The following is a 54,864-nucleotide window of genomic DNA, read 5'->3' as shown; positions in this document are numbered from 1 at the left end:
GCCGGAGGCGCTGTTCGAGCCGGTGGGCCCGGAGGCGGAGCCGTCGGGGGCCGATCCCGGCTCGGGGTGGCGGGCCGACCCGCGGGCGCAGCGTGGGCTGATGGAGACCGGTGGGGCCCCGCGCTGGGTGTCCTGGGGCGTCGAGCCGGAGCCGGAGCAGGGGGCGGAGGCGGAGTCCGAGGCGTCCGCGCCCGCGTCCGCGGTGGTCGAGGCGCCGGTCGCGGCTCCGGCCCGGAGCGGGCCCGAGGCCGAGCGTCCCGGACGGGAGCCGCGGACGGCGCACGTCACCAGCGAGCGGGTCCGCCCGCCGCGCGGGCCCGAGGCGTCGACCCCCGCCGCCACCGCTCCCGCCGCCCCCGCCGCCCCTGCCCCCGCCGCTGCCGCGCGGAAGCGGCGCGCGGCGGCCCCGGCGCCCGTGCCGGCCGGGGTGGGCGCGCGGGCGTTCGCGTGGCTGGTGGACGGGACGGTCGCGGTGGTGGTCGGCGCGGCCGCCGCGGTGCCGCTGGTCGGGGCGGTGCGGGCGCACGTCCAGCAGAAGATCGACCAGGCCGCGCAGGCCGCCAGCATGACCGGCCGTCAGCACCAGGTGTGGCTGCTGGACGGGATGGTGCTGGGCCGGGTGGGCGTGCTGCTCGGGGTGCTGCTGGTGTTCGGCCTGCTCTACCAGGTGCTGCCGGTCAGCCGGACCGGCCAGACCTTCGGCAAGCGGCTGGCCCGGGTCCGGGTGGTCGGCGCGGGCGGCGGGGCGGTGGCGGGCGCGCCCGGCTTCGGCCGTTCGCTGCTGCGCTGGCTGGCGCGCGGCCTGGGCACCGCCGTCCTGCTGGGCCCGGTCGCCGCGCTGCTGGACCGTCCGGCCCGGCGCGGCTGGCACGACCGGCTGGCGCGGACCAGGGTGGTGCGGGTCGAGCGCGGCTGACGCCCGGTCAGCCTTCGGTCGACACCGGTCGCCACCGATCGCAAAACGGACAGAAACGAAGCAAATATCCCCAAGTCGTAGTACTGGCGGTGGTCTACTCGTGCCATGAGCACCAGTGACCCCTCTGGACCCGAGCCGGAGGAGGGCGGACGTCCTTCCTTCGGCAAGCAGCCACCGCCCGCGGGCTCCCCGTACGACACCCCGCCCGGCTACGGCGGCCAGTACGGTTCGCCGGCCGGCTCGGGCTCCCCGCAGCAACCCCCGCACTCCCCGTACGACAGCCAGCCCCCCGGCTACGGCCCCCCGTCCGGCGGCCCCGGCGACCCGTACGGCTCGCCCTACGGCGCCCCCGGGCCGGGTCCCGTCCCCGGGATGCCCCCGCTCGGCGGCTGGGGCGCGCGGATCGTCGCCCGGGTGGTCGACTACCTGATGGTGCAGGTGATCGCCCTCGTGGTGCTGCTCCCGTTCCTGCACTTCGACCAGCAGAGCGGCTGGATCGGCTCGTTCTGGTTCAGCTGCGCGCTCTACCTGGTCTACGAGGGCCTGATGCTGAGCCGGGACGGGCAGACCCTCGGCAAGAAGCTGATGAAGATCCGGGTCGCGATGCTCGCCGACGGCGCCGCCCCCACCGCCGCCGCGGCCTGGACCCGCGCCGCCACCTTCATCGCCCCCGCCCTGGTCTGCTGCGGCGGCCTGTGGTGGGCCGTCGACGGCCTGTTCGGCGTCTTCGACAAGCCCTACCGCCAGTGCGTGCACGACAAGGCGGCCAAGACCGTCGTGGTCTCGACCGCCTGACCGGCACCCACCCGTCCGCCTGGGCCCGGGCGCGCGGCAGCCGTTGACCTGCCGCGCACCCGGGAGTCTTCGCGTCCGGGGGCCTTCGTGCTCGGAGGTCTTCGCGTCCGGGCCCCGGGACCGACGCCCGGGCCTCGGGACCCGGGCCCCGGGCTCAGCGCGACTGGTGCGCGTACGCCCGCTCCCGGACGGCCGGCGCGGGCCGGGCCGGGGCCGGCGGTCCGGCGGGCCCCACCGGCTCCGCCGACCGCGACGGACGGCGCCGGGCGGACAGCAGCACGGCGGACAGCGTCCCGAGCAGGACGGCGAAACCGACCAGCACCGCGATCCGCCACACCCCCGGCTCCCCGGACACGGCCAGCAGCGCCACCGCGGCGACCACCGCGACCAGCGTGCCGACACCCACCTGCGCGGCACTGAAACGACCGCCGGACACCAGCGCGGCAGCCCGCGAGGCGGTGACGGCACGGGACGGAACGGCGGGGCGCGGCATGGCGGTCGACCCTTCGGGAGGGGCGGGGGAGCGACGGGGAACAGCGGGGAGCCGCGGGCGGGGGCCCCGGCTCGACAGGTGCGACGGCGAACGGCGAATCCGGTAAGTAGAGCCTAACCGGCGGGAGTCGACCTACTCCGGGGCACGGGGGGCGCACGGGCTCACGTCCCGGCGGCGCGCGACCCCGTCCGCCACCCCGGTAGCGTGCGGAGCCGTCCCGTCCCCTCCCCGACCGCCGGGAGCCGCCATGACCGTCCCCGCCGACTGGCCCACCACCGCCGAGGCCGCCCGCGCCGAACAGGAGCGCCTGCGCCCCCTGGTCGTCCCCGAGGGCCCCGAACCCCCGTACCGCCCGGGCACGTTGATCGCCGGCGTCGACGTCGCCTACGACGACGAGCGCGACGTCGTCGCGGCCGCGGCCGTCCTCCTCGACTACACCACCCTCGACGTCGTCGAACAGGCCACCGCCGTGGGCCGGGTCGCCTTCCCCTACCTCCCCGGCCTGCTCGCCTTCCGCGAACTCCCCGCCGTCCTCGACGCCCTCTCCCGCCTCACCCGCACCCCCGACCTCGTCGTCTGCGACGGCTACGGCCTCGCCCACCCACGCCGCCTCGGCCTCGCCAGCCACCTCGGCGTCCACACCGGCCTGCCCACCCTCGGCATCGCCAAGAACCCCTTCACCTTCACCCACCAGCCCCCCGGCCCCCGCCGCGGCGACTGGACCCCCCTCCTCGACGGCCCCGAAACCGTCGGCCGCGCCCTCCGCACCCGCCAGGACGTCAAGCCCGTCTTCCTCTCCACCGGCCACCGCATCGGCCTCCCCGAAGCCACCGCCGTCACCCTCGCCCTCACCCCCGCCTACCGCCTCCCCGAAACCACCCGCCGAGCCGACGCCCTCTGCCGCCGGGCCCTCGCCGCCACCGCCCCCGCCCCCTGATCCCACACCCACCCACCAGGGGGCATGTTGACTGCCCGTTGCATGTGTTAGACATAGAGGTTGGAGCCAACTTTTTCCAGGCCCCAGGCGGTCGAGCGGGCAGTCGAGCGGGGCAGCAGGTACGGGGGAGGTACGAGACACATGAGTACGGGCAACGGCTTCCAGGTCGAGGTCGACAACCTGCGGGCTTTCGCGGCCCAAGTGCGGGGACTGCTCAGCGAGTACGAGAGCGGCGCGGGCAAGTCGGCGGTGTACGGCCCGAGCGGCATCAGCTCGACGGCTTTCGGGAGCTTCCCGGAGGCACAGGGCCTGTTCCAGCAGTACAACTTCGTGCGTAGCGAGTTGAGCCACCTCCTGGCGCAGATCCAGGAGGCCATCGACGTGGCGCAGCAGAACGCCGACCACACCGCGGTGAACTACGAGGAGCACGAGCAGGACACGCGCAAGCACATGACGCTTGCCCATGACGGCTGGGCCGCGACCTGGAGCCAGACGGACCTGGACGCGAGCCAGAGGCCTGCGGCCGCGCCCGCGAGTCAGCCGACGACTCCGGTGAGGCAGCAGTGGTGATGTCGCAGAAGGTTCAGGGCGAGGATAAGGGGCGAGGTGCTGCACGATGAGGATGCTTGACCAGGGGGGCGGTGGCGGCACCGATTTTTCCGCCCACAGCCACGGAGAGCTGATCTCGATGGTCCAGTCGCTGGACTCCGGGGCGGTCATGGCAGCAGCCGACCCGTGGCGTCGAGCCCACGCGACGCTGACCCAAATCCAGTCGGCGCTGGCAACCGCCACCGGCGATGCCACGAGCAGTTGGCAGGGCAGCACCAGTCAGGCTTTCCACACGCACATGACTGGGCTTGCCGAAAACGTCGGGTCCCTGGCCGCTCACGCGGAGTACACCGCCACCGCTCTCCAGACGATGTCCGCGGCGATCGACCGGGCCAAGTCCGCGATGCCCGAGGAGCCCGGTTTCTGGGACAAGGCGACTGACAGCGTCACCGATGTCGTCAAGGGCGCGGTCGGGGTCGACGACGAGGACACCCAGCACGCCATCGCCGATTCGCGGAAGCAGGAAGCCGTCGGTGTCATGCAGGTGCTGGCGGCCCAGTACAGCGTGGCCACCAGCAAGCTGAAGCCGCCCCGGCTGATCGTCGACGAGCAGAAGAAGGAAGTGGAGCCGCCGGACAGCGGTGGTTCGGCGGCTTTCATCGCGGCGATCGCCGGTGTCGGAAGCAGCCTCACGCGGAGCGGCGGGACAACCGGCGGAACTTCCAAGGCGCAGACCTCGATCAAGGGTTCTTCCAGTAGCCGATCGCCGCAGACGCCGAAGATCCAGCCCACGGTGGTCCGTCCGACGGACGCGGGCATCTCTGGCGGTACGGCCAATGCCCTGCCGCAGCCGAAGGGGCCCGGGACGGGAATCGACGGCATCCAGGGCGGCGCCCGCGGTGGCACCACGACGGTTGGCGGACCCGGCGTGTCCGGTGGCGTGCACGGTCCGGTCGGCGGTGGCGCGGGCGGGGCCGGGGGAGGAAGCGCTTCCGGCGGGTTGGCGGGCCACGGTGGAGGGACGCTGATGAGCGGTAACGGCCTCGGTGGGTCCCGGGCCGGGTTCAGCGGCAACAGTGTTTCGAAGGCCGGTACGTTCGGCGCCGGCGGTTTGAACGGCGGCGGAACCGGTGGGGCTGGGACCGCGAGTGGCGGCGCCGGCGCGGGTAGTCGCGCCGGTGGGCCCGGCGCGGGCGGTCTCGGCGGTGGTGCCGGAGCCGGTGGTGCCGGAGGCGGCGGCCTCAAGGGCCGTTCCGGCGGCGGCTTGGCCGGACGGGCCGGCGGCATCGTCGGCGAAGCCGCGCACGGCGGTGTCGGTGGGCGGGCCTTCTCCGAGGGCGGGTCGGGCATCGGACGCAGCCGCCTCGGCCAAGGTGCCGGCGCCGGTCAGGCCGGTACTGCCGGCCAGGGTGGCGCGGCCGCGCACGGTGCCGGCATGGCCGGCCAGGGTCAGGCGGGCAAGCGTGCCAAGAAGGGCACATCGGACCGCCCGGACTACCTGGTGGAGGACGAAGAGACCTGGGCCTCCGGAGGGAACGCCAACCCGAACGTCGTGGAATGACGTTCATTCAGTAGGACAGTCGGACATTACCTGGCCGCCCTGCAGATCCGAGGGTCTGTGGGGCGGCCGCTCAGCGAGGGGTGACGAGGCTTGACGACCAGCCGATCCGTGCGCGGTCTGGCCGCGCTTGCTGCGGGAGCCCTGCTGTGGGGCGTGAGTGCCGGTCCTGCCGCAGCGGACCAGGACCGGGCACAGCAGTGGGTGCTGGAGAACTACGGCGCTGCTGAGCGGGTGTGGCCCATCAGCCAGGGTGAGGGGGTGATCGTTGCGGTCATCGACACCGGCGTCAATGCGAGCCACCCCGACCTGGCAGGACAGGTTCTCCCCGGCCTTGACCTTGTCGACCCCAAGGGAGACGGTCGGACCGACACCAACGGTCACGGAACCGGGATGGCCTCCAACATCGCCGGGCACGGACACGGTGACGGCGCGGGCGTCATGGGGCTCGCACCCAAGGCGAAGATCCTTCCGATCAGGAACCAGGCCGACAAGATTTCGAGCCTGGGCGACGAGGACGGGACCGGCAAGGCCATCCGGTTCGCGGTCGACCACGGTGCCAAGGTCATCAACATGTCCTTCACCGGGGCGAATCCGGCTGACCGGGAATACAAGGACGCCATCGCCTACGCCGTTCAGAAGGACGTGGTCCTGGTGGCGGGCTCCGGCAACTCCACTGGTTTTCCGGTGAGCTACCCCGCCGCGTCTCCGGGGGTGATAGCGGTCTCCGGCGTCATGCAGAACGGTGACATCTGGCCGGACTCGACGACGGGGCCGCAGATCACTCTGGCGGCCCCGGCTGACAACATCCACAGCGCGGGCCTCGGCCAGGAGTACCGGACGGCCTCCGGCACCTCGGACGCCACGGCGTTCGTTTCGGCGATCGCCGCGCTCGTCCGCTCGAAGTACCCGAACCTTTCGGCGGGTCAGGTCATCAACAGGATGACGAAGAGCGCCTACCAGCCGGAAGGAAAGGGGCCCTTCCCGAACGAGAAGTACGGCTACGGGATCGTCTCCGCGGCCGGCGCGCTGGCCGCCAACCCGGCAGTGGACAACGGTCCGAAGGAGAACCCGCTGCTCAAGCGGGCGGAGCCGGACTACGGCGGTACGGGCGCCAATTCGGCCGCGCCCTCCTCCTCGGCCTCGAAGTCGGCTTCGGGTGCCGTCAAGACGCCTGCGGCCGGGGGCGGTTCGGCCGCGTCGCAGGCGAGTGGGGAGTCGGAGGGGAAGAGCAGCAGCGGGGTGCTGATCGCGGTCGGTGGCGGTGTCATCGCTCTGATCGTGGTGGTGCTGGTCGTCGTGCTGGTGCGTCGTTCGAAGAAGGGCAACGGCGGGGGCGGCCCCGGGGGTCCCGGTGGGCCGGGGGCGCCGGGTGGTCCCGGTGGGCCGGGCGGGGCCGGGTACGGGTATCAGCAGCAGCAGCAGCCGGTCGGGTACGGGTACCCGCAGCAGGGGCAGCAGCAGCCGGGGTACCCGGGGCAGCCGCCGGCCGGGGGGAACCCGTACCAGGGGTGAGGTGCGGGTGTGCGTGGGCGGCCCCTCGCGGGGTGCCGGGCGGTTGTCCGGCGGGTGCGCGAGGGGCCGTTCGCGTGCGGGACACGCCCTCGGACGGGGGAGGGTGTTCGGGCGGGGCGGGGCCGGTGGGGTAGGAGAGGGCAGGAGTGTGGTTGTCGGACGACCGGAAGGTGGTTGCTGTGGTGCGGTGGAAGTGCGCGGTGGCGGGGCTGGCCGTGGTGGTGGCGGGAGTGCTGGGGGCTCCGGGGGTCGCGGGGGCCGAGGGGGTGCGGGACGAGCAGCAGCGGGAGGTGTGTTCGCGGTTGTTGGACGGGCTGCTGCCGGGGTTGGTGCCGACGTCCTCGGTGTGTGCGGTGAACGTGGTGGGGCAGGGCTGATCCCGCGTAGGGTCGGTGGCATGGAGGAGTGCTACGCGTGCGCCCGGGAGGGCGAGTTCGAGCGGTTGCCGGCGTACGAGCGGATCGCGGTGGACGAGCACTGGCGGGTGGTGCACGCGGTGGACTGCGCGTTGCCGGGGTGGCTGGTACTGCTGCCCCGGCGGCACCTGGAGTCGATGGCGGAGCTGACGGACGCGGAGGCGGCTTCGCTGGGGGTGTGGCAGGTCAGGCTGGCGCGGGCGCTGGAGGCGGTGACGGGGTGCCGGAAGGCGTACGTGGCGCAGTTCGGGGAGGCGGCGGGGTTCGCGCACGTGCACTTCCACGTGGTGCCGCGCGGGGCGGAGCTGCCGGTGGAGTCGCGCGGGCCGCGGGTGTTCGGGATGTTGCGGGCGGGGGAGCGGGCGGTGCCGGCGGAGCGGATGGACGCGCTGGCGGGGGAGTTGGCGGCGGCGCTGCGGGGGTGAGCGGTGGCGGGATCTCGACGGCCGCTGGCGGTCGTGCCGCTGGTCGGGGAGGTGCGGGGCGGTCATCCTGGAGGCATGATCACTCCTGACACCAAGGACTGGACCTGGGTCCTCGAACGTCCCTGCGCGGACTGCGGGTTGGACACCCCCGCGGTCGACTTCGAGGCGGTGCCGGGCATGATCCGGGCCAACGCGGAGTTCTGGGTCGGGCTGCTGGGCGGGGCGCGGGAGGCGCTGGGCACGCGGCCGGCGGCCGAGGTGTGGTCGCCGCTCGAGTACGCCTGCCACGTCCGGGACGTGTTCCGGCTGTTCGACGTGCGGCTGCGGCTGATGCTGACCGAGGACGGCCCGCTGTTCGCCAACTGGGACCAGGACGCCACCGCCGTCGAGGAGCGCTACCAGGAGCAGGACCCGGCCACCGTCGCGGTCGAACTCGCTTCGGCGGCCGAGCGGTTGGCCCGTTCCTTCGAGTCGGTCGGCGAGGACGAGCGGCAGCGCACCGGTGACCGCAGCGACGGTGCCCGGTTCACCGTGGAGTCCTTCGCCCGGTACCTGGTCCACGACCCGGTGCACCACCGCCACGACGTGGAGGGCTGAGCGGCGACGCTCAGTGGGCGGGGTCCCCGGGGGCCAGGGTCCACGCGGGCAGGCCGTGCGGCACGGCCTCGGCGAGGGTCGTCCCGGGACCGGTGCCGAGCCGGGCGGTGAGCAGGAAGCGGTGCCCGGCGCCGACCCGGCGCGGTTCGAAGGCGACGTGCAGGAACGGCGCGGACGGGTCGGAGGCGGCCGCGAGCCGCGCCAACTCGCCCTCCACGGAACGCCATTCGTCGGCGGGGACGTACTGCCGCATGATCGAGTGCCAGACCACCGTCAGGGTGCCCGGGGCGGTCCCGACCCCGCGCAGGAACGCGGCGGCGCCGGTCGGCTCGACCGGGGCGGGCGTCTCGGCGGCGAGCGCGAGGGCGCCGTCCAGCCGCCGTACGCGCGGGAGTTGGTCCGCCCACAGGTAGGCGCGCAGGGCCAGCGCGCCGTCGGCCGAGCGCGGATCGATCGGGGTCGGGTCGCAGCCGCGCCGGTCGACCACCCGCTGGGGCGGGGCGCCGCGCAGCCAGGCCGGCGGCTCGCCCCGCCAGGCGTCGGCGAGCACGACGGGGGAGTCCGCCGGGCCGTACGAGAAGTCGTCCGAGGTGCAGCGGAACCGGTCGGCGAGCAGGTTGAGGCCCGCGCTGGAGCCGAGTTCGCGCAGGCGCACTGGCAGCGGGGCGTCGGCGGCGAGCTCCCGCTGGGCCCAGGCGAGGGCGGTGAGCAGCAGGTTGGCGCGGCCGACCTCGTTGGTCTGCGGCGGGCGGGTCAACCACGCGCGGACGAACGGCAGGTGGGCGGCGACGGCGGCGCGGAAGGCCGGCCAGGGGGCGTCCGGGTCGGCCGGGTCGAAGTGCCCGCCGGCGCTGGGGTAGTGCGCGGCCAGGTCGGGGGCCCGGCCGGATAGCACCAGGGCGTGGACGGCGCCGAGCAGGCGCAGCGCGACGGCGTCCGGGCCCGGCGCGTCCTCGCGGCCGGCGATCGCCTCCGCGCACGGGCCGCCCGCGAGCAGGTCCTCGGCGGCCCGGCGCAGCAGCGCGGCGGACAGCGGTGAGCCCAACGCGGCGCAGCCGTCCGCCTGCTGGTGGAACATGGCCGCTGCGTGGTCGAACGGCATCGCGGGGGTCTCCGTCCTCGGTCTCGAAGGCCGTGCTCGGCCGTCCCCATCCTTCGCCGCCGGGCCGCGCCCGGGTAGCGCTCCGGACGTGATGTCGCTCACCGGTCCGGCGGCCGGGAGGGACGGTGAGCGGTCGAGGCGCGCACGGGGCGTGCGGGCGGCTCCGCGCGCCCGTCCGGGCGGGGTCACCAGTCGGTGGTGCGCCTGCGGTGGGTCTGGCGGAGCTGGCTGGTGATGCTGGCGGTGTCGCCGCCCATCACGTCCGCGATCTCGGGCGTGGCCAGGCCCACCACGTAGTGCAGGATCGCCAGGTCCTCGTCGCCGTCCACGTCCGGGCGCAGGCCGGACTCCCCGTCGGCGGCGTGCTGCTCGGTGACGGTGTCGCGGAGGATCTGCCAGGCCTCGGCGGCCGGATTCGAACTCTCCAGGACGGTGGGCCACACCTCGGCGATCGCGCGCAGGGCGAGCCGGACCACCCGGTGGGCGGCGCCGTGCTCCGGGAACCAGACCCGGGCGTAGCTCTGGTACCGGGGTTCGTGCAGCTCGCAGAAGGCGGCGAACTCGACGGACACGTGCGGAAGTTCGGTGGACCGATCAGCGGATGCCGAGTCTGCGGCCGGGACATGACGGTCTGTCACATCAGCTGCCTCTCGATCTGGGTCCGGACGGGGAGCGTCAGCGCTCACTCTAGGCCCTCGGGTGGGTGCTGTGGGTGACAAGTCTGCTGAGATGCCCGGGGCGGCAGCCGATTCGGGCCGTTGTGTGACGGCCCGTCAGCAGTGGTCGCCCGGGCGACGCAGTTGCGAGAGCATCGCAGCTGGTCAGAGGTGGTACAACGGCAGTGGCTGCAAGGGAGTTGGTGTGCCACTGTGAGCCCTATGGGTGAACGCGAAATCGGCGACGGGCCTCACCTTCACGGGCGAATCCCGGGCCACGGGCATGACCACCATCACACACCGGACCGGCCGGACCACCCCGGCCACGAGCCCCACGACCACCACCACCCGCACGGCGGCACCGCCTCCGGGCCGGGGAATCCCACCACCCAAGCGCCCGTTCGCCGGAGCGCGGACCACCCGCGCGCGCCCCGCCCGGCGCACGAACACGGCCACGACCACGATCACGGGCACGCGGACGGCCACGGGCACGGCCACCACCACGCGGACGGGCACGGCCACGGTCGCGGGAACCTGCGTCACCGCCTGGCGCACCTGCTGCGCCCGCACTCGCACGACGCCGCCGACCGGGTCGACGCGGCGATGGAGTCCTCCGCCGAGGGCCTGCGCACGCTCTGGGTCTCGCTGCTGGTGCTGGGCGCGACGGCCGCCGCGCAGGCGGTGATCGCGGCGCTGTCGGGCTCGGTGGCGCTGCTCGGCGACACCGTGCACAACGTCGCGGACGCGCTGACCGCCGTCCCGCTGGGGGTGGCGTTCCTGCTCGGGCGACGGGCGGCGACCCGCAGCTACACGTACGGGTACGGGCGGGCCGAGGACCTGGCGGGCGTCGCGGTGGTGCTGGCGGTGGCGGCGTCCTCGCTGGTGGCGGGGTGGACGGCGGTGGAGCGGCTGCTGCACCCGGAGCCGGTGGGGCACCTGTGGGCGGTGGCCGGGGCGGCGCTCGCGGGGTGCGTCGGCAACGAGTGGGTGGCCCGCTACCGGATCGCCACCGGCCGCCGGATCGGCTCGGCGGCGCTGGTCGCGGACGGCCTGCACGCCCGCACCGACGGGCTGACCTCGCTCGCGGTGCTGCTCGGCGCCGGGGGCAGCGCGCTGGGCTGGCGGTACGCGGACCCGGTGGTGGGGCTGTTGATCACGGTGGCGATCCTGGGCGTGCTGCGCGGCACGGTCCGCGAGGTGGGCCGGCGGCTGATGGACGCCGTCGACCCGGCGCTGCTGGACGCCGCCGAGCGCGAACTCGCCGCCGTGGACGGGGTGCGCGGGGTCGGCGCGGTGCGGATGCGCTGGATCGGGCACGCGCTGCGCGCCGAGGCGGACGTGACGGTCGACCGCACGCTGACGGTGGTGGCCGGCCACCAGGTGGCGGAGGCCGCCGAACGGGCCCTGATCCGGGCCGTCCCCCGGCTGCTCGCCGCGACCGTGCACATCGACCACGCCCCGGCCGAGGCGGCCTGACCGCGCCCCGGGCCGGGACGTGCCGGCCGGAGTGCCGGCTGACGCACCGTCAGAAGGCCCGCCAAGGTGGCCAGTAGGCCTTCTGGCGGGCTCTGACGCCTCCCGTGGCCCTGTGGGGCCGCCGGGGTGCCCGGGAGGCCGCCCAGGGCCCCCGCGGGCCGGGCGGCTCCTCAGCGCTCGCGCGCGGTCCGGGCGGTCGGCCCGTCGAAGCGGACGGACCCGTCGGCCCCGCCCCCCGCGCCCGCGACCCGCGCTGCGGCCCCGGCGGCCCGCGCCGCCGCCTCCGCCGCGGCCCGCGCCGCCGCACCCTCCGCCGCGCGGGCCGCAGCCGCGACGCTGTCGGGCTCGCGGCGGGTCTGCTCGGGGATGCCGGCGGCGCGGTGGTCGGTCCGGACGGTGCGCTCGGTGGCCTCGACGGTCTCCCGGGCGGCCAGGTAGGCCTGCACGGCGGCGATCCCGTAGACCGGCTGGATCAGCTGGTGGCCCTTGAAGAAGGGCCGGGCGGGGGCGAACCCGGCGGCGGTCACGAGTTCCCGGATCTCGGTTATCTCCTCTTCGCTGCGCGCCGTGAAACGGACTTCCCAGCCCTTCTTGTACGTACGTCCGTCCTCCCCGCCGCGCCGGGCGGGATCCGGTTGGCGGACGTAGCCGGGCAGGCGGCCGAGGCGTAGTCGGGCGGCGCGCTGGGCTGATGTCTCGTCGCGGGGCATGAGCCAGATGGTAGGCAATTCGGGACGGTCGCCGACGCCGGGGGGTGTCACGGTGGGTGTGGGGTCGGTCACGTGCGGTCAGATCGCGCAGGTGGGCGGCCCGGACTCGGTCGGGTCGCAATGCTGTGTCGATCCGATGAAAATCGGATAGTAGAAAACAAGTCCGATCTATTACGGCAAGAGAGTGAACACCCGATACGCCGAATGGGTGAGGGTATGGGGACTTTAGTGCTGAGCGGTCCCGGTTTGACGACGGTTGCGTAACAGGTCGTCAGGTCGGGCGTCGAGTGTCGGAGGCGCGGGGGAACGTGGAGGCATGAGCCACCGGATTCCGCAGCAGCCCGTGTCCCTCGAAGAACTCGCCCGCCGCCAGCAGAACGTGGTGACGGCCAGCCAGCTCCGCGCCCGCGGCGTCCCCGCCCGCATGGTGAGCGAGCACTGCCGCAGCGGCGGACCGTGGCGGCGCCTGCTGCCACGGGTCTACCTGCTGCAGGACGGCGCGCCGACGCCCGAGCAGCGGATGTGGGCGGCGCTGCTGTACGCGGCGCAGGACGGCCGGGCCGAGGGCGGGGGCCGCGAGGGCGCGGTGATCACCGGCGCGGCGGCGCTCGCACTGTACGGGTTCGTGTCGGTGCCGCGGCTGCCGGCCGTGCTCGGGGTGGAGGTGCTGGTGCCCCGGCAGCGCCGGCTGCGGGACGCCGGGCAGGTCCGGATCCGGCGGACCGGGCGGGAGTTGGAGGCCAGGTCGGTGCACGGCCTCGCGGTCGCCCCGGTGGCCCGGGCGGTGGCGGACGCGGTCCGCGAGTGGGCCGAGCAGGGCGCGTTCGAGTCCGGCCGGATCGGCCCGGGCCTGCTGCGGGCGCTGCTGCGCGAGGCGCTGGCGGAGCGCGGGGGCGGCTGCACCGCCGAGCAGCTGCTGGCCGAGCTGGCCGAGGCCGAACTGCTGGAGACGCCCCGGGTGCGGGCCGCGGTGGACGAGCTGCTGGCCCTGCGCCGGGAGGCCGCGTTCGCCGAACTGACCGCGCTGGCGATCGAGTTGGGCCTTCCCATGCCGCTGCCCGGCCCCGAGCTGCGGATGCGCGGCGGCACCTACGTCGCGGTGCCCGACCTGTACTGGCCGGAGGCCGCGGTCGCGGTGGAGGTCGACTCCGAACTGCGCTGCGTCAGCGAGGGCGAGGCCGCCTGGGTGCGCGGCGGCCAGCACCGGATGGAGTACCTGGGCGTGCGGGTGGTGTACGTCTCCTCGTCCCGGCTCGCCGCCGAACGGAGCGCGTTCGGCGGCGAGTTGGCCGAGGCGTACGAGCTCGGCGGGGAGGACGTGGTGGAGCTGCTGGTCACCGAGCGTTGACCGGCCGCCGCCGGGGTGGAGTCGACGGGACGTCAGCTCCGGACGACGGGGGTTCCGGTCAACTCCACGCCCGCGGCCCGCAGTTCCTCCAGCGCGGTGGCGGTGGTGGCGGGGGCGACGCCGGCCGTGAGGTCGAGCAGGACGCGGGTGGCGAAGCCCTCGCGGGCGGCGTCCAGGGCGGTGGCGCGGACGCAGTGGTCGGTGGCGATGCCGACCACGTCGACGTCGGTGACGCCGCGCTCGTTCAGCCAGTCGGCCAGGGTGCCGCCGTGCTCGTCGAAGCCCTCGAAGCCGCTGTACGCGGCGGCGTGCGCGCCCTTGGAGAACACCGCCTCGACCGCGCCGGAGGTCACCGAGGGGGCGAAGTTGGGGTGGAAGCCCACGCCCTCGGTGCCGGCCACGCAGTGCGCGGGCCAGGAGCGCACGTAGTCCGGCTCGGCGGCGAAGTGCGGACCGGGGTCGATGTGGTGGTCGCGGGTGGCGACGATGTGGGCGTAGCCGGGGGCGGACTCGGCGATCAGGTCGGTGATCGCGGCCGCGACCTCGGCCCCGCCGGCGACGGCGAGGCTGCCGCCCTCGCAGAAGTCGTTCTGCACGTCGACGACGATCAGGGCCCGGTGCATGGCTGGCTTCTCTCGTTGGAGTCGGGTGCGGTCCAAAGCCCGGGGGTCTCGGCCGCGCTGGTGTCGGGTGGCGTCGGAAGGCGTCCGGGCCGGGCCCGGACGGTACCGCGGTTGGCACTCTAGGCAGTGCCGGGGCGGCGCGGAAGTGCCGCGGGACGAAGCCGGGCGAACCCTGCCGCGATGGCGCCGCCCCGCCCCCGCGCGGGCTCAGCCGGCCCGCCGCTCGGTGCCGATCACCGGCTCGCCGCGGGAGAGCTGGGTGGCCGACAGCGGCAGCGCGGCGCGGGCCCGGCGGTGGCGCTCGCGGGCGACCGCCAGCGGTTCGCGGCCGACCACCTCGCCGTCGGTGATCAGCGGGACCTGCAGCAGGTGCGGCGCCAGCTCGGCGGGCACCGGGCCGGTGCCGACCACCTCGGCCTCGGCGACGCCGTCCCGGTCGGGGCGGCGGGCGGCCCACTTGCGGCCGCCGACGCTGGTCTTGCCGCCGGCCGAGCGCTTGGCGACCGGGACGAGCTCGCCGCCGGGCGTCGACTCGCGGGCCACCAGCTTGTAGACCATCGCGCAGGTCGGGTGGCCGCTGCCGGTGACCAGGCTGGTGCCGACGCCGTAGCCGTCGACCGGGGCGGCGGCCAGCGCGGCGATGGCGTACTCGTCCAGGTCCGAGGTGACGATGATCTTCGTGCCGGTGGCGCCGAGCTCGTCGAGCTGGCGGCGCACCCGGTGGGCCAGCAGGGTCAGGTCGCCGGAGTCGATCCGGACGGCGCCCAGGTCGGGCCCGGCCACCTCGACGGCGGTGCGGACCGCCTCGCCGAGGTCGTAGGTGTCCACCAGCAGGGTGGTGTCGCGGCCCATCGAGTCGATCTGCGCGGTGAAGGCGTCCCGCTCGCTGTCGTGCAGCAGGGTGAAGGCGTGCGCGGCGGTGCCGGTGGTGGGGATGCCGTAGGTGAAGCCGGCCTCCAGGTCGGAGGTGGCGGCGAAGCCCGCCAGGTAGGCGGCCCGGGCGGCGGCGACGGCGGCCTGCTCGTGGGCCCGCCGGGCACCCATCTCGATCACCGGCCGGTCGCCCGCCGCGGCGGTCATCCGGGACGCGGCGGCGGCGATCGCCGAGTCGTGGTTGAGGATCGACAGGATCACCGTCTCCAGGATCACCGCCTCGGCGAAGCTGCCCTCGACGGTCAGCAGCGGCGAACCGGGGAAGTACGCCTCGCCCTCGGGGTAGCCGTGCACGCTGCCGGTGAAGCGGTAGTCGGCGAGGAAGCGCAGGGTCTCCTCGTCCACCACGCCCTGGTCGGCCAGCCAGTCGAGCTGCGGCGCGGTGAACCGGAAGTTCTCGACGGCGTCCAGCACCCGGCCGGTGCCGGCCAGCACGCCGTAGCGGCGGCCGCTCGGCAGGCGGCGGGTGAACACCTCGAAGACCGAGCGGCGGTGGGCGGCACCGCTGCGCAGCGCGGCCTGCAGCATGGTCAGTTCGTAGCGGTCGGTGAGCAGCGCGGAGCTGCGGTGCGCGGTGATGGCGTCCATGGGGATGATGCTACTACCACTTAGCGTCAGTTTGACGATTTCCCTTCCGGGGGCCGTGTCGGACGCCGCGCCGGGCGCGTCGGGCCACCCTGATTCGCTCCCCGGTCCCTCGGATGGAAGCATGGGGCGGGGGGAAGCCGAGGTCGACGAGGAGAGACGGACTGTGAGTGTCGCGCCGGTGGAGATCGAGCGCCCGGAGGTCGAGGGGGTTCCGGTCGCGGAGCCGGACACGCCCTGGGTGACCATCGTCCACAACGACCCGGTCAACCTGATGAGCTACGTCCAGTACGTCTTCCAGGCCTACTTCGGCTACCCGAAGGAGAAGGCCCGCCGGCTGATGATGGACGTGCACCACAAGGGGCGGGCGGTGGTCTCCAGCGGCACCCGCGAGGAGATGGAGCGCGACGTGCAGGCGATGCACGGCTACGGCCTGTGGGCCACCCTGCAGCACGACTGACGGCCCGTCACCCACCACTCACGAGGGACTGATTCCACAGCCATGGCCGGATTGTTCGAGAGCGCGGGCGAGGGCGCGGCGATCGCGCTGGACGAGTTCGAGGCCTCCATCCTGCGCTCGCTCGAAGTGCAGATGCTGGAGCTGATCGGGCCGCCGCCCGGCGGCGGGAGCGACGACCCGCTGGCCGCGCTGTTCGCCGAGGGCCCCAGCGCGGCCCCCGAGGACCCGGCGCTGCTGCGGCTGTTCCCCGACGCGTACGGCGGCCCGGAGGCGCCCGAGGACCCGCGGACCGCCGAGCGGGCCGCCGAGTTCCGCCGCTACACCGAGCTGGACCTGCGGGCCCGCAAGCGGGAGGACGCGCTGGCGGTGGTCCGGGCCCTGGACGGGCTGGGCGGCGGGGGCGGCGTGCTCCGGGTGGCGCCGGACGACTACCGGTGCTGGCTGGGCGCGCTGAACGACCTGCGGCTGACCCTGGGCACCCGGCTGGAGGTCAGCGAGGAGGAGGACGAGGGCCTGTACCGGCTGCCCGACTCCGACCCGCGCAAGCCGCTGGTGATCGCCTACCTGTGGCTGGGCGCGATGCAGGAGAGCCTGCTGGGCGTGATGACGGGCTGACCGGCTGACCGACTGACCGGCCGCCGAGCTGACCGCCGACCTCCCGCGTTTCGCTCATATTGTCCGATTCCTCTGGTAACGCTCAGATTGCGGGCGTTCCGGGCCTTTCGCATGGTTCACTGCTGCCTCCCCGGGAAGACGGGGCCCGTCGGCCGCCCGGCCGGCGCGGACCGGGAGGCGAGGCGGGCGGATGGCGCAGCAGGTGACGGACGAGGCGACCGGGCCGGCCCCCGACGAGGAGGGCTACCAGCGCGGCCTGGGCAACCGGCAGATCCAGATGATCGCGATCGGCGGCGCGATCGGCACCGGCCTGTTCCTCGGCGCCGGCACCGCCATCTCCAAGGCCGGCCCCAGCCTGATCCTGAGCTACGCGGTGGCCGGCGTGGTGATCTTCGTGATCATGCGGGCGCTCGGCGAACTGCTCACCTACCGCCCGGTGTCCGGCAGCTTCGCCGAGTACGCCCGGGAGTTCCTCGGCCCGTTCGCCGGCTTCGTCACCGGCTGGACGTACTGGCTGTTCTGGGTGGTCACCGGCATGGCCGAGACCACCGCCGCCGCCGTCTACGTCCGCTTCTGGGCCCCCAACATCCCGCAGTGGACCACCGCGCTGGCCTTCCTGCTGCTGCTGTACGCCGCCAACCTGATCTCGGTGAAGCTGTTCGGCGAGATCGAGTTCTGGTTCTCCATGGTCAAGGTCACCGCGATCATCGGGATGATCCTGATCGGCGTCGGCGTGCTCACCCTCGGCTTCTCGGACGCCGGCGACACCGCCTCGATCACCCACCTCTGGCAGGACGGCGGCTTCTTCCCCCAGGGCGTCGGCGCCACCGTGATGACCCTGCAGATCGTCATGTTCGCCTACCTCGGCGTCGAACTGGTCGGCGTCACCGCGGGCGAGAGCGAGGACCCGGAGAAGACCCTGCCGCGGGCCATCAACACCCTGCCGCTGCGGATCGCGCTGTTCTACATCGGCGCGCTGGTGATCATCCTGTCGCTGGTGCCGTGGAGCGAGTTCCAGCCCGGCGTCAGCCCGTTCGTCGCCGCGTTCGGCAAGATCGGCATCCCGGCGGCGGCCGGGATCATCAACTTCGTGGTGCTCACCGCCGCGCTCTCCTCCTGCAACTCCGGCATGTACTCCACCGGCCGGATGCTGCGCGACCTGGCCCTGCGCCGGCAGGCCCCCGGCCGGCTCACCCGGCTCAACGCCCGCCGCACCCCCGCCGCCGCGATCACCGTCTCCTGCCTGCTGATGGGCGCCGGCGTGGTGCTCAACTACTGCGTCCCCGAGCGGGCGTTCCAGTACATCACCTCGATCGCGACCGTCTGCGGCCTGTGGACCTGGGGCGTCATCCTGGCCTGCCAGATCCGCTACCGCGCCGCCTGGCGCTCCGGCCGGCTGCACGCCCCGTCCTTCCGCGCCCCCGGCGGCAACTGGAGCCGCTGGCTCTCGCTGGCCTTCCTCGGCATGGTGGGCGTCCTGATCGCGATCGACCCCGCCGCCCGGATCTCGCTGTACGTCTTCCCCGGCTGGGCGCTCTGCCTGGCCGTCGGCTACGCCGTCCTGCGCCGCCGCGACCCGGCCGCCCTGCACGCCGGAGCGGACTCCCACCTCCACGCGGGGGGCGGCGAATGACGCCTCGCTATCCTGGCCGCATGCTCACCATCACCCGAGAACTGCGCGACCGGATCGTCGCCCACGCCCGCGCCGACCACCCGGACGAGGCGTGCGGCGTGATCGCCGGACCGGCCGGCACCGGGCGCCCCGAGCGGTTCATCCCGATGCTCAACGCGGCCCGCTCGCCCACCTTCTACGAGTTCGACTCCGGTGACCTGCTGAAGCTCTACCGCGAGATGGACGACCGCGACGAGGAGCCGGTGGTGGTCTACCACTCGCACACCGCCACCGAGGCCTACCCCTCCCGCACCGACGTGAGCTACGCCTCCGAGCCGTTCGCCCACTACGTCCTGGTCTCCACTGCCGAGGGCACCGGCGAGGAGGACCCCTACCAGTTCCGCTCGTTCCGCATCGTGGACGGCGTGATCACGGAAGAAGACGTCGAGGTGGTCGAGGCCTACCGGGCCTGACCCCCGCCGCCCGGCGACGGGCCGGACCGCAGCGCTCCCACGCGGCGGAACGGCCCGTTTTCTCATTCCCCGGAACGCCACCGACCGGATGCCGAGACACGCATGTCAAAGCGGGGTCGGGAATCTATACGATGAGTCCATGCGTTCCGTCGATGTGAGCAATCAGGCCCCAGGCACCCGCCTCGTGGCGCGCCTGCACGTCGACCTGTGCCGGCTCGCCAGCGCGATCTGTCCCGGCACCGCCGCGCACTGACCGGCGGCACCGACCGGCGAGCCCCGACAGCACCGCCAGCACCGCCCCGCGCCCCGGGGCCCTTCCCCCTGCCGCGCCCCGCCCGGCCCGGCACCCGAAACCACTCCACAGGAGCGCAGCCATGGCCATCGAGGTCCGCATCCCGACCATCCTCCGTACCTACACCGACGGTGCCAAGGCCGTCGACGGCAACGGCGCAAACCTCGGGGAGCTCTTCACCGACCTCGACTCCCGCCACCCCGGCATCGCCGCCCGGCTGCTGGACGGCGGCGAGCTGCGCCGCTTCGTCAACGTCTACCTCAACGACGAGGACGTCCGCTTCCTGGACGGCATCGCCACCACCCTCTCCGACGGCGACAGCGTCACCATCCTCCCGGCCGTGGCCGGCGGTATGAAGTAATGCGCTACGACAGCCCGATCGAGGCCATCGGCAACACGCCCCTGGTGCGGCTGCCGAGGCTCTCGGCCGCCATCCCCGGGAACGAGGACGGCCGGGTCACGCTCTGGGCGAAGCTGGAGGACCGCAACCCGACCGGCTCGATCAAGGACCGCCCGGCGCTGCGCATGATCGAGCGCGCCGAGGCGGAGGGCCGGCTCACCCCGGGCTGCACCGTCCTGGAGCCCACCAGCGGCAACACCGGCATCTCGCTCGCCATGGCGGCCAGGCTCAAGGGCTACCGGATGGTCTGCGTGATGCCGGAGAACACCAGCCAGGAGCGCCGCGAGCTGCTCCGGATGTGGGGCGCGGAGATCATCCCCTCGCCCGCCGCCGGCGGCTCCAACACCGCGGTGCGGATCGCCAAGGAGATCGCCGCCGAGCACCCCGACTGGGTGATGCTCTACCAGTACGGCAACCCGGACAACGCGGGCGCGCACTACGCCACCACCGGCCCGGAGATCCTCGCCGACCTGCCCACCGTCACCCACTTCGTGGCGGGCCTGGGCACCACCGGCACCCTGATGGGCATCGGCCGCTACCTGCGCGAGAAGGTCCCCGGCGTGCAGATCGTCGCCGCCGAGCCCCGCTACGACGACCTGGTCTACGGCCTGCGCAACCTGGACGAGGGCTTCGTCCCCGAGCTGTACGACGCCGAGGTGCTCACCACCCGCTTCTCGGTCGGCTCCGCCGACGCCGTCACCCGCACCCGCGAGCTGCTCCAGCAGGAGGGCATCTTCGCCGGCGTCTCCACCGGCGCGGTCGCGCACGCCGCGATCGGGGTGGCCCGCAAGGCCGCCAGGGCCGGCGAGCGGGCCGACGTGGTGTTCGTGGTCGCCGACGGCGGCTGGAAGTACCTGTCCACCGGCATCTACACCGCCGAGACCACCGAGGCGGCGGTCGAGGCACTGCAGGGCCAGCTCTGGGCCTGACCCGAGCGGCGGAACCGACGGCGCGGCACCCCGGCCCGGGGGCCGCGCCGTCCGCCCGTCCGGCCGCCGCCCGTCCGATCATCGGCTGGTCGGCCCGCTGTGACATCCCGGCATTTGTCCGTCCCGGGTGACCGGTCCGTCACGGAACGGCCACCGCGCCGGTCGCGCCCCGGCCGCCGCCGGCCGACCCGCCAGGCTGGCGGCGCACCACTGGTTCGCCGTCATCCCGGAGGTGGGCGCGATGCCCGGCCGAGAGCTCTGGTCCTACGTCGAGATCGCCCGGCACATCAACGTGCGGCCCGAGACCGTGCGCAACTACAAGCGGCACGGACTGCTGCCCGAACCCGACGAGGTCGACCCGGCCGGACACCCCCGCTGGTACCCGCGGACCATCCACGACTGGGCCCGGGCCCGCCCCGGACGCCGCTAGGGCCCGTTCGAACGCCCCCGCCCCGTCCTGGTGATTCCGCCCACAGCCCGGCACGGGAGAGGGGGCAAAGTGCCGCCCGGCCCTTACCCTCGACAGTCAAAGCACCGACGGAGTCGTGAGAACCCCGCCCTGCCCGCAGGCGGGGCGGACGGCCGCGGACGACGGCCCGACGGGGCGGGAAGGGCTCGGCATGAAACTGACCGTGGTGGGGTGCTCGGGGAGCTTCCCGTCCGTGGACTCCCCGTGCTCCAGCTACCTGGTGGAGCACGACGGCTACCGCCTCGTCGTCGACCTCGGCAACGGCGCGCTCGGCGCGCTGCAGAAGTACGCCGGCCTGTACGAGGTGGACGCGATCCTGCTCAGCCACCTGCACGCCGACCACTGCGTCGACCTGTGCGCCTACTGGGTGGCCCGCAACTACCGGGTCGAGGGCTGCCCCGACCCGCTGCCCGTGCACGGCCCGGCCGGCACCGCCGAGCGGCTCGCCCGGGCCTACGACATGCCGGAGAAGCCCGGCATGACCGAGGTCTTCGACTTCCGCGACCTGAGCGACGGCGCCCGGCTGGAGCTCGGCCCGTTCACCGTCACCGCCGCCCGGGTCAACCACCTGGACTGCGAGGCGTACGGCTTCCGGATCGAGGCCGGCGGCCGCAGCCTGGTCTACTCCGGCGACACCGGCGTCTGCCCCGACCTGGTCGAACTCGCCCGCGACGCCGACCTGTTCCTGTGCGAGGCGGCCTACACGGACGGCAAGGAGACCTTCGACTCCATCCACCTCAACGGCACCCAGGCCGGCCGGCACGCCGCCGAGGCGGGCGCCGCCCGCCTGGTGCTCACCCACATCCCGCCGTGGACCGACCCGGAGCGCAACCGCCTCGACGCCGCCGCCGCCTTCCCCGGCCCGGTCGAACTGGCCCGGCCCGGAGCCGTCTACGAGCTCTGAACCGGCGTCAGCCAGTGCCGGTACCGGGCGTCCTCCCCGCTGGTCGCGGCCCGGTACGCCCGCGCCAGCCGCTTGGTCAACTCGCCCTCGGTGGACGGTAGTTCGCGGTTGTCCAGGGAGGCCACCGGCACGACTCCGGCCGCCGTCCCGGAGACGAACACCTCGTCCGCCGCGTACAGGTCCGAGCGCAGCAGGTTCTCCACCCGCACCTCGACGCCCAGGTCCCGGGCCAGGGTCAGCAGGGTGTCCTGGGTGATCCCCTCCAGGGCGCCCGCGCTGCCCGGGGGCGTGCGCAGCACCCCGTCACGGACCGCGAACACGTTCTCCGAACTGCACTCGCTGACCGTGCCGTCCGGCGCCAGCAGCAGCGCCTCGTCGAAGCCCGCGTCGCTCGCCTCCCGCCGGGCCAGCGCCGAGTTCAGGTACGGGCCGGTGGCCTTCGCCGCCGGCGGGACGGAGTTGGGGTCGGTCCGCCGCCAGCTGCTGGTCATCAGCCGCAGCCCGCGCCCCGTCGGCAGGTAGGCCGGCCACTCCCAGGAGGCGATCGACACGCTGGTGGGAGAGTGCCGCATGTCCAGCCCCATCGAGCCGTAGCCCAGGAACGCCAGGTGCCTCAGGTAGCACGAGCGGTGGCCGTTCGCCGCCACCAACTCGACCGTGGCCGCCGCCAACTCATGTCGCTTGTAGGGGAGTTCGATGCGCAGCATGCGGGCGCTGCGCTCCAGCCGGGCCAGGTGCTCGTCCAGCCGGAACACCGCGGGCCCGTCGGCCGTCTCGAACACCCGAGTGCCCTCCAGCACCCCGGTGCCGTAGTGCAGCGCGTGGGTCAGCACGTGCACCCGGGCCTCCTGCCAGGGCACCAGCGCGCCGTCGAACCAGATCACGGAAGACTCGTCGATCGCCATGCCGCCCATCCTGGGCGGCGCCGCCCGCCGGGCGAAGGCCCCGGGCCGCGCCGGATCAGGCCATGGCCGCCACCGGAGCCGCCGTCTCGGATGCTGAAAAGCCGCCGTCCACCCCGCGCCGCGGGCCTAGGCTCCCGGAGGGTGGAGACCAGCACCGCCCTGTACGCCCGACTGCTCGCCGAGCCCGGCCGGTCGCTGGACTCCCTGCGGGACGAACTCGACTGCGAGGAGGGTGAGTTCGAGCAGGCGCTGGGCGAGCTGCGCGGCCTCGGGCTGCTGCGGCGGACGTCCGCGACGACCAGCGGGGTGGCCGCCGTCTCGATCGACACCGCCGTCCGCCGGCTGCTCGCCGACTCCGACCGCCGCTTCACCGCACTGCTCGGCGAGGCCCGCCGCACCCACGAGCGGGTCGAGCACCTGCACGCCCGCTACCTGCCGCTGCAGACCGGCACCGCGCACGAGCTGGTCCGCGGCGCCGACCGGGTCACCGCGCTGCTGGAGGACGCCGCCCGGGGCGCCCGCACCGAGGCGCTGTCGCTGCGGCCCGGCCAGGACCAGTCCGAGAGCGGCCTGGCCGAGAAGCTCGCCCGGGAGCGGATCGCGCTGGCCCACCGGGTCACGCTGCGCACCATCTACCCGGCCGCCGCCCTGCACCAGGGCGCGGTGCTGGCCCACGTCCAGGCGCTGACCGCGGCCGGCGCGCTGATCCGGGTCGCGCACACCCTGCCGCTGTGGCTGATCGTCGTCGACGCGGGCCTGGCCGTGCTGCCCGCGCCCGGGGAGCCGCCGGGCAGCGCGGCGGTGGTGGTCCGCGACCCGGCGGTGGTCGGCGTGGTCCGCGAGCTGTTCGAGCACTTCTGGGCGTCCAGCTGGGTCCCGCCGGAGCTGCTCGGCCGCACCACCCCCGACGACCGCCACCGCGAGGTGCTGCGGCTGCTCGCGGCCGGCCTCACCGACCAGGCGATCGGCCGCAAGCTGGAGATCTCCGACCGCACGGTGCGCCGCCTGGTCGCCGACCTGACCACGGCGCTGGGCGCGCAGTCGCGCTTCCAGGCGGGCGTGCACGCGGCCCGGCTGGGCTGGATCTGACCGGCGCCTGCCCGGCGCCTACCCGTCGTCGAGGCCGTCGTCGTCGCCGCGGCCCGGCGTCCTGAGGTCGAACCGGACGATGACCAGGCGGAACACCGCGTAGTAGACCACCGCGAAGCACAGGCCGACCGGGAGGATCAGCCACGGTTTCGTGGCCAGGTTCCAGTTCAGCGCGTAGTCGATGGCGCCCGCGGAGAAGGTGAAGCCGTGGTGCGCGCCGAGCGCCCAGGTGAGGGCCATCGAGAGGCCGGTGAGCACGGCGTGGATGCCGTACAGCACGGGCGCGATGAACAGGAAGGAGAACTCGATCGGCTCGGTGATGCCGGTGACGAAGGAGGTCAGGGCGAGCGAGAACATCATGCCGAGCACGGCGCGGCGGCGTTCGGGGCGGGCGCAGTGGGCGATGGCGAGGGCGGCGGCGGGCAGGCCGAACATCATGATCGGGAAGAAGCCGGTCATGAACTGGCCGGCGCTGGGGTCGTGCTGGAAGAAGCGGGCCTGGTCGCCGAGGACGGTCTGGCCGTCGGGGGTGGTGAAGCGGCCGGCCTGCTGCCAGAAGAAGGTGTTGGCGAACTGGTGCAGGCCGAACGGCAGCAGGCCCCGGTTGACCAGGCCGAACAGGCCGGCGCCGAGCGGGCCGAGGCCGATCGCCCAGCTGCTGAAGTCGTCGACGACGCTGCCGATCGGCCCCCAGCACAGGCCGAAGAGGACGCCCAGCGCGGTGCCGACGAAGGCCATCACGATCGGGACCAGCCGCCGCCCGTTGAAGAAGCCCAGCCAGTCGACCAGCCGGGTGCGGTGCAGCCGCTGCCAGAGGACCGCGGAGAGCAGGCCGACCACCACGCCGCCGAGCACCCCCGGGTCCTGGTAGGTGGCCTCGACGTCCCGGCCGGGCAGCACCTGGTAGCCGGTCTTGGGGAAGGCGGTGAGCACCTGGTGGTAGGTGAGGAAGCCGACCAGGGCGGCGAGCGCGGTGGAGCCGTCGGCCTTCCTGGCGTAGCCGATCGCGATGCCGACGCAGAACAGCAGCGGCATCCAGTCGAAGACGGCGTGGCCGGAGGCGGAGAAGACCTGGGCGACCCGGGTCCAGCCCAGGCCCTCGTCGCCGAAGACGTCCTCCTTGCCGAGCCGCAGCAGGATGCCGGCGGCGGGCAGCACGGCGATCGGGAGCTGCAGGCTGCGGCCGATCTTCTGGAGGGCCGCGAAGACCCGGGAGCGCAGCTCCCGTCCGCCGGGTGCCGCCGCGGGTCGAGGGTCCTGCGCGGTCGTACTCATAGCGGTGGTTCCTCACGGCAGCGCGATTCTGGTCTAGACCACTTAGGGTCTCGTCCAGCTTTCTAGCACGCGCCGAACGGGCTCCGGAACCCTTCCAGGGCGGTGGGGGGCAAGCGCCGCTGAATCGAAACCTTCCGGGGATTGACCCCAGGTCAGCCGCCCTGGTGACGGCTCCTTTTGATCCGACGGACAACAAAAAAGCGCCCCCGGACGGGAGGGTCTCCCGTCCGGGGGCGCGGGCACCGCGCCGGGGCCGCCGGCCCGGGGTCAGGCCTTGGTCACGTCGTCGATCTCGTCGTCGTCCTCGCGACCCGGGGTCTTCAGGTCGAACTTGACGATGACGAACCGGAAGACCACGTAGTACACCACCGCGAAGCACAGGCCGATCGGGATGATCAGCCACGGTTTCGTGGCCAGGTTCCAGTTGAGCAGGTAGTCGATCAGGCCGGCCGAGAAGCTGAAGCCGTCGTGGACGCCCAACCCCCAGGTGACCGCCATCGAGACGCCGGTGAGCACCGCGTGGATGCCGTAGAGCAGCGGGGCCACGTAGGCGAAGGAGTACTCGATCGGCTCGGTGACGCCGGTGACGAAGGAGGTCAGTGCGACCGAGAACATCAGGCCGTAGATCTCCTTGCGCCGGTGCGGCTTGGCGCAGGCGGCGATGGCCATCGCCGCGGCGGGCAGCGCGAACATCATGATCGGGAAGAAGCCGGAGAGGAACTGGCCGGCGTCCGGGTCGCCCGCCAGGAAGCGGCCGATGTCACCGGTGCCGGACTTGCCGGTCTCCGGGTTGGTGTAGGAGCCGAACTGGAACCAGACGAAGGTGTTCAGCAGCTGGTGCATGCCGATCAGCAGCAGGGCGCGGTTGGCGAGGCCGAAGATGCCGGAGCCGAGGGCGTCCAGGTCGGAGAGCCACTTGGAGAAGTCCTCCAGCCCGTCGCCGATCGGCTGCCAGATCCACACCATCAGCGAGCCGAGGAGCAGGCCGACCAGGGCGGTGATCATCGGGACCAGGCGGCGGCCGTTGAAGAAGCCCAGCCAGTCGACCAGCCTGACCCGGTGGTAGCGCACCCACAGCCAGGCCGAGAAGAGGCCCATCAGGATGCCGCCGAGTACGCCCGGGTTCTGGTAGGCGGCCTCCACCACGGTCTTGTCCGTGTAGTTCACGCAGATCGTGGCGTCGAGCGTCGATCCGCTCGGGCAGTCCTTCGGGAAGGCGCGCAGGACGGCGTAGTAGACCAGGAAGCCGGCCACCGCGGCGAGCGCCGTGGAGCCGTCGGCCTTCTTGGCCATGCCGATCGCCACGCCGATGCAGAACAGCAGCGGCAGGCCGAGCGCCGGGTTGAGCAGCGCGCCACCGGCGGCGCCGATCGCGGCGGAGACCTTGTTCCAGCCGAGGCCGTCCTTGCCGAAGATGTCGTCCTGGCCGAGTCGGGTCAGCAGACCCGCGGCGGGCAGGACGGCCACCGGCAGCTGGAGGCTGCGGCCCATCTTCTGCAGGCCGCCGTAGAAGGTGTGCCACCACGTGGACTGGTGCGCCGTGGCGCCTGGTGAACTCATCGTCGGCCCTCCGCTGCCGTTCCCTTGCCCGTTCGGGTCCATCCGTGCGCGGGGCCAGGAACACCGGCGGACCGTCCTGCGTTGTCCCGAGTACACCTAGAATTGGTGTAGACCACTTTCGGGACAGTGGCGGTTCCGGGTTCGAGAGCCCGATGATCGTCATCCTCCGGCGGCCCCCGCGACGGCCGCGCGCGGAGATAGCCCGAAAGTGGACTAACGTGGCATATCGACCGGAACCGGGTGATGCTGGTCGCGTCGTCGGAAGGCGCGGCAGACTGATCCCGGGTCACCTCCGGCCGGCACCACCGCACACCGCAGTACGGCACCCGGCGACCGACCGCCGAAGCGCCGAGACAGAGGGAGAAAGACCATGGCCAGCAAGGCTGAGAAGATCGTCGCCGGTCTCGGCGGAATCGAGAACATCGACGAGGTCGAGGGCTGCATCACCCGGCTGCGCACCGAGGTCCACGACGCCTCCAAGGTCGACGAGGCGGCGCTCAAGGCGGCCGGCGCGCACGGTGTGGTGAAGATGGGCACGGCCATCCAGGTCGTCATCGGCACCGACGCCGACCCGATCGCCGCCGAGATCGAGGACATGATGTGAGCTGAGCCCCCACGGGCCCGCTCCACCCCGCACGGCCCGCCCGCCGGAGACCACCGGCCCGGCGGGCCGCCGCGCGTGCGCCCCCGCCGGGCCGGTGGCGGCGACCCGATACGCTCGGACCATGTCTCGCATCGACGGCCGCACCCCCGACCAGCTCCGCCCCGTCACCATCGAACGGAACTGGAGCAAGCACGCCGAAGGCTCCGTCCTGGTCTCCTACGGCGACACCAAGGTGCTGTGCACCGCCAGCGTCACCGAAGGCGTCCCGCGCTGGCGCAAGGGCAGCGGCGAGGGCTGGGTCACCGCCGAGTACGCCATGCTGCCCCGGGCCACCAACACCCGCGGCGACCGCGAGTCCGTCCGCGGCAAGATCGGCGGCCGCACCCACGAGATCAGCCGCCTGATCGGCCGCTCGCTGCGCGCCGTGGTCGACCACCGGGCGCTCGCCGAGAACACCATCGTGCTCGACTGCGACGTCCTCCAGGCCGACGGCGGCACCCGCACCGCCGCCATCACCGGCGCGTACGTCGCCCTGGTCGACGCGGTCTCCTGGGCCCGTGGGAAGAAGCTGCTGCGCGCCAAGGGCCAGCCGATCACCGGCGGCGTCAGCGCCGTCAGCGTCGGCATCATCGACGGCGTCCCGATGCTCGACCTCCGCTACGAGGAGGACGTCCGGGCCGAGACCGACATGAACGTCGTCTGCACCTCCGACGGCCGCTTCGTCGAGGTCCAGGGCACCGCCGAGGGCGCCCCCTTCGACCGCGCCCTGCTCGACCGGCTGCTCGACCTCGGCAGCCTCGGCTGCGCCGAGCTCGACGAGATCCAGCGCAAGGCGCTGGAGGTCTAGGAACCGCGGAGGGCTGAACGGCCGTCAGGTAGGGAGGAAGCGGGTCCGCGCGTGCTGTACAGGCGCGCGGGCCGAGCCTTAACGTTCGGGGTGAGCCCGCACACCCTCCTGGAGGACTCGTCGATGCAGCAGACGTCGAGCATCAACCGCACCACCGTCCTCGCCGTCGCGGCACTCGCCCTGGTGCTGCCGCTGAGCGCGGTCAGCTGCTCCGCCGCGGAGAAGGCGCTCAGCTGCGCGAACACCGCCGTGCAGGTCACCACGCACGTCGCCCAGCTCGGCGACGCGTTCAACGACGCCGACCAGGACCCGGCCGCCGCCGGGCAGGCGCTGCAGAACCTCAAGGGCGACCTGGACAAGATCGGGCGCAACTCCAGCGACGCCGACCTGGCCAAGGCCGTCACCGACCTGCAGACCCAGATCGACAACGTGCAGAAGGCCGTCGACGGCAACCGGACGCCCGACCTCGGGCCGCTGGGCAGCGCGGCCGGGCGGGTCAGCAAGGTGTGCACCGGCTGACCGGCGGCGCGGCACTAGGCTGGGGCGCATGACCAAGCGACTCGTTCTCGCCACCCGCAACCAGCACAAGGTCGCCGAGCTGCGCGACATCCTCGGCGCGGCCGGACTGGACGTCGAACTGGTCGGCGCGGACGCCTTCCCCGAGGTGCCCGACGTGCCGGAGACCGGAGTCACCTTCGCCGAGAACGCGCTGCTCAAGGCGCACGCGCTGGCGAGGGCGACCGGGCTGCCGGCCGTCGCCGACGACTCCGGACTCTGCGTGGACGTGCTGGGCGGGGCGCCCGGGATCTTCTCCGCCCGGTGGGCCGGGCGGCACGGCGACGACAAGGCCAACCTGGACCTGCTGCTCGCCCAGCTCGGCGACATCGCCGCCGAGCACCGGGCCGCGTCGTTCGCCTGCGCCGCCGCGCTCGCCCTGCCGGACGGCACCGAGCGGGTGGTCGAGGGCCGACTGCACGGCACCCTGCGCACCGAGCCGGCCGGGACCAACGGCTTCGGCTACGACCCGGTCCTCCAGCCGCTCGGCGAGAGCCGGACCTGCGCCGAGCTGACCGCCGAGGAGAAGAACGCGATCAGCCACCGCGGCCAGGCGTTCCGCTCGCTCGCGCCGGTGGTCGCCGAACTGCTGGGCTGAGGAGGCGGGAACGCGAAGAGGCCCGCCCCGGTCGACCGGGGCGGGCCTCTTCGCGCGTGCAACGCCGGTGCGGCCTGAGGGACTCGAACCCTCACGAGATCTCTCTCACGGGCACCTAAAACCCGGGCGTCTGCCAATTCCGCCAAGACCGCCGATACCTGACTTCCGCCATGCTACTGGCCCGTCACGCGGGCGTGCACCACCCTTTCGGGCGGCGGTTCGGGGTGTCCTGACTTGTTCAAGAATTGGTACAGACCTATTGACCGGTGTGGTCCAGACCACGTACGTTCGCGCCGATCCGCGGAAAACCGGGCCCCGGACGGTGCGCAACGGCCGGGCCCAGGCACGTCATTCCTCCCCCACGGCGCCCGATCCCCCTGCCGGGCGCGAGCATTGGAGCGACCCATGCCCGAACGCGCCACAGCCGCGCGCTCCGCCGCCCGATCGGGACGGCGCCCGCTGAAGGCCGGCACCGCGCTGGCGACCGCGACCGCCCTGGTGGCCGGAGCCGCCGGACTGGTCACCGTGATCAGCGGCGCCTCCTCGGCCGCCACCGTCAACCTGCTCGCCAACGGCGACTTCGAGAGCGGCACCACGACCGGCTGGAACTGCTCGGCCGGTCTCGGCTCGACCACCTCCACCGCCCCGCACGGCGGCACCAGGGCCCTGCAGGCGGCGGCCTCCGCGTCCGACACCGCCCAGTGCTCGCAGACCGTCGCCGTCAGCCCGAACACCACCTACAGCCTGAGCGGCTGGCTGAAGGGCAACTACACCTACCTCGGCGTCACCGGCACCGGCACCACCGACACCAACGCCTGGGGCTCCAGTGCCGACTGGGCCAACCGCAGCACCACCTTCACCACCGGCGCCACCACCACCTCGGTGACGGTCTACACCCACGGCTGGTACGGCCAGGGCACCTACTACGCGGACGACCTGCAGCTCACCGGCCCCGGCGGGTCGGGCTCCGGCAGCCCGTCGGCGAGCGGGAGTTCGAGCGCCAGCCCGAGCGCGAGCGCGAGTGCCAGCGCGAGTTCGAGTGCCAGCACCTCGGCGAGCCCGTCCGCTTCCGCCTCCGCTTCCGCCTCGGCCTCGCAGACCGGGACGCCGGGCGGGGACGGGGTGGTGACCACGCCGACCGGGCTGACCGCGAGCGTGTCGGGCACCTCGGTGACGCTGAAGTGGAACGCCTCGACCGACAACGCGCAGAACGGCAACAGCGCGGTCTACCGGATCTTCACCGGCGGGACCACGAACCAGACCGCGACCTCGATGGGCACCACGGTGACCGTCTCCTCGCTGCTGCCGAACACCTCGTACGGCTTCACCGTGCAGGGCTACGACAAGGACGGCCACAGCAGCGGGTTCTCCGCGCCGGTGACCGTGACCACCGGGGCGGCCCCGAGCGGTCCGGTGAAGTCGGCGTACTTCGCGCAGTGGGGCATCTACGGCAACAAGTACTACCCGTCGACGATGGCGGCGACCGGCGCCGCGAGCGGGCTGAACACGATGACCTACGCGTTCGCCAACATCAACCCGTCGACGCTGACCTGCTTCGAGACGATCAAGGCCGCGGACACCAACGACAACAACCCGAGCGCCGGCGACGGCGCGGGCGACGCGTTCGCGGACTACCAGAAGGGCTACACCGCGGACATCTCGGTGGACGGCACCACCGACGCCTGGACCCAGCCGCTGAAGGGCAACTTCAACCAGCTGCGCGAGCTCAAGGCGAAGTACCCGAACCTGCGGATCACCATGTCGCTGGGCGGCTGGACGTACTCCAAGTACTTCTCCGACGCGGCGGCCACCGACGCCTCGCGCAAGAAGCTGGTCTCCTCCTGCATCGACATGTTCATCAAGGGCAACGTGCCCTCGGTGCAGGGCGACATCACCGGCGGCGCCGCCGCGGCGATGGGCATCTTCGACGGCATCGACATCGACTGGGAGTACCCGGCCTCGGCGGGCGGCCACACCGGCAACCACCACGCGGCCGCCGACACCGCCAACTTCACCGCGCTGCTGGCCGAGTTCCGCAACCAGCTGGACGCCTACGGGCAGACCGTCGGCAAGAAGTACCTGCTGACCGCCGCGCTGCCCTCCGGCCAGGACAAGATCGCGCTGCTGCAGACCGACCAGATCGGCAAGTACCTGGACTACGGCAACGTGATGACGTACGACATGCACGGCGCCTGGGACGCGACCGGCCCGACCAACCTGCAGGACCCGCTGTACGACAGCCCGAACGACCCGAGCGGCCCGGTCGCCCCGGGCACCCAGAAGTACACCGTGGACAACGCGGTGAACGCCTACCTGAACGGCGCCCCGGCGTACGGCATCAAGGGCGGGTTCCCGGCGAAGAAGCTGGTGCTGGGCGTGCCGTTCTACCTGCGCGGGTGGACCGGCGTGCCGGCCGGCGGCAACTACGGCCTGTACCAGGCCGCGACCGGCCCGGCCGGGGCGCAGGGCACCAGCCAGACGGCCGGCGTGGCGTTCTGGAAGGAGCTGGTGGCGGCGGGCAAGACCACCGGTTCCGCGGTGCACTGGGACCCGACCACGCAGAGCTCGTGGATCTACGACGGCACCAACCTGTGGACCGGCGACACCCCGCAGGCGATCGCGGCGCGCGGCGCGTACGCGACCTCCAAGGGCCTCGGCGGGATCTTCGCCTACTCGCTGGAGGCCGACGACCCGGCCGGAACCCTCGTCAACGCGATGACCGGCAGCATGAAGTAGCGTCAACTCGCCCTAGGCGGGGCCGGATCGTCCGAGTGCGGACGGTCCGGCCCTTCATATCAAGTTGGTACAGACCTGTTGACGCGGATGGTCCAGACCTTTTAGGTTCGGCGGAACTTCCCCCACAGGCGTTCGGCTTCCCACGGCCGTGCGCACGACACTCCCTCCAGGAGGACCGAGTGTTGATCCGAAACAAGGCGGAGCAGCGTCCCGCCGCAGCCGGCCGCCACCAGAAGGGCCGCAAGGTGGCGTTCGCCGCCACCGCGGCCGCCGGCCTGGCGGGCCTGCTGATGGGGACGCTCGGCGTCGCCCCGTCCGCGGCCGCCGTCGACAACCAGGCGTGTCGCCCCGACGGCATGTACACCACGCCCGGCGTCGACGTCCCGTACTGCAACGTCTACGACACCAGCGGCCGCGAGCAGATGGGCGCCGACCACCAGCGCCGCGTCATCGGCTACTTCACCAGCTGGCGCACCGGCAAGGACGGCACGCCCGCCTACCTGGTGAACAACATCCCCTGGGACAAGGTCACCCACCTCAACTACGCGTTCGCGCACGTCGCCTCGGACAACACGCTGTCCGTGGGCACCGACGGCCCGAACAACGCCTCCACCGGGATGACCTTCCCGGGCGTGGCGGGCGCGGAGATGGACCCGGCGTACTCGTACAAGGGCCACTTCAACCTGCTCAGCAAGTTCAAGAAGCAGTACCCGAACGTCAAGACCATGGTCTCGGTCGGCGGCTGGGCCGAGACCGGCGGCTACTTCGACGACTCGGGCAGCCGGGTCAACTCGGGCGGCTTCTACTCGATGACCGTCAACGCGGACGGGTCGGTCAACCAGGCCGGCATCAACACCTTCGCGGACTCGGCCGTCACCTTCATCAAGAAGTACGGCTTCAACGGCGTCGACCTCGACTACGAGTACCCGACCTCGATGAAGGACGCGGGCAACCCGCTCGACTACACCATCAGCAATGCCAAGCGCGCCTCCCTGATGAAGGGCTACGCGGCGCTGATGAAGACCATGCGCGAGAAGCTCGACCGGGCCTCCGCCGCCGACGGCAAGTACTACCTGCTGTCGGTCGCCGCCCCGTCCTCGGGCTACCTGCTGCGCGGCATGGAGACCTTCCAGGTCACCCAGTACCTGGACTACGTCAACGTCATGTCGTACGACCTGCACGGCGCCTGGAACAAGTACGTCGGCCCGAACGCCGCGCTGTTCGACGACGGCAAGGACGCCGAGCTGGCCGCCGCCAACGTGTACGGCACCTCGCAGTACGGCGGCATCGGCTACCTGAACGGCGACTGGGCCGTCCACTACTTCCGCGGCGCGATGCCGGCCGGCCGGATCAACCTCGGCGTGCCGTACTACACCCGCGGCTTCCAGAACGTCCAGGGCGGCACCAACGGCCTGTGGGGCACCGCCTCCACCACCAACTGCCCGGCCGGCTCCGGCCTGACCACCTGTGGTGACGGCGCCGTCGGCATCGACAACCTCTGGCACGACCTGGACGACAAGGGCAAGGAGTCGCCCGCCGGCTCCAACCCGATGTGGCACGCCAAGAACCTGGAAGCGGGCGTCCTGCCGGACTACCTGTCCAAGTACGGCCTGACCGACACCGCGCTCAAGGGCACCTACACCCGCAACTACGACGCGACCCTGGTCGCCCCGTGGCTGTGGAACGCCGACAAGAAGGTCTTCCTCTCCACCGAGGACGACAAGTCGATCGCCGCGAAGGCCGACTACCTGGTCAACCAGGGCGTCGGTGGCGCGATGATCTGGGAGCTGGCCGGCGACTACAAGTGGGACGCCACCGCCAACGGCGGCAAGGGCGAGTACGTCCAGGGCAACACCATGACCTCGCTGCTGTACGACAAGTTCAAGTCGGCCTCGGCGTACGGCGCGACCCGCTCCACCATCGCGCTGCCGCAGCAGACCCTGCCGATCGACGTGTCGTTCACCCAGTTCGCGCTGGGCGACAACAACTACCCGATCAACCCGAAGATCCACATCGTCAACAACTCGACCACCACCCTGCCGGGCGGCACCGAGTTCCAGTTCGACTACTCGGTGGCCGCGCCCGCCAACGCCGCCGACCAGTCCGGCTTCGGCTCCAAGGTGATCCGGGCCGACCACACCGGCACCAACGTGGGCGGCCTGAAGGGCACCTACAACCGGGTCTCGCTGAAGCTCCCGACCTGGCAGACCCTGGCGCCCGGCGCCTCGGTGGACGTCGCCTTCGTCTACTACCTGCCGGTCTCCACCCCGTCCAACTGGACCGTGAACGTCGGCGGCACCCTGTACGGCATCACCGGGGACTTCACCCGCGGCACCGCCGCGAGCACCTCCTCGCCGTCGCCGTCCGCCTCGGCCTCGCAGTCCGCGTCGCCGTCGGCCTCGGCCTCCCCCTCCCGGTCGGCCTCCCCCTCGGCCTCGGCCTCCGCCTCGCAGTCGGCCTCGCCGTCCGCGTCCGCGTCGGTCACCGCCGGGACCTGCTCGGGCGCCCCGAGCTGGAGCGCCGGCACCACCTACGCCACCGTCACCAAGGTGTCGTGGAAGGGCCACTACTACCAGAACAAGTGGTGGACCGCGGGCGAGGACCCCTCGCTGAGCGGCGCCTGGGGCGTCTGGACGGACCTCGGGGCCTGCTGAGCCTGATCCCGGGCCCATGAACGGCGGTGGCGGTCGACCCGGTCGGGGGGTCGGCCGCCACCGCTCCTTCCGTTCCGGCCGCTACCGGCCGACCTCCAGGTCCTTCAGCAGCTTGGCGACGTGCCCGGTCGCGCGGACGTTGTACAGCGCCCGCTCCACCCTGCCCTGCTCGTCCACCACGATCGTCGAGCGGATCACGCCCTGGTAGGTGCGGCCGTAGTTCACCTTCTCGCCGTACGCGCCGTACGCCTCCAGCACCTCGTGCGCCGGGTCGGACAGCAGCGTGACCTTCAGGTCCTCGGCCTCGCGGAACCTGCCCAGCTTCTCCGGCTTGTCCGGCGAGATGCCGATCACGTCGTAGCCGGCGCCCGCGAACACCTCCAGGTTGTCGGTGAAGTCACAGGCCTGCTTGGTGCAGCCCGGGGTAAGCGCCGCCGGGTAGAAGTAGACGATCACCTTGCGGCCGAGGTGGTCGGCCAGCGACACCTCCTCGCCGTCGGCGTCGGGCAGGGTGAAGGCGGGGGCGGTGTCGCCGGCCTGCAGGCGCTCGCTCACTGTGCTGGATCTCCTCGGGAACGGGACGGACGGACGTGCTCCCGGCCAACCTACTCCCGTTGGTGGGTGGCGCTGCGCGCGTGCGGCGGTGAGCTGACAGACTGTCCGGGAAGAACGAAGTACCTAGCGGTAACAGAGATGGGGTGGCCCCAGTGGCAGCGAGCGGCAAGGACACGTCGGCACCGCGTACGACGGCCCAGATCGAGGCGGACATCGCCGGGACCAGGGACCGGCTCGCCGCGACCCTGGACGAGCTCGCCATGCGCGTCCACCCGGCCACCGTCGCCGCCCAGACCAAGGCCAAGGTCCGCGCCACGGTCGAGCGGAAGGCCGGCCGGGCGTACGTCGCGGCGAGCGGCGCCGTCGAGCAGGCCAAGGCGAAGTTCGTGGACGAGGACGGCCGGCCCCGGCTCGACCGGGTGGTGCCGGCCGCGCTGGTCGGCGTCGGCGTGGTGCTGCTGGTCGCCTCGGCGCGGCGGCGGCGCAAGGGCTGAACGGCCGAACGGCCGAGCGGGCGGCCGGGCGGTCGTCCGTCCGGCCGCGGCGGGCCCCGGACTCCCGGCCAGGGAGGCCCGGGGCCTTCGCGCGCCCCCCGTCCGGTACGGTCGGGGCGTGAGCGAGAACGACACCCAGAACACGGCCACGGCCCCCGCGGACGACGACCGGCACGGGCGGCACGACCGGCTCGGGGAGAAGCTGCCGATCCGGATGCTGCACGACCGGGTCCTGGTGCGGACCGAGACCGGCGAGGGCGAGCGGCGCTCCACCGGCGGCATCCTGATCCCCGCCACCGCCGAGCTCTCCCGGCGCTGCGCCTGGGCCGAGGCGGTGGCCGTCGGCCAGAGCGTCCGCTCGGTGGAACCCGGCGACCGGGTGCTGTACGACCCGGAGGACAAGCTGGAGGTCGAGGTCCGCGGCGCGACGTACGTGCTGCTGCGCGAACGCGACCTGCACGCGGTCGCGGCCGGGCGGTTCGGCGACCTGGAGGGCTCGACCGGGCTGTACCTGTAGGACCCGGAGCGAGGGGGCGCCCGCGGGCGCCCCCTCCTTCGTGCCCGCGCGCCCCGGCAAACCAGGTGCGCGGCGGCGCGGCGGGGGCGTAGGTTGGTCGGCCGGTCGGGTCGCGGCCGGTTCCGGCGAGGGGGGCGGAGTGCGGGGCGGGGTCTACTGGGCGGTCGCCGGCGGGGCCTTCCGCCGCTACTCCACCTACCGGGCGGCGACCTTCGCCGGGCTGGTCACCAACACCGTGTTCGGGGCGATCCTCGCCTCCACCATGCTGGCGCTGTGGCGGGCCAGGCCCGGCCTGGGCGGCTACGACGCCGCGCAGGCGGTCACCTACATCTGGATCAGCCAGGCCCTGCTGGTGACGGTCGCGGTCTGGGGCGGCGGCTTCCAGGACGACCTGCAGGCCCGGTTCCGCAGCGGCGACATCGCGATCGACCTGTACCGGCCGGTGGACTTCCAGGGCTGGTGGCTGGCCACCGACCTCGGCCGGGCCGCCTACCAGCTGCTGGGCCGCGGCGCGCTGCCGATGGCCGCCGGGGCGGTGATGTTCGACCTGACGCTGCCCGCCGACCCGCTGGTGTGGGCGGAGTTCCTGCTCGCGGTCGCGCTCGCCGTGCTGGTCAGCTTCGGACTGCGCTTCCTGGCCACCCTGACCGGCTTCTGGCTGCACGAGTCCGAGGGGGTGCGGGCCGCGATGACCGTGGTCTCGATGTTCTTCTCCGGCATGCTGCTGCCGCTCGCGCTCTTCCCCGGCGCGCTCGGCGAACTCGCCCGGGCGCTGCCGTTCTCGGCGATGGTGCAACTGCCCACCGACGTCCTGCTGCGCCGCCGCACCGGCACCGCCCTGCTCGGCCTGTACGGGTTCCAACTGGCCTGGGCCGCCGCCCTGCTCGCTCTCGGCCGGGTCGGCCAGGCGCTCGCCGTCCGCCGGGTGGTGGTCCAGGGTGGCTGAACGCGCGGGCCCGCTCGCCCGGGCCGGCTGGGCGGTGCGCTGCTGGTGGCTGATCTCCGGGATGTGGGTCCGCTCGATGCTGACCTACCGGGCCTCGTTCGCGCTCAGCCTGGCCGCCAACGTCCTGATCACCTTCCTGGACTTCGCGGTGCTGCTGCTGATGTTCTCGCACACCCACCGGCTGGCCGGCTGGACGCTGCCCGAGACCGCCTTCCTGTACGGCACCTCCTCGGTCGCGCTGGGCGCCGCCAACGTCCTGGTCGGATCGGTCGGCGGACTCGGCGAACGGGTCCGGGCCGGCAGCCTGGACACCATGCTGGTCCGGCCCGCCCCCGCGCTGGCCCAGCTCGCCGCCGAACGCTTCTCGCTGCGCCGGATCGGCCGGGTGCTGCAGGCCGGCGCCGTGCTCGGCTGGTCGCTCGCCGCGCTCGACGTGCACTGGACCTGGGACCGGGTGCTGATGGTGCCCGCCCTGCTGCTGTGCGGCACGCTGATCTTCTGCGCGCTGTTCGTCGGCTGCTCCTGCGTGCAGTTCTGGTGGGGCGAGGCCGCCGAGCTGCAGAACGCGGTCACCTACGGCGGCGGGACCGTCCTGCAGTACCCGCCCACCGTGTTCGCCAGGGAACTCGTCGCCGGCACCGTGTTCGGCATCCCGCTGGCGTTCGTCAACTGGCTGCCCGCCCTGCACGTGCTGGACCGGCCCGACCCGCTCGGGCTGCCCGAGGCGTTCCGGTTCGCCGCGCCGCTGGCCGCCGCGCTCTGCCTGCTGGCCGCCGGACTCGCCTGGCGGGCCGGGCTGCGCGCCTACCGCTCCACCGGAAGCTGAGGAAGGACCGGCAGATGGCGATGATCGAGGTCGAGGACGTCCGGCGGAGCTTCACCGTCCGCACCCGGACCGGCCGCTGGCGGCGCGAGAAGCGCGAGGTGCGGGCCGTCGACGGGCTCACCTTCAGCGTCGACGAGGGCGAGTGCGTCGGCTACATCGGGCCCAACGGCGCCGGCAAGTCCACCACCGTCAAGATGCTCACCGGCATCCTCGTCCCCACCGGCGGCCGGCTGCGGGTGGCCGGCGTCGACCCGGCCGCCCGGCGCGCCGAACTCGCCCGCCGGATCGGCGTGGTGTTCGGCCAGCGCACCACCCTGTGGTGGGACCTGCCGCTGCGCGACAGCTACGAGCTCGCCCGCCGGATCTACCGCGTCCCCGACGCCCGCCACCGCGCCAACCTCGACCGGTACGTCGAACTCCTCGACCTCGGCGACCTGCTGGACACCCCCGTCCGGCAGCTCTCGCTCGGCCAGCGGATGCGCGGCGACCTGGCCGCCGCCCTGCTGCACGACCCCGCCGTGCTCTACCTGGACGAACCCACCATCGGCCTGGACACCGTCAGCAAGGCCAAGGTCCGCGAGTTCCTCCGCGAGACCAACCGGGAACGGCGCACCACCGTGCTGCTCACCACCCACGACCTCACCGACATCGAACAGCTCTGCGACCGGGTGATGGTGATCGACCACGGCCGCCTCGTCCTGGACGGGCCGCTGGAACGGCTGCACTCCGTCGGAGAGAGCGAACGCACCCTGGTCGTCGACCTCGCCGAGGCGCACCCGCCGATCGACCTGCCCGGCGTCCGGGTCACCCGCACCGAGGGCCCGCGCCAGTGGCTGGCCTTCCCCGCCAGGCGGAGCGCCGCCCCGATCGTCGCCGCCGTCGCCGCGCGCTACCCCCTGGTCGACCTCTCCGTCCGGGAACCCGCGATCGAGGACGTGATCGCCCGGATCTACGCCGGGAACGCCTCGGTGCCCACCGGCTGAACCCCGCCGCCCCGGGCCGGCCCGGGCCCCGGGCCGCCGCCGCGTCACTCGTTCGAGGGAGGAGAGTGACCAGTCGGCCGATACGGGAGTTGACACCGCGTGACCGAGCAAGCACCGGACGTCAGCGTGGTGATCGCCGTCCACGACACCATGCCCTACCTGACCGACTGCCTGGAGTCGCTGGTCGGCCAGAGCATCGAGCGACGGCGGATGGAAGTGGTCGCCGTCGACGACGGCTCCACCGACGGCTCCACCGAGGAACTCGCCCGCTACGCCGCCGCGTACCCCGGGCTGTTCCGCACCGTGCGGCAGCCCGCGTCCGGCGGACCCGCCAAGCCCACCAACCGCGGCACCGAACTCGCCCGCGGCCGCTACCTGCTCTACCTCGGCGCCGACGACTGGCTCGGCCCCGAGGCGCTGGAGCGGATGGTCGACGCCGCCGACCGCTGGAACTCCGACGTGCTCATCCCCAAGCAGGTCGGCGAACACGGCCGGGTCGTCCCGCAGGGCATCTTCGACCGCACCGCCGAGCAGGTCGGCTTCACCGACTCCGCGCTCGCCTGGGCCCTCGGCGACACCAAGCTGTTCCGCCGCGACCTGGTCACCCGGCACGGGCTGCGCCGCCGCGAGGACCTGGTCATCCACTCCGACCAGCCGTTCACCCTCGGCGCGCTGCTGCACGCCCGCAAGGTCTCCGTCCTCGCCGACTACGACTACTACCACTTGGTGCTCCGCCGGGACCGCTCCAACGTCACCCACCGGGCCGGGCCGATCGACCGGCTGCGCGGCTTCACCGCCGCCCACGAGGTGCTCGACCGCGGCACCCCGCCCGGACCCGCCCGGGACGCCGTCCGCGCCCGCTACTTCAGCTGGGACGTCCCCCAACTGCTGCAGCCCCCGTTCCTCGCCGAACCGCCCGCCACCCAGCGCCGGATCGTCCAGGAGATCGGGCAGTTCACCGAACGGCACTGCTCGCCCGCCGTGTTCCGCACCCTGCCCGTCCCCGCCCGGCTGCGCCTCGCCCTCGCCCGGCGCGGCGAACTGCACGCCCTGTGCGACCTGATCGCCTGGGAACGCGACCACGGCGAACCCGGCACCGTCCGCCGCCGCTCCCGGCTCTACGCCGACTACCCGATGTTCCGCGACCGGCGCCTCGGCCTGCCCGACGCCCTCTTCGAGACCGGCCGCGCCCCCGGCCCCGACGGCTGGCGCCGCCTCGTCCCCGCACCGCTGCGCCGCGCCCGGTGGGCCCTCAAGCGCAGGCTGCGCACGGCCCGGCGGGACGGGCTGGCGGCCGCGCTGCGGGGCACCCGGTGAGCGCCCCGGCGCAGGGCCCCGAGGGCCCCGGGGGCTCTGAGGACCCCGGGGGCGGCGGGGCGGCGCCCGGGCAGGCGTGGGACGTCTGCGTGGTGGGCCTCGGCAAGATCGGCCTGCCGCTGGCCGTCCAGTTCGCCGCCAAGGGCCACCTGGTCACCGGCGCCGACATCGCCCCCGGGACGGTCGCCGCCGTCAACGCCGGACGCCCGCCCTTCCCGCGCGAGGCCCACCTCGCCGAACGGCTCGCCGGGACCGTCGCCGCCGGCCGGCTGCGCGCCACCACCGACACCACCGCCGCGGCCGCCGGCGCCGACGCCGTGGTGATCGTCGTCCCGCTGGTCACCGACGCCGCCGGACACCCCGACTTCGCCCTGCTGGACGCCGCCACCGACGCCGTCGCCGCCGGACTGCGCCCCGGCACCCTGGTCAGCTACGAGACCACGCTGCCGGTCGGCACCGTCCGCGGCCGCTTCGCCCGGCGGCTGGAGACCGGCTCCGGACTGGCCGCCGGACGGGACTTCGCGCTGGTGTTCAGCCCCGAACGGGTCCGCACCGGACGGGTCTTCGCCGACCTGCGGCGCTACCCCAAGCTGGTCGGCGGCATCGACGAGGCGTCCACCCGGCGCGGCGTCGACTTCTACCGGGCCGTGCTCGACTTCGACCCGCGCCCCGACCTGCCGCGCGGCAACGGCGTGTGGGCGCTGTCCGGCGCGGAGGCCGCCGAGTTCGCCAAGCTCGCCGAGACCACCTACCGGGACGTCAACATCGCGCTGGTCAACCAGTTCGCCCGGTACGCGGACCGGGTCGGCGTGGACCTCGCCGAGGTCGTCGACGCCTGCAACTCGCAGCCCTACAGCCACCTGCACCGCCCCGGCATCGCGGTCGGCGGCCACTGCATCCCGGTCTACCCCCGGCTCTACCTGTGGAACGACCCCGGCGCCACCGTGGTCCGCGCCGCCCGCGAGGCCAACGAACTCGTCCCCGCGTACGCCGTCGGCCTGCTGGAGGGCGCGTACGGCCCGCTGACCGGCGTGCCCGTCACGGTGCTCGGCGCGTCCTACCGCGGCGGGGTCAGGGAGACCGCGTACTCCGGGGTGTTCCCGCTGGTCGAGGCGTTGCGGGCGGCCGGCGCGGAGGTCGGCGTCAGCGACCCGCTGTACGCCCCGGAGGAACTGGCCGCGCTCGGCCTGCCGCCCGACCAGGGCAAGCCCGCCGCCGCGCTGGTCGTCCAGGCCGACCACCCCGAGTACCGGGACCTCGGCGCCGTCGACTTCCCCGGCGTCCGGGTGCTGCTCGACGGCCGCCGGGTCACCGACCCGGCGCGCTGGGAGGGCGTGCGGCGGATCGTCCTCGGCGGGGGCGGGTAGGAAGGCCGCTCCGGGAGGGCGGATTCGCGGGGCGGCGGCCGTTCTGCGAGTGGGATTCGCGGGGCGGCGGCCGCCGCACGCGGATCCTGTGCGAGTCTGGCGGGGTGAGCGTGGACGAGACTGCCCCCGGAGTGAGCTTCACCGCCGCCGACGAGGAGAAGCGGCGCGGTGTGCGGAAGATGAAGACCGTCGCGACCGGGCTGCTCGGCCTGGCCACGCTGGTGTTCGCCCTCGCCACCTGGGCGGAGGCCTCCGGCGCGGGCGGCTGGGCCGGGTACGTGGCGGCCGCCGCCGAGGCCGGCATGGTCGGCGCGCTCGCCGACTGGTTCGCCGTCACCGCCCTGTTCCGCCGCCCGTTCGGCCTGCCGATCCCGCACACCGCGATCATCCCGACCAAGAAGGACGCCTTCGGGCGTTCGCTCGGCGACTTCGTCGGCGACAACTTCCTCTCCGCGCCGGTGGTCCGGGCCCGGCTCGGCAAGGTCGGCGTGGCCCGGCTGCTCGGCGAGTGGCTGTCCGCGCCCGGCAACGCCGAACACGTCACCCGGGAGGCCGCCACCGCGCTGCGCGGCCTGCTGGAGGTGCTCCGCGACGAGGACGTGCAGGCCGTCGTCGCCGAGGCGGTCACCCGGCGGGCCGACGCCACCTCGGTCGCCGAACCCGCCGGACGGCTGCTCGGGAAGATCGTCGACGACGGCGGCCACAAGGGCGTCGTCGACCTGGTCGTCACCCGCGCCCACGACTGGCTGGTCGACCACCACGGCGAGGTGGTCGCCCGGGTCACCGCCAAGACCCCCGGCTGGACGCCGAAGTTCCTCGACCAGCAGGTCGGCGAACGCGTCTACAAGGAACTGCTGCGCTTCGTCGGCGACGTCCGCGACGACCCCGTGCACCCGGCCCGCGGCGCCCTCGACAACTTCCTCGCCGACTTCGCCCGCGAGCTCCAGCACGACCCGGCGACCATCGCCCGGGTCGAACGCGCCAAGTCCGACCTGCTGGCCCGCCCCGAGGTGCAGGACCTGATCGCCTCGTCCTGGGCCGCCGTCCGCGGCCTGCTGCTGAACGCCGCCGAGGACGAGGACAGCGAACTGCGCCGCCGCCTCACCGAGGGCCTGCGCACGCTGGGTCGCAAGCTCGCCACCGACAGCAAAATCCAGGCAAAAACTGACGGTTGGCTGCTGAAGGTCGTCGACCACGTCGTCACCAACTACCGGCACCAGATCACCTCGCTGATCTCGGACACGGTGGCGGGCTGGGACGCCGACGACGCCTCCCGCAAGATCGAGGCCAACGTGGGCCGTGACCTGCAGTTCATCCGGATCAACGGCACCGTGGTCGGCGCGCTGGCCGGCCTGCTGATCCACACCGTCAGCACCGCGCTCGGCGGCTGACGGCCCGTCGGCGGACCGTCCGGTCGGTGGTGGTTCGTCCTCGACGGGCGGGGGCCCGCCGCCGCCCGCCGGGCGTCCGGCGGCTTGGGTAGGGTGAGCGACCGTCCGGCGCGACCAGGGGGGTCGGGCGCCGCTTTCCACGGGGGAGTTGACGGATCATGACGGTGCGCGCACGGAACTTCGGGCTGCGGGTGGCGGCGCTCGGCGCGGTCGCGCTGGTGCTGACGGCCTGCAACGACGACGAGACCGCGGACGCCGGGGCGGGCGCCCCGTCGTCGGCCGCGGCCACGGCTCCGGCCACGGACCTGGCCACGGGCGCGGCGAGCGCCGCGGCGAGCCCGACCGGCAAGGCCAAGTCCAAGCCGAAGGAGTCGCCCAAGCCCAGCACCCGGACCAACACCGGCGCGGCGGGCTCCGACGCGGCCGCCCGGGCGAAGGTCGACAAGCTGGTGCTGAGCGCCGCGGACTGGGGCAAGGGCTTCAAGGCCGACGGCGAGGACAGCACCGACACCTCGCACTGGGCGATGAACGCCTCCTGCGTCAACGTCACCGACGGCGACGACCCCAACCAGGTGGCCGCCGCCAACCGCTTCGTGGTCGCCGACCACAGCAACGGCGACGCCACGCTGGCCAACACCTGGGTGGTCCAGTTCACCACCAAGGAGGCCGCCCACACGTACCTCGCGAACATCGCCGCCGACACCAGGCGCTGCGAGAACTCCACCAGCGCGGACGGCGAGACCAGGTACACCACCGCGCACGAGGTCGTCGCCCCGCAGGTCGCCGGCGCCGACGAGGTGTACGCGGAGGAGGGCCTGGGCGACTACGCAACCACCGACGGCGGCCGCACCGGGGACCGCCCCTACGGCGCGGTCTACGCCCGCAAGGGCTCGGTCGTGGTGATGGCCAACGTGGACAGCGACCCGTCGACCGACGACTTCGAGTTCCGCCGCCTGGCGCAGCAGGCGGTCAAGCAGATCGCCGCCAAGTGGTGACCGTCGGGTGCTGACGGCCCGGCGGACGCGCGCGGGTTAGCATGCGAGGTCTGTCCGGCGGCGGGAGCCGTCCGGAACCGGGTGAGAGTAGACGGGAGCGGACCGTGGCCGAAGGAGTCCGGGCAACCGGGGGAGTCCGGGGCATCGAGGCGTTCATCGCCGGCATGCCCAAGGCGGAGCTGCACGTGCACCACGTGGGGTCGGCCTCGCCGCGGGTGGTGGCCGAACTGGCCGCCCGGCACGCCGGCCGCAGCAAGGTCCCGGTCGACCCGCAGGCGCTCGCCGAGTACTTCACCTTCACCGACTTCGCGCACTTCATCGAGGTCTACCTGAGCGTCGTCGACCTGATCCGGGACGCCGAGGACGTCCGCGCCCTGACGTACGGCGTCGCCCAGGACATGGCCCGGCAGAACATCCGGTACGCCGAACTGACCGTCACCCCGTACTCGTCGGTCAGCCGCGGCATCCCCGACGTCGCCTTCATGGAGGCGATCGAGGACGCCCGGCTGTCCGCCGAGAAGGACCTCGGCATCGTGCTGCGCTGGTGCTTCGACATCCCCGGCGAGGCCGGACTCGTCTCCGCCGAGGAGACCGCCCGCCTCGCCCTCGACCTGGCCCCCGACGGCCTGGTCTCGTTCGGCCTCGGCGGCCCCGAGATCGGCGTGCCGCGCCCGCAGTTCAAGCCGTACTTCGACCGGGCCCGGGCGGCCGGCCTGCACAGCGTCCCGCACGCGGGCGAGTCGACCGGCCCCGAGACCGTGTGGGACGCGATCCGCGAACTCGGCGCCGAACGGATCGGGCACGGCACCCAGTCCGTCAAGGACCCCGCCCTGGTCGACCACCTCGGCGAGCACCGGATCCCGCTGGAGGTCTGCCCGACCTCCAACCTGGCGACCCGGGTGGTCGAACGGATCGAGGAGCACCCGATCCGGCAGATGGTCGACGCCGGACTGCTGGTCACCGTCAACAGTGACGACCCGCCGATGTTCGGCACCGACCTGAACACCGAGTACGCGGTCGCCGCGAAGCTGCTCGGCCTGGACGAGTCCGGCATCGCCGCGCTCGCCCGCAACGCCGTCGAAGCCTCCTTCCTGGACGCGGCGGGCAAGCGCCGACTGACCGGCGAGATCGACGCCTACCTGGCGGGCTGGCCCGTCGCCTGAGGACCGGCGGGCTGCTCGGGGTGCTTGGGCTTCTTGGGGTGCTTGGGCTCCCCGGGCCGGACGGGTTCCCCGAGGGCGGTCGGGCGGTGCAGGTACCAGCGCTCGGCCGCCGCCCAGGCGGTGGAGGCCAGCAGGTAGAGGCCGCCCGCGAGGGGCAGCAGCAGGGCGAACAGCGGGGTGCCGAAGGACAGCCAGCGCAGGAGACCGGCGGGGGCCCCGCCGGCCGTCGGCGCCGGGGCGCGGCGGGCACCCCACCAGGCGAGGGCGAGCAGCGCCGCCTCCAGGACGGCGAACACCGCGAACTGCGCCGGAGCGTGCGCGGCGGTGGGGTGGGTGCCGAGCGGGACGCCCGCGAGCGTCGCGTCGAGCAGGTGGCCCGGATCGCCGGTGAACAGGCGGTACATCACCGAGAAGAACGGCGCCTGCAACAGCGCCGGGAGCAGCCCCGTGAACGGGCCGACCCCCTCGGCGCGGTGCAGCGCGAGCACCTCCCGGTTCAGCCGCTCGGGATCCTTGCCGTGCCGCTCGCGCAACCGCGCGACCTCCGGCGCGAGCCGGGCCCGGGCCCGCTCGGCCCGCGCCGCCGATCGGGCCAGCGGATGCAGGGCGGCCCGGACCGCCAGGGTGAACAGGACGATCGCGACCGCGGTGGGAACGACGCCCGCGAGAGCCGCGACGGCGGCGTGCGCGAGACGGACGGCAGGGTCGAGGACGCTCAGGACGGACATGCTGGGGCTCTCCGGAAGTCGACGGACGGGCAGGCGACGGTGCACGGAGGGCGGACGGAGGAGGGGGCGACGCCGAGCCGCCACCGGCCCGGCACCGGCCCGGCACCGGCGGCGGACGCCGCAGTGGGTGTCTGGTCGGTCGTGGGCGCGGTGGGACTCGGACGGTGCGTGGCTGCACGCCGCCCCGCGTCCTGGCCGGACACGGGGTTCGGAGCGGCGGCAGCAGCGCGGGAGGAGAGAAGGAGTGGGTGCCCCTCAGACGGCCGCCGGGCAGCGGCCCGGTGCCCGGGGGCGGGGCCGGCCCGGGGCGTCCGGATCCCGTGGCGGGAGGTACGCGGTCCGGTAGGCACGCCGCCGGAGCGCGGCCGCGTGGACGGCCGCCGGAGTGCGGGCACCCGGAACGCGGGCCGAGGCGAGGCTGACGGCGACGGTGGCCGCGAGCAGCAGCAGCGCGGCGGCGGTCAGGGCGCCGGTGCCGGGGCCGGCACCGCCGGGGTCGAGGAGCAGGTCGCCGGTGAGGACCCGGAGCAGCACGAGGAGCAGCGGCGTAGCGAGCACGGGCGTCCTCCTCGGGCGGGGCGGGTTTCGGTGTCGTGGCATCGATGTCGCGTGATGGGTGTCGCGTCATCGATGCCGTGTCAACGGTCGGGTGTTGCCCCGGAGTTCCGGCCGGGTCATGGTGTCGCAGCATCGATGTCGGGTCATCGGCTGCGCGGGGCGATGGGGGCAGGGCGGGGTTGGTGTCACGTCATCGGTGCTGCGACACCGGTGTCGCGTCATCCATGACTCGGCATGCATGTCGCGACATCGATGACACAGCACCCATGCTGCGACATGCATGCTGCGCTATGGATGACGTGACACCGATGACGCGACATGGATGTCGAGGCATGGGTGCTGTGTCACCGATGTCGTGCCACTGATGTCGCATCACTGGCGCCGCGCCGCCGGCGGGCCGGGAGGCCGAGGGCCGCCCCACCCGCCGGCGGGCCGGCGGCTCAGGGGAGGCGGACCACGGAGGCCGTCGCGGCGGAGGCCCGGGCGGCCTCCAGGACGGCGAGGGTGGCGACCGCGTCGCGCGGGTCGACGGGCGGCGGGGTGTGGTCGGCGAGGGAGGCGGCGATGCCCGCGTAGTAGGCGGGGTAGGCGCCGGGGTCGGTGGGGACGGGGTCGGCGTCGCCGTCGGTGCCGACCAGGCCGTACGCGGCGGGGTCGTCGTCGCCCCAGTGGTCGTCGGGGCCGCCGGGGCGGTGGCCGGCGCGCAGGGCCGCCTCCTGCGGGTCCATGCCGAACTTGACGTACCCGGCGCTGTCGCCGAGCACCCGCAGGCGGGGGCCGGCGAGTGCGGCGACGGCGCTGGTCCACAGCTGGGAGCGGACGCCGCCGGTGTGGGTGAGGGCGAGGAAGGCGTCGTCGTCGACCACCGCGCCGTCCCGGCGCACGTCGATCTCCGCGTACACCGCCTCGACCGGGCCGAACAGGGTGAGCGCCTGGTCGACCAGGTGGCTGCCGAGGTCGTACAGGGTGCCGCCGACCTCGGCGGGGTCGGCGAGTTCGCGCCAGCCCGGCTTGGGCTTGGGGCGGAAGCGCTCGAAGCGGGACTCGAAGCGGTGCACCCGGCCGAGTCGGCCCTCCTCGATCAGGCGTCGGGCGGTCAGGAAGTCACCGTCCCAGCGCCGGTTCTGGAACACCGACAGCAACAGGCCGGACTTCTCGGCGAACTCGCACAGGTCGCGGGCCTCGGCGCTGGTCGCGGCGAGCGGCTTGTCGACCACGGTGGCCAGGCCGGCGAGCAGGGCGGTGCGGGCGAGCGGGACGTGGGTGCGGTTGGGGGAGGCGATCACCACCAGGTCGAACCGGTCGGCGTCCTCGAACAGCTGCTCGGGGGTGTCGAGGGCGCGGGCGCCCGGGTGGTCGCGGTGCAGTTGGGCGCGGCGGTCGGGGTTGGCGGTGACCACCGCGTCCAGCTGCAGGCCGGGGGTGGTCGCGATCAACGGGGCGTGGAAGGCGGAGCCTGCCAGGCCGTAGCCGATCAGGCCGACGCGGAACGGGGCGGAGGGCGTGCTGCTCATGCCCTCAACTCAATCATCCCGGCCTCCCGGAGCCGTGGAGGCCACCCGGGAGGCCGGGGCGGAGGCGGAGACGCGGTGGGGTCAGCGTCCGTGCCGGGGACGGCGGCGACACAGGACGACGAACGCCGCGCCGGTCAGCAGCAGCACCGAACCCAGCGACAGCAGAACGCCGTTGGCGGTCGCGTCGCCGCCACCGGTCTGGGCCAGCTGCTGCGGGGAGGGGGAGGGAGCGAGAGAGGAGGGGGAGGGGGAAGGGGAAGCGGGGGCGTCGCCGGTCCGCGCGTCCGTCCGGTCGTCCGCGTCCTGGGTGCCGCCCGCCGCGATCGCCGCCGTGCACGGCGCCGACGTCGGGTGCTCGGGCCCCTCCAGGTGGCAGCCCCGGACGTGGCCGGGCGGGTTCTGCGTCGAGCCGTGCGCCCCGGCGGTCCCGGCGGCCGGGGCGCCGAGCAGGACGGCGGCCGCCAGCAGCGGGACGGCGGCGCGGCGGGCAGTGAGGGAGAGGGCGGCGAGCGGGAGGGTGCGGCGGGTGGCGGGGCGGTGGGCGGAGGCCATCGGGCTCCCTTGCGTCGTGCGGAGAGAGGGTGTGTCTCGGGACGCTAGCCAGCCGGGGCAGGTGAGTTGACGGTACGTCAGGGTAGTTACGAGCGGCTTAAGGCGGTGTTGAGGTGCCCCGGACCGCGGTTGACGGTCCGGGGCCGGGCGGTCACCCGCCGTTCGCGAACAGGGTGGTGGCCGCGCGCTGGGTGTCGGTGTACTCGCGGACGGCGGCGATCAGGCCGTCGCGGACGGTGAAGATCCCCAGGTTGCGGTTCTCGTAGAGCCGGCCGTGCACGGTGGTGCAGCGCGAGGTCCACTCGGCGACCACCCGGTCGCCCTCGACGACCGGCTCGCCGACCAGGGCGACCTCGACGGCGGTGCCGGGGGCGATCAGGCCGCCGATCGCGCCGAGGAACCCCTCGACGACGGCCTTCCGGCCGCGCCACTCGCCGCTCAGCGGCAGGTCGCCCGGGTAGGTCCAGACGGCGTCCTCGGTGAAGGCGTCCCGGACGGCGTCCGCGTCGCCGCGGGCCACCGCGTTCACGTAGTCGACGACGACGGTGCGCGGGTCGGTGCGCGGGTCGGTGCTCATGGCGGATCTCCTCGGAGGTTCGGAAACGGGGGCGGAGGCAGGGGGAGCGGGTCGGGCCGAAGGTCAGCCGAGGGTCAGGACGGCGTTGCCGCGGACGCGCCGGCCGCGCAGGGCGGCGACCGCCTCGGCGGTGTGCCGCCAGCCGTCGCGCAGGCCGATCTCGGGGTGCAGCCGGTCCTCGGCGGTCAGCCGGACCAGGGTGCGCAGGTCGGGGCCGTCCGGGTGGTCGACGTCCGCGTAGCTGAAGTGCTGGACGGTCGCCGAGACCGGGCCGTTCAGCAGCGCGAAGAAGTCCAGCCGGACCGGCTCGCGGGAGGCCTGACCGAACCACAGCAGCCGGCCGCGCGGGGCGAGCAGCGCCAGGGCCCGGGGCAGCTCGGGGCCGCCGGTCGACTCCAGCACCAGGTCGTACGGGCCGACCGCCCCGGCCACCGAGTGCACCACCTCGGTGGCGCCCAACTCCAGGAGCCGCGAGCCGCGTTCCGCGTTCGCGGTGACGGCGGTCAGCTGCGCCCCGGCGGCCGCGGCCAGTTCGGTCAGGTAGTGGCCGACCCCGCCGGAGGCGCCGGTCAGCAGCAGCCGCCGCCCCGCGACCGGCCCCGCCGCGCGCAGCAGCCGCAGCGCGGTGAGGCCCGCCAGTGGCAGCGCGGCGGCCGTCGGCGCGTCCAGCCGCTCCGGCAGCACCGCCAGCGCGTCCGTGCGCACCGCCGCGTACTCCGCCCAGCCGGCGCCCGGCGGATGGGCCACCACCCGCTGCCCGACGGCCGGACCGCTGCCGTCCGCGGCGGCCTGCACGACCAGCCCGGCGACGTCCTTGCCCGGCCGCCAGCCCGGCGGCGGATCCTCCAGCAGGAAGGTCTCGCCCCGGTTCACCGAGAACGCGTCCACCTTCACCAGCACCTCGGCCGGGCCCGGTGCGGGCTCCGCGACCTCGGCGAACTCGACCGTGCCGTGCGCCGGAACAAGGGCCTTCATCGGGGTACTTCCTCTCCTCGCCCATCAACTCGCCGACCGGGCGGAGGGGTTGGGGCCCCGACTGCTCGGTCCCGGTCCGTCCGCCGACGAGGCAAGTCAACGGCCCGGGCCCCCGGAGGGTCCAACAACCGGAACGGCCCCACGACAACCGGTGGTTGTCGACGATGATGGCCCGATGGACGACCCGGACCTCCGGCAGTTGCGCGCCTTCGTCGCGGTGGCCGAGCAGCGCCACTTCGGGCGCGCCGCCGAGCAGTTGGCGATCAGCCAGCAGGCCGCCTCGAAGCGGATCGCCGCCCTGGAACGGGAGTTGGGCGTCCGGCTGCTCGACCGGGGCCCGGCCGAGGTCCGCCTCACCGACGCCGGACAGCGGCTGCTCGCCCCCGCCCGGGCTGCGCTGGCCGCCGGGCGGGCCGCCGTCGCCGCCGCCCGCCAGCAGGCCGCACCCGCCCGGCTGGACGTCTGGGGCCACCTGTTCGAGCCGCTCCGCACGGTGCGCGAAGTCCTGTCCGGAGCAAGCGGGTCGGCCGTCGAGGTCGGCGCCGCCCGGGACCTGGACGCGGTCGCCGCCGGGCTGTCCCGGGGCGAGAGCGCCGCCGGGTTCGGCCGCCACCAGCCGGGATCGGGACGGGAGTTGGCGCACCGTCTGGTCCGGCTGGAGCCCGTCGACGTGGTGCTGCCGGCCGACCACCCGCTGACCGGCGCCGACCGGGTGCGCCCCGCCGACCTGGCCGCGCTCCGGCTGGTGCTGCCCGCGGACCCGGCCCGGCTGGACTTCCTGGCCCGGTTCGGCGAGCGCTTCGGCGTCCCGCTGCTGCCCGGCGAGGCCAACCTGGGCCTGGCCCACCTGCTCGACCGGGTCCGCGCGCTGCCCGACGGCTGCACCCTGCTACCCGCCGAACTCCCGCTCGCCGTCCCGCCCGGCCTGGCCGTCCGCCCGCTCGTCGACCCCGTCCCGCTGTACGCGTGGTCGCTGGTCTGGCACCGCGAACGCCCGCACCCCGCCGTCCCCGCCCTGCTGCGCGCCTTCGCCGAGCGGGGCCGCGACCGCCGCTGGCTGGAGTACCGACCCGGCCGCGACTGGCTGCCCGGCGCGGACGCCGACGAGCTGGCGTGACGGCGTGACGGCGTGACGGCGCCAAGGCGGACCGGCGGACCGGCGTGACGAAGGCCCCGGCGCGGTGCGCGCCGGGGCCCCGGGGCCCTGCGGAGAGGGGCGTCAGATCAGCTCGATCAGGTCGGCGATCGAGTTGACCACCTGGGTCGGCCGGTACGGGAAGCGCTCGACCTCGGAGGCCTGGGTCAGGCCGGTGAGGACCAGGAAGGTCGACATGCCCGCCTCCATGCCGGAGACGATGTCGGTGTCCATCCGGTCGCCGATCATCGCGCTGTGCTCGGAGTGCGCGCCGATCGCGTTCAGGCCGGCCCGCATCATCAGCGGGTTCGGCTTGCCGACGAAGTACGGCTCCACGCCGGTCGCCTTGGTGATCAGCGCGGCCACCGCGCCGGTCGCGGGCAGCGCGCCCTCGGCGGACGGGCCGGTCTCGTCCGGGTTGGTCGCGATGAACCGGGCGCCGTCGTTGATCAGGCGGACGGCCTTGGTCATCGCCTCGAACGAGTACGTCCGGGTCTCGCCCAGCACGACGAAGTCCGGGGCGGTGTCGGTCAGCACGTAGCCCACGTCGTGCATCGCGGTGGTCAGACCGGCCTCGCCGATCACGTACGCGGTGCCGCCCGGACGCTGGTCGTCCAGGAACTTCGCGGTGGCCAGCGCGGACGTCCAGATGTGCTCGGCGGGCACGTCCAGGCCCATCCGGGCGAGGCGGGCGTGCAGGTCGCGCTGGGTGTAGATCGAGTTGTTGGTGAGCACCAGGAAGGGCTTCCCGGACTCACGCAGCCGCTGGATGAAGGCATCGGCCCCGGGAATCGGCACGCCCTCGTGGATGAGGACTCCGTCCATGTCGGTCAGCCAGGTCTCGATGGGCTTGCGGTCTGCCACTGTGGGTGTCTCCTTGGTCTTGCACAGGTCGAACGATCTTCGTGATCGCTCCGACCGGACACCACTGGCCGGTCGGGCGCCACAGGCTGCCCCAACGCCGATCAGCCTAGTCGCCCGGCCCGGACGGCCACAGGGGAGTCCGCGCCCGTGGACGCCCCGGCCCCGCCGCCGGACGCCGACGGCGGAGGGGGAGCGCGCCACCCGGGCCGAACGCGGGCGGCGGGCTGTCGGCGCGACTGTGTAGCGTTCACCGCGGTGGGTCCGCAGCGGGCCCGCGGAACGGTACGTACGAGTGAGAGCGGCCGCCGTTCGGCGCGGCCGGTGGGAGGTACTGACGTGACGGAGCTGGCCGAGGCGACCGCGGGCGGCGCGCCGGAACTGCCCGAGTCCTGGCGGGCGGTGCTCGCCGAGGAGACCGGCAAGCCCTACTACGCGCAGCTGACCGAGTTCCTGGCCGCCGAGCGCGCCGAGCACGAGGTCTTCCCGCCCGCCGGGCAGGAGTTCTCGGCGCTGGAGGCGACGCCGTACGGGGACGTCAAGGTGCTGATCCTCGGTCAGGACCCTTACCACGACAACGGCCAGGCGCACGGCATGAGCTTCTCCGTGCTGCCCGGCGTGAAGACCCCGCCGTCGCTGCGCAACATCTACAAGGAGCTCAACACCGACCTGGGCCTGTTCACCGACCCCGCGACCGGCACCGGCTTCCTGCCGCCCGACAACGGGTACCTGATGCCGTGGGCCGAGCAGGGCGTGCTGCTGCTCAACGCGGTGCTCACGGTGCGGGCGCACGAGGCCAACTCGCACAAGAACAAGGGCTGGGAGAAGTTCACCGACGCGGTGATCAAGGCGGTCAGCGCCCGCGAGGAGCCCTGCGTGTTCGTGCTGTGGGGCGGCTACGCGAAGAAGAAGCTCCCGCTGATCGACACCGGGCGGCACGTGGTCGTCCAGGGCGCGCACCCCTCGCCGCTGTCGGCCAAGCTGTTCCTCGGCAGCAAGCCGTTCTCGCAGATCAACGAGGCCCTGGAGGGCTTCGGCGAGAAGCCGGTCGACTGGCGGATCCCGAACCTGAAGGGCTGACCACCCGTCGGAGGGGGCCCGGAGCGCACCGCGCCCGGGCCCTCTCCGGTCTCCGGCGGACCGTCAGCCCGGGTCAGTCCGGGTCAGTCCGGGTCAGTCCGGGTCAGTCCGGGTCAGTCCGGGTCAGTCCGTCAGGACCGGCGGCGGGGTGGCGGCCCGGAGCCGGTCGAGGGTGGTGCCCCCGGCGAGCTCGACCAGGCGCAGGCCGTCGGGGGTGACGTCGAGGGTGGCGAGGTCGGTGACGATCCGGTGGACGACGGCGCGGCCGGTGGCGGGGAGGGTGAGCTCGTCGACGATCTTGGGGGTGCCGTCCTTGGCGGTGTGCTCCATGACGACGATCAGGCGGCGGGCGCCGTGGACGAGGTCCATCGCCCCGCCCATGCCCTTGACCGTCCTGCCGGGGATCGTCCAGTTGGCGAGGTCGCCGGTGGCGGAGACCTGCATGGCGCCCAGGACGGAGACGTCGATGCGGCCCGAGCGGACCATGGCGAAGGAGGCGGCGGAGTCGAAGTAGGCGGCGCCGGGGCGGACGGTGACGGTCTCCTTGCCGGCGTTGACCAGGTCGGGGTCGACGTCGGCCTCGGCGGGGTAGGGGCCGGTGCCCAGGATGCCGTTCTCGGAGTGCAGGACGACGTGGACGCCGGGCGGCAGGTGGCCGGGGATCAGGGTGGGCAGGCCGATGCCGAGGTTGACGTACTGGCCGTCGCGCAGTTCGCGGGCGGCCCGGGCGGCGAGCGCCTCGCGCGGGTCCGGGGCGGCGGCGGTCATCGGGACTCCTCCGGGGCGGCGAGGGTGGCGAGGGCGGTGGGGGCCGCGGGCGCGGCGGGGGCGGTGAGGGTGCGGCGTTCGACGCGGCGGTCGTCCGGGTCGGCGGCCACCACCCGGTCGACGTGGATGCCGGGCAGGTGGACGGCGTCCGGGGGGATCTCGCCCGGCTCGACGATCCGGTCGGCCTCGACGAGGGTGATCCGGCCGGCGGTGGCGCACAGCGGGTTGAAGTTGCGGGCGGCGGCGTGGAAGACGCAGTTGCCGTGCCGGTCGGCGACGGCGGCGCGCACCAGGGCGTAGTCGGCGCGGATGGCCTCCTCCAGCAGGTGGCGGCGGCCGTCGAAGGTGCGGACCTCCTTGGGCGGGGAGGCCAGCGCGACCGAGCCGTCCGCGGCGTAGCGCCAGGGCAGGCCGCCCTCCTCGACCTGGGTGCCGACACCGGCGGGGGTGTAGAAGGCGGGGATGCCCGCGCCGCCGGCCCGCAGCCGCTCGGCCAGGGTGCCCTGCGGGACGAGTTCGACCTCCAGTTCGCCGGCCAGGTACCGGCGGGCGAACTCCTTGTTCTCGCCGACGTAGGAGGAGGTCATCCGGGCGATCCGGCCGGCCCGCAGCAGCAGGCCCAGGCCCCAGTCGTCCACGCCGCAGTTGTTGGAGACCACCCGCAGGCCGGTGGTCCCGGCGGCGGCCAGGGCACCGATCAGGGTGGACGGGATGCCGCACAGGCCGAAACCGCCGACCGCCAGCAGCGCGCCGTCGGGGATGTCCCCGACCGCGCGCGCCGGGGAGTCCAGGACCTTGTCCAAGGGGGGCCACCTTTACCAGGGGAGGGGGTGCTGACTGCCGCACCACCCTCCCCGCGGGCCGCGGGCCTTTCCATGGCGGGCGCCGCCACGGGTCCGGCCCGCCCCATGTGCCCGCCGCACACTCCGCGCCGGGCGGCGCCGCGACATG

Annotated in this window: 58 protein-coding genes and 1 tRNA gene (1 of these 59 cut by a window edge); 39 read left to right on the top strand and 20 right to left on the bottom strand. The window is 73.7% G+C overall.

Translation table 11 applies throughout. The features are described from left to right. Positions 1 to 916: the 3' portion of an RDD family protein gene (locus ACZ3J7_RS19675; RefSeq protein ID WP_465622606.1), read on the top strand. The gene continues 830 nt to the left of window position 1, outside the view; 916 of the gene's 1,746 nt are visible here — the last part of the coding sequence; its start codon lies beyond the left edge, outside the window; it ends in the stop codon at positions 914 to 916. A 105-nt stretch (positions 917 to 1,021) separates the two neighbouring features. Further along, positions 1,022 to 1,711, top strand: coding sequence for an RDD family protein (locus ACZ3J7_RS19670; protein WP_465622603.1), 690 nt, complete (start codon positions 1,022 to 1,024; stop codon positions 1,709 to 1,711). A gap of 154 nt (positions 1,712 to 1,865) precedes the next feature. On the opposite strand, the gene ACZ3J7_RS19665 is transcribed toward ACZ3J7_RS19670, so the two are convergent. Continuing rightward, positions 1,866 to 2,204, bottom strand: coding sequence for a hypothetical protein (locus tag ACZ3J7_RS19665; protein ID WP_465622601.1), 339 nt, complete (start codon positions 2,202 to 2,204; stop codon positions 1,866 to 1,868). Positions 2,205 to 2,451: 247 nt separating this feature from the next. Here ACZ3J7_RS19665 and ACZ3J7_RS19660 point away from each other — a divergent pair, with 247 nt between their 5' ends. The 7 genes from ACZ3J7_RS19660 (at position 2,452) to ACZ3J7_RS19630 (ending at position 8,201) form a co-directional block, all read left to right on the top strand. Then, the gene (locus ACZ3J7_RS19660) at positions 2,452 to 3,141 is read left to right on the top strand and encodes an endonuclease V (RefSeq protein WP_465622599.1); all 690 of its coding nucleotides are present in this window, start codon (positions 2,452 to 2,454) and stop codon (positions 3,139 to 3,141) included. Positions 3,142 to 3,282: 141 nt separating this feature from the next. Beyond that, complete coding sequence (locus ACZ3J7_RS19655) at positions 3,283 to 3,711, top strand: hypothetical protein (protein WP_465622597.1); 429 nt, start codon at positions 3,283 to 3,285, stop codon at positions 3,709 to 3,711. 46 nt (positions 3,712 to 3,757) lie between these two features. Continuing rightward, positions 3,758 to 5,251: a WXG100 family type VII secretion target gene (locus tag ACZ3J7_RS19650; protein WP_465622596.1), complete on the top strand. Its 1,494-nt coding sequence runs from the start codon at positions 3,758 to 3,760 to the stop codon at positions 5,249 to 5,251. 90 nt (positions 5,252 to 5,341) lie between these two features. Further along, a complete protein-coding gene (mycP, locus tag ACZ3J7_RS19645; RefSeq protein ID WP_465622594.1) occupies positions 5,342 to 6,763 on the top strand; it encodes a type VII secretion-associated serine protease mycosin in 1,422 nt (473 codons plus the stop codon). A gap of 179 nt (positions 6,764 to 6,942) precedes the next feature. Beyond that, positions 6,943 to 7,140: a hypothetical protein gene (locus tag ACZ3J7_RS19640; protein WP_465622592.1), complete on the top strand. Its 198-nt coding sequence runs from the start codon at positions 6,943 to 6,945 to the stop codon at positions 7,138 to 7,140. Positions 7,141 to 7,160: 20 nt separating this feature from the next. Beyond that, complete coding sequence (locus tag ACZ3J7_RS19635; protein WP_465622588.1) at positions 7,161 to 7,604, top strand: HIT family protein; 444 nt, start codon at positions 7,161 to 7,163, stop codon at positions 7,602 to 7,604. Between the two features lie 75 nt (positions 7,605 to 7,679). After that, positions 7,680 to 8,201: a DinB family protein gene (locus ACZ3J7_RS19630; RefSeq protein ID WP_465622586.1), complete on the top strand. Its 522-nt coding sequence runs from the start codon at positions 7,680 to 7,682 to the stop codon at positions 8,199 to 8,201. A gap of 10 nt (positions 8,202 to 8,211) precedes the next feature. Here ACZ3J7_RS19630 and ACZ3J7_RS19625 read toward each other — a convergent pair whose 3' ends face one another. Both ACZ3J7_RS19625 and ACZ3J7_RS19620 read right to left on the bottom strand, forming a co-directional pair. After that, entirely contained in the window at positions 8,212 to 9,303 is a 1,092-nt protein-coding gene (locus ACZ3J7_RS19625; protein WP_465622584.1) for a DUF2332 domain-containing protein, read from the bottom strand. A 185-nt stretch (positions 9,304 to 9,488) separates the two neighbouring features. Then, the gene (locus ACZ3J7_RS19620) at positions 9,489 to 9,875 is read right to left on the bottom strand and encodes a hypothetical protein (RefSeq protein WP_465622582.1); all 387 of its coding nucleotides are present in this window, start codon (positions 9,873 to 9,875) and stop codon (positions 9,489 to 9,491) included. A gap of 306 nt (positions 9,876 to 10,181) precedes the next feature. Here ACZ3J7_RS19620 and ACZ3J7_RS19615 point away from each other — a divergent pair, with 306 nt between their 5' ends. Then, positions 10,182 to 11,435, top strand: a complete 1,254-nt coding sequence (locus ACZ3J7_RS19615; protein ID WP_465622579.1) for a cation diffusion facilitator family transporter — start codon at positions 10,182 to 10,184, stop codon at positions 11,433 to 11,435. 170 nt (positions 11,436 to 11,605) lie between these two features. Here ACZ3J7_RS19615 and ACZ3J7_RS19610 read toward each other — a convergent pair whose 3' ends face one another. Continuing rightward, entirely contained in the window at positions 11,606 to 12,145 is a 540-nt protein-coding gene (locus tag ACZ3J7_RS19610) for a hypothetical protein (protein WP_465622576.1), read from the bottom strand. A 316-nt stretch (positions 12,146 to 12,461) separates the two neighbouring features. On the opposite strand from ACZ3J7_RS19610, the gene ACZ3J7_RS19605 reads away from it, so the two are divergent. Further along, a complete protein-coding gene (locus ACZ3J7_RS19605; RefSeq protein WP_465622573.1) occupies positions 12,462 to 13,493 on the top strand; it encodes a type IV toxin-antitoxin system AbiEi family antitoxin domain-containing protein in 1,032 nt (343 codons plus the stop codon). Between the two features lie 32 nt (positions 13,494 to 13,525). On the opposite strand, the gene ACZ3J7_RS19600 is transcribed toward ACZ3J7_RS19605, so the two are convergent. After that, entirely contained in the window at positions 13,526 to 14,116 is a 591-nt protein-coding gene (locus tag ACZ3J7_RS19600; protein ID WP_465622571.1) for an isochorismatase family protein, read from the bottom strand. Positions 14,117 to 14,323: 207 nt separating this feature from the next. Continuing rightward, positions 14,324 to 15,637: a nicotinate phosphoribosyltransferase gene (locus ACZ3J7_RS19595; RefSeq protein ID WP_465622568.1), complete on the bottom strand. Its 1,314-nt coding sequence runs from the start codon at positions 15,635 to 15,637 to the stop codon at positions 14,324 to 14,326. Positions 15,638 to 15,800: 163 nt separating this feature from the next. Between ACZ3J7_RS19595 and clpS the strand changes: the two genes are divergently transcribed. From clpS to ACZ3J7_RS19550, 9 genes are all read left to right on the top strand, one after another. Beyond that, entirely contained in the window at positions 15,801 to 16,094 is a 294-nt protein-coding gene (gene clpS, locus ACZ3J7_RS19590) for an ATP-dependent Clp protease adapter ClpS (protein WP_465622566.1), read from the top strand. 42 nt (positions 16,095 to 16,136) lie between these two features. Next, the gene (locus ACZ3J7_RS19585) at positions 16,137 to 16,709 is read left to right on the top strand and encodes a DUF2017 domain-containing protein (protein WP_465622564.1); all 573 of its coding nucleotides are present in this window, start codon (positions 16,137 to 16,139) and stop codon (positions 16,707 to 16,709) included. 190 nt (positions 16,710 to 16,899) lie between these two features. Then, positions 16,900 to 18,342 carry an amino acid permease gene (locus ACZ3J7_RS19580; protein WP_465622562.1) on the top strand — a complete coding sequence of 481 codons (1,443 nt, stop codon included), beginning with the start codon at positions 16,900 to 16,902 and terminating at the stop codon, positions 18,340 to 18,342. A 20-nt stretch (positions 18,343 to 18,362) separates the two neighbouring features. Continuing rightward, complete coding sequence (locus ACZ3J7_RS19575; protein ID WP_465622560.1) at positions 18,363 to 18,794, top strand: M67 family metallopeptidase; 432 nt, start codon at positions 18,363 to 18,365, stop codon at positions 18,792 to 18,794. 139 nt (positions 18,795 to 18,933) lie between these two features. Next, a complete protein-coding gene (locus ACZ3J7_RS19570; protein ID WP_318552237.1) occupies positions 18,934 to 19,047 on the top strand; it encodes a putative leader peptide in 114 nt (37 codons plus the stop codon). 121 nt (positions 19,048 to 19,168) lie between these two features. Continuing rightward, the gene (locus ACZ3J7_RS19565) at positions 19,169 to 19,447 is read left to right on the top strand and encodes a MoaD/ThiS family protein (RefSeq protein WP_465622557.1); all 279 of its coding nucleotides are present in this window, start codon (positions 19,169 to 19,171) and stop codon (positions 19,445 to 19,447) included. Continuing rightward, positions 19,447 to 20,415 carry a PLP-dependent cysteine synthase family protein gene (locus tag ACZ3J7_RS19560; protein WP_465622555.1) on the top strand — a complete coding sequence of 323 codons (969 nt, stop codon included), beginning with the start codon at positions 19,447 to 19,449 and terminating at the stop codon, positions 20,413 to 20,415. Before ACZ3J7_RS19565 ends, ACZ3J7_RS19560 begins: the two co-directional genes overlap by 1 nt. 127 nt (positions 20,416 to 20,542) lie before the next feature. Then, on the top strand, positions 20,543 to 20,845 hold the full coding sequence (locus ACZ3J7_RS19555; RefSeq protein ID WP_465622552.1) for a helix-turn-helix transcriptional regulator: 303 nt from the start codon (positions 20,543 to 20,545) through the stop codon (positions 20,843 to 20,845). Between the two features lie 190 nt (positions 20,846 to 21,035). Then, entirely contained in the window at positions 21,036 to 21,788 is a 753-nt protein-coding gene (locus ACZ3J7_RS19550; RefSeq protein WP_465622549.1) for an MBL fold metallo-hydrolase, read from the top strand. Here the strand turns inward: ACZ3J7_RS19550 and ACZ3J7_RS19545 are convergent. After that, positions 21,776 to 22,693: a branched-chain amino acid transaminase gene (locus ACZ3J7_RS19545; protein ID WP_465622548.1), complete on the bottom strand. Its 918-nt coding sequence runs from the start codon at positions 22,691 to 22,693 to the stop codon at positions 21,776 to 21,778. The two genes, ACZ3J7_RS19550 and ACZ3J7_RS19545, sit on opposite strands and share 13 nt — an antisense overlap. A 141-nt stretch (positions 22,694 to 22,834) precedes the next feature. On the opposite strand from ACZ3J7_RS19545, the gene ACZ3J7_RS19540 reads away from it, so the two are divergent. After that, positions 22,835 to 23,782 (top strand): LuxR C-terminal-related transcriptional regulator, encoded by a 948-nt coding sequence (locus ACZ3J7_RS19540; protein WP_465622547.1) that lies wholly within the window; start codon positions 22,835 to 22,837, stop codon positions 23,780 to 23,782. A gap of 18 nt (positions 23,783 to 23,800) precedes the next feature. On the opposite strand, the gene ACZ3J7_RS19535 is transcribed toward ACZ3J7_RS19540, so the two are convergent. Both ACZ3J7_RS19535 and ACZ3J7_RS19530 read right to left on the bottom strand, forming a co-directional pair. Continuing rightward, positions 23,801 to 25,057 (bottom strand): PTS transporter subunit EIIC, encoded by a 1,257-nt coding sequence (locus tag ACZ3J7_RS19535; protein WP_465622545.1) that lies wholly within the window; start codon positions 25,055 to 25,057, stop codon positions 23,801 to 23,803. A gap of 267 nt (positions 25,058 to 25,324) precedes the next feature. Beyond that, entirely contained in the window at positions 25,325 to 26,617 is a 1,293-nt protein-coding gene (locus tag ACZ3J7_RS19530; RefSeq protein ID WP_465622543.1) for a PTS transporter subunit EIIC, read from the bottom strand. 370 nt (positions 26,618 to 26,987) lie between these two features. On the opposite strand from ACZ3J7_RS19530, the gene ACZ3J7_RS19525 reads away from it, so the two are divergent. The 4 genes from ACZ3J7_RS19525 (at position 26,988) to rdgB (ending at position 29,221) form a co-directional block, all read left to right on the top strand. Then, positions 26,988 to 27,221 carry a PTS sugar transporter subunit IIB gene (locus tag ACZ3J7_RS19525; protein ID WP_014135942.1) on the top strand — a complete coding sequence of 78 codons (234 nt, stop codon included), beginning with the start codon at positions 26,988 to 26,990 and terminating at the stop codon, positions 27,219 to 27,221. A 121-nt stretch (positions 27,222 to 27,342) separates the two neighbouring features. Beyond that, the gene (gene rph, locus ACZ3J7_RS19520; RefSeq protein WP_465622538.1) at positions 27,343 to 28,068 is read left to right on the top strand and encodes a ribonuclease PH; all 726 of its coding nucleotides are present in this window, start codon (positions 27,343 to 27,345) and stop codon (positions 28,066 to 28,068) included. Between the two features lie 123 nt (positions 28,069 to 28,191). Beyond that, the gene (locus ACZ3J7_RS19515; protein WP_465622534.1) at positions 28,192 to 28,587 is read left to right on the top strand and encodes a hypothetical protein; all 396 of its coding nucleotides are present in this window, start codon (positions 28,192 to 28,194) and stop codon (positions 28,585 to 28,587) included. A 28-nt stretch (positions 28,588 to 28,615) separates the two neighbouring features. Continuing rightward, entirely contained in the window at positions 28,616 to 29,221 is a 606-nt protein-coding gene (gene rdgB / locus ACZ3J7_RS19510; protein ID WP_465622530.1) for an RdgB/HAM1 family non-canonical purine NTP pyrophosphatase, read from the top strand. Positions 29,222 to 29,289: 68 nt separating this feature from the next. On the opposite strand, the gene ACZ3J7_RS19505 is transcribed toward rdgB, so the two are convergent. Then, positions 29,290 to 29,373 (bottom strand) — tRNA-Leu (locus ACZ3J7_RS19505). Between the two features lie 253 nt (positions 29,374 to 29,626). Between ACZ3J7_RS19505 and ACZ3J7_RS19500 the strand changes: the two genes are divergently transcribed. Next, positions 29,627 to 31,957 (top strand): glycosyl hydrolase family 18 protein, encoded by a 2,331-nt coding sequence (locus tag ACZ3J7_RS19500; RefSeq protein ID WP_465622527.1) that lies wholly within the window; start codon positions 29,627 to 29,629, stop codon positions 31,955 to 31,957. Between the two features lie 290 nt (positions 31,958 to 32,247). Then, positions 32,248 to 34,611 carry a chitinase C-terminal domain-containing protein gene (locus ACZ3J7_RS19495; protein WP_465622805.1) on the top strand — a complete coding sequence of 788 codons (2,364 nt, stop codon included), beginning with the start codon at positions 32,248 to 32,250 and terminating at the stop codon, positions 34,609 to 34,611. An 81-nt stretch (positions 34,612 to 34,692) separates the two neighbouring features. On the opposite strand, the gene bcp is transcribed toward ACZ3J7_RS19495, so the two are convergent. Beyond that, positions 34,693 to 35,166, bottom strand: a complete 474-nt coding sequence (gene bcp / locus ACZ3J7_RS19490) for a thioredoxin-dependent thiol peroxidase (protein WP_465622522.1) — start codon at positions 35,164 to 35,166, stop codon at positions 34,693 to 34,695. Positions 35,167 to 35,309: 143 nt separating this feature from the next. On the opposite strand from bcp, the gene ACZ3J7_RS19485 reads away from it, so the two are divergent. The 10 genes from ACZ3J7_RS19485 (at position 35,310) to ACZ3J7_RS19440 (ending at position 45,165) form a co-directional block, all read left to right on the top strand. Continuing rightward, on the top strand, positions 35,310 to 35,660 hold the full coding sequence (locus ACZ3J7_RS19485; RefSeq protein WP_465622519.1) for a DUF3618 domain-containing protein: 351 nt from the start codon (positions 35,310 to 35,312) through the stop codon (positions 35,658 to 35,660). Between the two features lie 214 nt (positions 35,661 to 35,874). Beyond that, positions 35,875 to 36,177: a GroES family chaperonin gene (locus ACZ3J7_RS19480; RefSeq protein ID WP_051732111.1), complete on the top strand. Its 303-nt coding sequence runs from the start codon at positions 35,875 to 35,877 to the stop codon at positions 36,175 to 36,177. 139 nt (positions 36,178 to 36,316) lie between these two features. Next, positions 36,317 to 37,123 (top strand): ABC transporter permease, encoded by an 807-nt coding sequence (locus ACZ3J7_RS19475; RefSeq protein WP_465622516.1) that lies wholly within the window; start codon positions 36,317 to 36,319, stop codon positions 37,121 to 37,123. Beyond that, positions 37,116 to 37,949, top strand: coding sequence for an ABC transporter permease (locus ACZ3J7_RS19470; protein WP_465622511.1), 834 nt, complete (start codon positions 37,116 to 37,118; stop codon positions 37,947 to 37,949). Before ACZ3J7_RS19475 ends, ACZ3J7_RS19470 begins: the two co-directional genes overlap by 8 nt. 14 nt (positions 37,950 to 37,963) lie before the next feature. Beyond that, a complete protein-coding gene (locus ACZ3J7_RS19465) occupies positions 37,964 to 38,932 on the top strand; it encodes an ABC transporter ATP-binding protein (protein WP_465622508.1) in 969 nt (322 codons plus the stop codon). Between the two features lie 99 nt (positions 38,933 to 39,031). Then, positions 39,032 to 40,249 carry a glycosyltransferase family 2 protein gene (locus ACZ3J7_RS19460; RefSeq protein WP_465622505.1) on the top strand — a complete coding sequence of 406 codons (1,218 nt, stop codon included), beginning with the start codon at positions 39,032 to 39,034 and terminating at the stop codon, positions 40,247 to 40,249. Positions 40,250 to 40,341: 92 nt separating this feature from the next. Further along, the gene (locus ACZ3J7_RS19455; RefSeq protein ID WP_465622801.1) at positions 40,342 to 41,616 is read left to right on the top strand and encodes a nucleotide sugar dehydrogenase; all 1,275 of its coding nucleotides are present in this window, start codon (positions 40,342 to 40,344) and stop codon (positions 41,614 to 41,616) included. A gap of 110 nt (positions 41,617 to 41,726) precedes the next feature. Beyond that, positions 41,727 to 43,007: a DUF445 domain-containing protein gene (locus ACZ3J7_RS19450; RefSeq protein WP_465622797.1), complete on the top strand. Its 1,281-nt coding sequence runs from the start codon at positions 41,727 to 41,729 to the stop codon at positions 43,005 to 43,007. Between the two features lie 158 nt (positions 43,008 to 43,165). Further along, positions 43,166 to 44,002, top strand: coding sequence for a sensor domain-containing protein (locus tag ACZ3J7_RS19445; protein WP_465622503.1), 837 nt, complete (start codon positions 43,166 to 43,168; stop codon positions 44,000 to 44,002). A gap of 164 nt (positions 44,003 to 44,166) precedes the next feature. Beyond that, positions 44,167 to 45,165: an adenosine deaminase gene (locus ACZ3J7_RS19440; RefSeq protein ID WP_465622794.1), complete on the top strand. Its 999-nt coding sequence runs from the start codon at positions 44,167 to 44,169 to the stop codon at positions 45,163 to 45,165. On the opposite strand, the gene yidC is transcribed toward ACZ3J7_RS19440, so the two are convergent. From yidC to ACZ3J7_RS19410, 6 genes are all read right to left on the bottom strand, one after another. Continuing rightward, complete coding sequence (gene yidC, locus ACZ3J7_RS19435; protein WP_465622497.1) at positions 45,138 to 45,893, bottom strand: membrane protein insertase YidC; 756 nt, start codon at positions 45,891 to 45,893, stop codon at positions 45,138 to 45,140. The two genes, ACZ3J7_RS19440 and yidC, sit on opposite strands and share 28 nt — an antisense overlap. A gap of 255 nt (positions 45,894 to 46,148) precedes the next feature. Beyond that, on the bottom strand, positions 46,149 to 46,451 hold the full coding sequence (locus ACZ3J7_RS19430) for a DUF6412 domain-containing protein (RefSeq protein WP_465622494.1): 303 nt from the start codon (positions 46,449 to 46,451) through the stop codon (positions 46,149 to 46,151). A gap of 440 nt (positions 46,452 to 46,891) precedes the next feature. Beyond that, positions 46,892 to 47,965, bottom strand: a complete 1,074-nt coding sequence (locus tag ACZ3J7_RS19425; protein ID WP_465622490.1) for a Gfo/Idh/MocA family protein — start codon at positions 47,963 to 47,965, stop codon at positions 46,892 to 46,894. Between the two features lie 81 nt (positions 47,966 to 48,046). After that, positions 48,047 to 48,517, bottom strand: a complete 471-nt coding sequence (locus ACZ3J7_RS19420) for a hypothetical protein (protein WP_465622486.1) — start codon at positions 48,515 to 48,517, stop codon at positions 48,047 to 48,049. Positions 48,518 to 48,668: 151 nt separating this feature from the next. Further along, positions 48,669 to 49,094 carry a nuclear transport factor 2 family protein gene (locus ACZ3J7_RS19415; RefSeq protein ID WP_465622483.1) on the bottom strand — a complete coding sequence of 142 codons (426 nt, stop codon included), beginning with the start codon at positions 49,092 to 49,094 and terminating at the stop codon, positions 48,669 to 48,671. 63 nt (positions 49,095 to 49,157) lie between these two features. After that, positions 49,158 to 50,069, bottom strand: coding sequence for a zinc-binding dehydrogenase (locus ACZ3J7_RS19410; protein WP_465622478.1), 912 nt, complete (start codon positions 50,067 to 50,069; stop codon positions 49,158 to 49,160). A 175-nt stretch (positions 50,070 to 50,244) separates the two neighbouring features. Between ACZ3J7_RS19410 and ACZ3J7_RS19405 the strand changes: the two genes are divergently transcribed. Continuing rightward, positions 50,245 to 51,186, top strand: a complete 942-nt coding sequence (locus ACZ3J7_RS19405) for a LysR family transcriptional regulator (protein WP_465622473.1) — start codon at positions 50,245 to 50,247, stop codon at positions 51,184 to 51,186. Positions 51,187 to 51,288: 102 nt separating this feature from the next. On the opposite strand, the gene ACZ3J7_RS19400 is transcribed toward ACZ3J7_RS19405, so the two are convergent. Next, a complete protein-coding gene (locus ACZ3J7_RS19400; protein ID WP_465622470.1) occupies positions 51,289 to 52,068 on the bottom strand; it encodes an HAD-IIA family hydrolase in 780 nt (259 codons plus the stop codon). Between the two features lie 336 nt (positions 52,069 to 52,404). On the opposite strand from ACZ3J7_RS19400, the gene ACZ3J7_RS19395 reads away from it, so the two are divergent. Continuing rightward, positions 52,405 to 53,145, top strand: a complete 741-nt coding sequence (locus ACZ3J7_RS19395) for a uracil-DNA glycosylase (protein ID WP_465622468.1) — start codon at positions 52,405 to 52,407, stop codon at positions 53,143 to 53,145. Positions 53,146 to 53,268: 123 nt separating this feature from the next. Here ACZ3J7_RS19395 and ACZ3J7_RS19390 read toward each other — a convergent pair whose 3' ends face one another. Both ACZ3J7_RS19390 and ACZ3J7_RS19385 read right to left on the bottom strand, forming a co-directional pair. Further along, positions 53,269 to 53,913 carry a 3-oxoacid CoA-transferase subunit B gene (locus ACZ3J7_RS19390; RefSeq protein ID WP_465622464.1) on the bottom strand — a complete coding sequence of 215 codons (645 nt, stop codon included), beginning with the start codon at positions 53,911 to 53,913 and terminating at the stop codon, positions 53,269 to 53,271. Beyond that, positions 53,910 to 54,716 (bottom strand): CoA transferase subunit A, encoded by an 807-nt coding sequence (locus ACZ3J7_RS19385; RefSeq protein ID WP_465622460.1) that lies wholly within the window; start codon positions 54,714 to 54,716, stop codon positions 53,910 to 53,912. The genes ACZ3J7_RS19390 and ACZ3J7_RS19385 overlap by 4 nt, the downstream gene beginning before the upstream one ends. Positions 54,717 to 54,864: the final 148 nt, after the last annotated feature.

Source organism: Kitasatospora sp. NPDC015121 (assembly GCF_055562955.1).
The sequence above is the reverse complement of the archived record's forward strand: the minus strand, read 5'-3'. Positions and strand labels throughout refer to the sequence as shown.

Coding starts and splice junctions, on each gene's coding strand:
- ACZ3J7_RS19595 (WP_465622568.1), bottom strand. CDS start 15,637: ATGGACGCCATCACCGCGCACCGCAGCTCCGCGCTGCTCACCGACCGC.
- ACZ3J7_RS19425 (WP_465622490.1), bottom strand. CDS start 47,965: ATGAGCAGCACGCCCTCCGCCCCGTTCCGCGTCGGCCTGATCGGCTAC.
- ACZ3J7_RS19410 (WP_465622478.1), bottom strand. CDS start 50,069: ATGAAGGCCCTTGTTCCGGCGCACGGCACGGTCGAGTTCGCCGAGGTC.
- ACZ3J7_RS19405 (WP_465622473.1), top strand. CDS start 50,245: ATGGACGACCCGGACCTCCGGCAGTTGCGCGCCTTCGTCGCGGTGGCC.
- yidC (WP_465622497.1), bottom strand. CDS start 45,893: ATGTCCGTCCTGAGCGTCCTCGACCCTGCCGTCCGTCTCGCGCACGCC.
- ACZ3J7_RS19390 (WP_465622464.1), bottom strand. CDS start 53,913: ATGACCGCCGCCGCCCCGGACCCGCGCGAGGCGCTCGCCGCCCGGGCC.
- ACZ3J7_RS19615 (WP_465622579.1), top strand. CDS start 10,182: ATGGGTGAACGCGAAATCGGCGACGGGCCTCACCTTCACGGGCGAATC.
- ACZ3J7_RS19630 (WP_465622586.1), top strand. CDS start 7,680: ATGATCACTCCTGACACCAAGGACTGGACCTGGGTCCTCGAACGTCCC.
- ACZ3J7_RS19600 (WP_465622571.1), bottom strand. CDS start 14,116: ATGCACCGGGCCCTGATCGTCGTCGACGTGCAGAACGACTTCTGCGAG.
- ACZ3J7_RS19515 (WP_465622534.1), top strand. CDS start 28,192: ATGCAGCAGACGTCGAGCATCAACCGCACCACCGTCCTCGCCGTCGCG.
- ACZ3J7_RS19650 (WP_465622596.1), top strand. CDS start 3,758: ATGAGGATGCTTGACCAGGGGGGCGGTGGCGGCACCGATTTTTCCGCC.
- ACZ3J7_RS19500 (WP_465622527.1), top strand. CDS start 29,627: ATGCCCGAACGCGCCACAGCCGCGCGCTCCGCCGCCCGATCGGGACGG.
- ACZ3J7_RS19530 (WP_465622543.1), bottom strand. CDS start 26,617: ATGAGTTCACCAGGCGCCACGGCGCACCAGTCCACGTGGTGGCACACC.
- ACZ3J7_RS19625 (WP_465622584.1), bottom strand. CDS start 9,303: ATGCCGTTCGACCACGCAGCGGCCATGTTCCACCAGCAGGCGGACGGC.
- ACZ3J7_RS19665 (WP_465622601.1), bottom strand. CDS start 2,204: ATGCCGCGCCCCGCCGTTCCGTCCCGTGCCGTCACCGCCTCGCGGGCT.
- ACZ3J7_RS19550 (WP_465622549.1), top strand. CDS start 21,036: ATGAAACTGACCGTGGTGGGGTGCTCGGGGAGCTTCCCGTCCGTGGAC.
- ACZ3J7_RS19495 (WP_465622805.1), top strand. CDS start 32,248: ATGGGGACGCTCGGCGTCGCCCCGTCCGCGGCCGCCGTCGACAACCAG.
- ACZ3J7_RS19560 (WP_465622555.1), top strand. CDS start 19,447: ATGCGCTACGACAGCCCGATCGAGGCCATCGGCAACACGCCCCTGGTG.
- ACZ3J7_RS19565 (WP_465622557.1), top strand. CDS start 19,169: ATGGCCATCGAGGTCCGCATCCCGACCATCCTCCGTACCTACACCGAC.
- ACZ3J7_RS19660 (WP_465622599.1), top strand. CDS start 2,452: ATGACCGTCCCCGCCGACTGGCCCACCACCGCCGAGGCCGCCCGCGCC.
- ACZ3J7_RS19570 (WP_318552237.1), top strand. CDS start 18,934: ATGCGTTCCGTCGATGTGAGCAATCAGGCCCCAGGCACCCGCCTCGTG.
- ACZ3J7_RS19670 (WP_465622603.1), top strand. CDS start 1,022: ATGAGCACCAGTGACCCCTCTGGACCCGAGCCGGAGGAGGGCGGACGT.
- ACZ3J7_RS19585 (WP_465622564.1), top strand. CDS start 16,137: ATGGCCGGATTGTTCGAGAGCGCGGGCGAGGGCGCGGCGATCGCGCTG.
- ACZ3J7_RS19605 (WP_465622573.1), top strand. CDS start 12,462: ATGAGCCACCGGATTCCGCAGCAGCCCGTGTCCCTCGAAGAACTCGCC.
- ACZ3J7_RS19465 (WP_465622508.1), top strand. CDS start 37,964: ATGGCGATGATCGAGGTCGAGGACGTCCGGCGGAGCTTCACCGTCCGC.
- ACZ3J7_RS19575 (WP_465622560.1), top strand. CDS start 18,363: ATGCTCACCATCACCCGAGAACTGCGCGACCGGATCGTCGCCCACGCC.
- ACZ3J7_RS19610 (WP_465622576.1), bottom strand. CDS start 12,145: ATGCCCCGCGACGAGACATCAGCCCAGCGCGCCGCCCGACTACGCCTC.
- rph (WP_465622538.1), top strand. CDS start 27,343: ATGTCTCGCATCGACGGCCGCACCCCCGACCAGCTCCGCCCCGTCACC.
- ACZ3J7_RS19480 (WP_051732111.1), top strand. CDS start 35,875: ATGCTGCACGACCGGGTCCTGGTGCGGACCGAGACCGGCGAGGGCGAG.
- rdgB (WP_465622530.1), top strand. CDS start 28,616: ATGACCAAGCGACTCGTTCTCGCCACCCGCAACCAGCACAAGGTCGCC.
- ACZ3J7_RS19525 (WP_014135942.1), top strand. CDS start 26,988: ATGGCCAGCAAGGCTGAGAAGATCGTCGCCGGTCTCGGCGGAATCGAG.
- ACZ3J7_RS19420 (WP_465622486.1), bottom strand. CDS start 48,517: ATGGCCTCCGCCCACCGCCCCGCCACCCGCCGCACCCTCCCGCTCGCC.
- ACZ3J7_RS19545 (WP_465622548.1), bottom strand. CDS start 22,693: ATGGCGATCGACGAGTCTTCCGTGATCTGGTTCGACGGCGCGCTGGTG.
- ACZ3J7_RS19580 (WP_465622562.1), top strand. CDS start 16,900: ATGGCGCAGCAGGTGACGGACGAGGCGACCGGGCCGGCCCCCGACGAG.
- ACZ3J7_RS19655 (WP_465622597.1), top strand. CDS start 3,283: ATGAGTACGGGCAACGGCTTCCAGGTCGAGGTCGACAACCTGCGGGCT.
- ACZ3J7_RS19535 (WP_465622545.1), bottom strand. CDS start 25,057: ATGAGTACGACCGCGCAGGACCCTCGACCCGCGGCGGCACCCGGCGGA.
- ACZ3J7_RS19445 (WP_465622503.1), top strand. CDS start 43,166: ATGACGGTGCGCGCACGGAACTTCGGGCTGCGGGTGGCGGCGCTCGGC.
- ACZ3J7_RS19415 (WP_465622483.1), bottom strand. CDS start 49,094: ATGAGCACCGACCCGCGCACCGACCCGCGCACCGTCGTCGTCGACTAC.
- ACZ3J7_RS19635 (WP_465622588.1), top strand. CDS start 7,161: ATGGAGGAGTGCTACGCGTGCGCCCGGGAGGGCGAGTTCGAGCGGTTG.
- ACZ3J7_RS19440 (WP_465622794.1), top strand. CDS start 44,167: ATGCCCAAGGCGGAGCTGCACGTGCACCACGTGGGGTCGGCCTCGCCG.